Below are 57,449 nucleotides of genomic sequence, written 5' to 3'. Positions count from 1 at the left end.
CCGTCGCTGTCGAGGCGTCCGAGATCGGTCGTGCGCACCCATTCACCGCCTGCGGTGCGCACTTCGATGACCCCCTGCTCGCCTGCGGCGGCCTCACGGCCGTCGGCCACCGCGACAATGCGGATCTCCCGGCCGGGTTGGGGACGGCCCACACTGCCACGCTTGGACTGGGCCCATTCGCGGTGCAGCTTCAGATTCCATCCCGCCACACCACCCGCGAATTCGGTCGCACCGTAGGAGGGCAGAACGGCAACGCCGTACTTGTCTTCGAACGTCTCCTGCAGACTGACCGACAGCGGTGCGGTGCCCGATGTCACCACCTTGACGCTGTCGAACACGACGGCGTCGACGTCGGCCTCCAGGACCATCGCCATCGCGGTCGGAACCAGGCTGACGGCCTTCGGTCGGTGCCGGGTGACAAGATCGATGAAGTCGTCGACGGTGAACCGCGGCAACAGTGCGATCTGGCGGCCCTGACACACGTAGAGCAGTGTGCGGAACAGTCCCGACATGTGCACCAGCGGCGAACTCACGATCATCACGCCCCGCCGCAACCGGGCAGCGGTGTCGTCGCCAGAACCGTAGTGAGTTCCGGCCGCGGATATGGTGCGCTCAAACGCGCTGTACGTCAGCGGAATCCGTTTCGGCGGCCCCGTTGTTCCGCTGGTGAGCATCTCCACCGCGACCGTGGGATCTGATTCGCGGAACGGTCCGTCGCCGGGCGACTCGAGGCCCTCCACGACCTCGACGGGGCGGTCGGTAACGGACACGCGAATGCCCAGAGCGCCCTTGGCAGACTCGACGACGCCCGCCCGGTCCCAGTCGACCCCGCACGCCACCACCGCGGGTAGGCGAAGGTCGCGGATGTCGTGGCCCAGACCCTCGTCGCCGTGTGACGGATTCAGCGTCACGATGCAGCAACGGGCCAACAGCACGCCCAGCATCGCCGCGATCATCGCCGGGTCATTGCGCAGCACCAGGCCCACCGGTGCGCCCGGTGCAAGGCGCGCCGATATCAGATGGTCGGCGACCCCGTGGGCGACCGCGGCAAGCGATCCCCATGTTGTCCATGTGCCGCCGAACTCAACTGCCTCGGCGCCGGGGTCGACGCCGAGGATCACCTCGATGCGTTCGGCAAGATCCGCCATCGCACCTCCCGATCCGCGCCGACGACTTGCGGTCTCGACCGGTGGCTGGACCACTCCGCCGATATGAGACACTTACACACTATATGCGTATCTGTTGCATCACGACTTCGATTGGGGTTAGCGGTGGACTTTCAGAGGATCCTGTTCGATGTCAGCGATCACATCGCGACCATCACGATCAACCGTCCGGAGCGGCTCAATGCCACCGATGATCTGACCCGTACCGAGCTCGGACAAGCGTGGGCGCGGGTACGCGAGGACTCCGACATCCGCGTCGCCATCATCACAGGCGCGGGTGATCGCGCATTCAGTGCAGGCCAGGACATTCGCGCGACCGCACAGTCGGGCATCCGCAACAAGGTGCCGGGCTCGAGGCTGCACCACGGCGTGTGGAAGCCGGTCATCTGCGCTCTCAACGGGATGGTGGTCGGGGGAGGCCTGCACCAGGTGGCCGATTCCGATCTGATCATCGCCGCCGAGCATGCCGAGTTGATCGACACTCACCTGATGGTCGGCAACGTCTTCGCGTTGGAGCCGACGGTTCTGCTGCGCAGGATGCCCCTGTCCATGGTCATGCAATTGGCGCTGATGACCAAGGACGGGCGGATCAGCGCCCAGCGCGGATACGAGATCGGTTTGATCAACGAGGTCGTGCCCGCTGATCGTCTGCAGGAGCGAACGCGAGAGATCGCCCTGGCGATCACGAAGTTGAGCCCGGCTACCGTGCAGGCCTCGATCAAGGGAATGTGGACGAGCCTCGACGTCGGATTGCACGCCGCCCACGACGTCGCGTACCGCTACGTCCTGCAGCACCAGATGACCCATCCCGATTACACCGAGGGCATGAAGGCCTTCGCCGAGAAGCGGGAACCGCAGTGGGTGGTCGACTGAGCGATCAGCGCAACGTCATCTCCACGCTGGTATAACCGCGCACCGTCGCCGTCAGCACACGTTCGTGAGCGCCGATCGCGTAATCGGGAAAGTTCTTCGCGACGTACTCGAAGACCATCTGCGCCTCGCGGCGAGCCAGCCACTGGCCGAGGCAGATGTGGATGCCCCAGCCGAAGTAGACATCGGTGCCGCGGGGCCGGTCGATGATGAAGCGGTCGGGGTCGTCGTAACGACGCTCGTCGCGGTTGGCACTGCCCAACAGCAACAGCACCCAGTCGCCGGCATCCATGGTCACACCATGTAGCTCGACGGGACGCGTCAGTGTCCGGGCCACCCAGTGGCTGGGAGTGTCGTATCGCAGGGCCTCGTTGACCGCTGCCGGAATCACGCTGTGATCGCTGACGATTCGCCGCCACTGATCGGGGTGGTCGTGTAACGCGACCAGACCGTTGGAGATGAGCTTCTGCGTGGTCTCAGAACCCGCGGCGGAAAGCAGATTGCAGAACATCAACACCTCGTGAGGCGTCAATGAGCGGTCGTCGCCGATTTCTGGGTCGTGGAAGGTGGCCTGCAGCACGATGCTGATCAGATCGTCGCCAGGGTCGGTGCGGCGCCGGTCAATGAGATCGCCGATGTAAGCGCTGATGTTGCGGTTGGCCTCGATAGCACTCTGCGGCATCGCGACTTCGCCCTCGTGTCTGGTCAGGAATGCCTCCCACCAGACCCTCAATTGCTCCCGGTCGGCCTGAGGCACGCCGAGTAAATCCCCGATCACGTCGGTGGGGACGGCGAAGGCGAACGCTTCCATTGCGTCGACGGTGGTGCCGCGTTTGAGCCGACCGAGGTGATGGTTGACGACCGACTGCAGGGCACCCTCCAGCGAGGCGACGGCGCGGGGAGTGAAAAAACCCTTGAGTACGCCGCGGATACGGTCGTGCCGCGGCGGGTCCATCGATATGACGGAATACTTCCGGCCGTCGTCGTCGGGATTCTCCGGTGCCGGGCCGAGCTTGGACGAGTACGTTTCCCAGTCCCGTAACGCGCCGGCCACGTCTTCGAACCGCGACAGCACCCACCAGCGGTCTTCGGGATCGCGATACACGGGCGCCTCGTTGCGAAGCCGACGGTAGACCGGATAGGGGTCGTCGAAGACGGCCTTGGAGAACGGTGAATACATCAACTCGCTGGTCGCGGGCACAGACGGACTCTACCACCCAACTGAACAACAGAACGAATTGTGACTAGTTGCTCAGCTAGCGCGTATACGCTCGATGAGCTCGAGCATGTTCCCGTCAGGATCGGTGAGCATCAGCCCGCGATTGCCTCCGCTGAATACGACTGTGCGGTGGGCCAGCAGCTGCCCGCCGTGCTCGACGACGGCGGTGGCAAGGGCGTCGGCGTCGTCCACGCGGAAGGACAGATGGGTGAAGCCGAGAGCGTTCATCTGGCGTGGCGCGCCGTCGCCCGTTGTGCCGGATGTGGGATAGGCCAGCAGTTCCAGGCGGAATCCGTCGCGCTCGAGGTAGACCAGATCGAGCACCAGGTCTTCGACGTCGAGCAGCCGTGCGGATACTTCATCATCGACGTGCATCTCACCGATCTTGGTGAATCCGAGCGCTGAACAGTAGAACTCGGTCGAGCGCTCGATATCCGTGACGCAGAGCCCGACATGGGTGAGGCGGTGTTCTGCGCTCAAAGCGCCAGCTCGTCGAGAAGCGCGTTGTGCTCGCCCAGCATCGGCGCACGGCTCGGCTCTACTGTAGGACTGGCTGAAAAGGCGTAGGGCACACCGGGATACACGACCGTCCGGTCGAGCTCGGAGTGCTCGACAGGTACATGCATGCCGCGCGCCACCATGTGCTCGTCATCGAAGGCCTCATCAGGAGGCAGAATGGCGCCCGCCGGGAAACCCCGTTGCTGGCTGGCAATGAAGAACTCCTTGGCAGGCATACGTGACGCGATCAATGTGATGGCGTCACGGGCGGCGCTCATGATTGCCGTCGTTTCGTCGTCCTCGCCGATTGAGGCCAGATCGACCGGGGTGGTCCGGGCGGCGGCCATCTCGAGGAACACAGTCTCCGGCAGCTCCTCGGTCAGCCCTAACTCGTTGAGCCAGGCGATCATCCGAGTGAATTCCTCCGGTTTACGGGGCAGCACCCCGGTAGTCGCGTAATGGCCGTCGGCACAACGCACTTGGACTTCGGAGCTGGGCGTCGGGTAGGCATGGCGTCCGGTCTGCCTGACACACACCGCCTGGTTCACGAGCCAGTGATAGGTGGTCTGCTCGCAGGTAACGTTGCAGGCCGCCGTCACGTTGACGTCGACGAGTTGGCCGACACCGGTGTGATCGCGATGCGACAGCGCGATCAACGCGCCGATCGCGGCGTACATGCCGCCGATGTTGGAAGCCTGGTCGCCGGAGCCGCGCATCGGCGGTATGGAGTGATCGTCGTAACCGCAATTCCACACCGGCCCACCTCCAGCGAGCACCGTGAGGTCGGTGGCGGGGTGGTCGGCCCTGACGCTGCCCAATCCGAACGGCGTCACCGAAACCCAGATCAGACCGGGATGGTCCCCGGCCGCCTCACGATAAGTGATGCCGCCGGGCGCTCGATCGCCGCCGGCTAGCACGATGTCGGCACTTCCGATGAGTCGGCGCAGCGTGTCAGCGCCCGACTCCGATTGAACGTCGAGGGTCACGCTGCGCTTTCCGGCGTTCTGACCCCACCAACGCAGACTGCGGTCAACGCCGGACTCGTCATCGACGAACGGCGGACGCAGACGATGCGGGGAACCCTGTGGCGGTTCGACGACGATGACTTCGGCTCCGAGTTCGGCGAGCACACGCCCGCCCACGGGCGTGAACTGGTCGCTTATCTCCACGACGCGGAGATCGGCTAGCGCGCTCAGATCACACCTCGCTCGGCCCAGGCATCAAGCGTCGAGTCATCGTGGCCGAGGAGTGCGCCCAGGATTTCGCGATTATGTTGGCCCAGTTTGGGTCCCGGCCTGTCTACATTCCACGGGGTCGCTGAGAAGGTGAGCGGAACACCCTCGACGCGCACGGCACCGATGTCGGGGTGTGTGACGGTCGGGAAGAGTCCCATCCTGGCCAGGTCCGGGTCTTCGTCGATGCGTTCCCGCGGGCTCTTGACGACGCTGGCGGGCACGCCGGCATCGACGAGATCATCGGCCAGTGCGATGGCATCGCGGCGGGAGGTGGCCGTGGCAACCAGTTCGTCGAGTTCGTCGGCGGCGGCGAGTCGAGTGGCCAGTGTCGCGAAGCGCTCCGAGGCGATCGCGGGTTCGTCCAGCACCTTGGCCAGCAACGCCGCCTCCCTGTCGTCACGGCACGCGATGGCGATCCATCGGTCCTCACCCGCGCACGGGTAGATGCCGTGGGGTGCGAACTCGTCGAAGTCGGCCCGGTTTCCTCGTGCCGAGGTGCGTCGCCGGTTCACCGTCCAGTCGAGCACCTCGGTTGGCAGCATCGCGATGCCCGCGGGCACCGTGGCCAGATCGACGTACTGACCTTCACCCGTGCGGTCACGGTGGTGCAGCGCCGCCATGATGGCCACCGTCATGTAGAAGGCCGACCCGTGATCCATGTAGGAGAAGCCCCAACCGGCGGGTTCGGCATCGGGCAGCCCCGAGGTGAACGTGAGACCGCTCATCGCCTGCACGATCGGACCCCACGTCTTGAAGTCGCGGTACGGGCCGGTATGGCCGAATCCGCAGTTGGACACATAGATGATGTCGGGCTTGATCTCGCGAAGATCGTCGTAGCCGAAGCCGCGGTGCGCCATCACGCCGGCCGCGAAATTCTCACAGACGACGTCGCTGATCGCGACCAGTTCACGCAGCAGCTGTTTTCCCTCGTCGAGACGCAGGTTGATGGTGACGCCGTACTTCCCGACATTGTGGTTGTTGAACCCGGCGCCGAGGTCGATCCCACGACGGTCGTCGACATAGGGACCCACTCCCCGTAGGGCGTCCCACAGGCCACGGGTCGCGGGATCCTCGACCCGGATCACCTCGGCACCAAACGCGGCCAGGATCTTCGTCGCGCCCGCGCCGGCCAGTTGCCCGCTGAGGTCACACACCCGAAGGTGCGACAAGGCAGAGCTCACCCGACGACCATATCGCAAATAGACACTTTGTGTTCTATTGTTCATCTATGACGACAGTCACGAATCCCCTGTCGGCGACCTCAGGCGCGCAATTCGACCAGGCTCAGTTCTACCTCGATCGCCCCGACGAGGTGTTCCGCGAGCTGCGAACACATGATCCCGTGCACTGGTATGACGACGGAAAGTTCTGGGTCATCACAAAATATGATGACATCAAAGCGATTTCGGCACGACCTCATCAGTTCGCCTCCGAACGCATCGCGATTCTGATGGATCTCATCGCGCACAAGCAGGGAGTCGAACCGCAGGGCTACCGGAACAGAGGAATCATGTTCCTCGATCCGCCGGTCCATCGGGCTCATCGACGAACATTCCAGGGTCGCTTCACCCCGGCGGCGGTCGCCAGGGCAGAAGAGCGGGTAAAACAGGTCGTCAACGAGGTCTTCGACGCATTGCCTGACGGGGAGTTCGACTGGATAGCACACGTCGCGGAGCCGATACCTGTCTACGTTTTCGCCTATCTCCTCGGCGTACCCGAGGCCGACTGGCCGAAAGTGGCCGGATGGTCGACGGCGATCTCACGCTCCGGAAGTGGAGCGGCAACCCAGGCGGATTTCGATGTCATCATGACCGAGATCGGTCCGTATCTCCTGGACATCGCCAAGGAGAAGGCTCAGAACCCGGTCGATGACGACCTGATGACGATGCTCGCCACGTTGGGTGAGATCGACGGGGTACCGTTCGACGACCTGCAGATCATGGTGTATGCGCTCACGCTGCTGGCGGCCGGTAGCGAAACCACCCAGAGTCTGATCGCGGGTATCGCCGAGTGCCTGGCAAGTCATCCGGACCAGGCGCGAGCTCTGTTCGACGATCCTTCGCTGGTGGACAACGCTATCGAAGAAGTCCTTCGCTATTGGACACCGGTACGCAGCATGGCGAGACAAGCCACCCACGATGTGGAGTTGCGCGGCAAGGTGATCCGGGAGGGTGATGGAGTGCTGCTCGCCTACGGTTCAGCGAACCGCGACACGGAGCACTTTGGTGAAACGGCCGATCAGTTCGACATCCGACGCAAGGACGCGCCGAGCCATCTCGGCTTCGGAGTCGGCGAACACTTCTGCATGGGCGCTGCACTCGCCCGCAGAGAGGCGCGACTGACGCTTGACGAAATCGTCAAGCGCGCCAGCGGCATTGAAGTCACCGGAGAACGCGTTCCCAGGCCATCGGCGCTGAACAACAATTTCGATCTGCTGCCGGTGACGCTGAATCGCCGCTGACACGATAGCGATCAACGAAGGTACGAGGGGAATCGATGAGCGGACCCATGTCGGGCGTACGGGTACTCGAAGTCGCGCAGTGGACGTTCGTGCCCGCTGCCGGTGCAGTGCTGGCGGACTGGGGCGCGGACGTGGTCAAGATCGAGCATCCGCAGACCGGCGACTCCCAACGCGGCCTGCGTCAGCTCGGGCACATTACCATCGAGGGTGAGCGGAACCCGGTGATGGAGCACGCAAACCGCGGGAAACGCTCGGTCGCATTGGACATGGCGACGCCGGACGGGCATGAGCTGCTGATGGACATTGCCAAGACCAGTGATGTGTTCCTCACCAACTTCTTGCCGGACGCCAGGAAGAAACTGCGGATCGACGTCGACGATCTGCGGGCCGCCAATCCCGACATCGTGTATGCGCGCGGTAGCGCCTACGGGCCGCTGGGGCCTGACGCTGGGACCGGCGGCTACGACATGACGGGATTTTGGAGCCGGGCCGCGGGCGCCGCCGGTTCGACGCCCTGCGACATTGACGGGGTGGTTCCACAACCGGGACCCGCGTACGGGGATTCGATCGGGGGAATGACGATCGCCGGCGGTATCGCCGCCGCGCTCTTCGAACGGGAGCGCACGGGTCATGCTCGTGTGGTGGATATCTCGCTTTTGGGAGTGGGTGTGTGGGCGTCCGGCGTGGCCATCAACGCCGCGTTGGTGAGTGGTCAACCGTGGCAGACCAATCCTGCGGGAGCCAACGTCACCCCGAACAACCCATTGGTCGGGTTCTATCGAACCGCAGACGGCCGGTTCCTGGGGCTGTCCATGCTGCAGGGATTCCGCTACTTCGCTGAGTTCTGTCGCCGGGTGGGCGTCCCTGAACTGGCCGAGGATGAACGCTTTGCGACCCACCAGCTGCTCGCTGCCAACGGTGCAGACGCGATAGAGGTGTTGCGTGCGACGATCGGCGCTCAGCCGCTAGCTCATTGGCGGGTCGCCCTGGAGGGTTTCGACGGACAGTGGGCACCGGTGCAGACCACCGCCGAGGTGGCCGCCGACCCGCAGGTGCGTGCGAACGGCAACATCGTCACGGTGGATGACCAGGGAGCGAGCTTCGATCTTGTGGCAAGCCCCGTGCTCTTCGACGAGACACCGCTGGCGTTGGCGCCGATGCCCGAATTCGCTGCCGACACAGAGCAACTCATCTTGGATCTCGGCGGTGACTGGGACCGGATCCTCGCGCTGAAAGAGAGTGGCGCGATCGCGTAGAAATCGCCAGTTCAGGCGCGCATCAGCGCCACGACACAGGAGCCGCCGCCGCCGACAGCTTGAGCCATCCCGACTTTTGGCTGTGCCACCTGCCTCGCTCCGGCCTCGCCGCGAAGTTGGGTGACGACTTCTGCGGCCTGAGCCAGGCCGGTCGCTCCAAAGGCGTGGCCGCGGGCGATGCAGCCACCGTCGGTGTTGGTCGGCAGCGTTCCGTCGTGCGCGAGACCACCGGTCTGGGCGAGTGCGGCAACTCCGGCGGAATCGGCCAACCCCATGGCGATGAGTGCGGTGATTTCCTCGCTGGCGCACATGTCGTGCAGTGAAATCACCCCGATATCTGTCGGTTTGATGCCTGCGGTGGTGTATGCCCTCTCGGCGGTCAGCGTCAGTTGCGACGGCGGGCCCACGACGGGCCCGAGGAGCGGCCACGACGGATCGGTTGGCCAACTGGTCTGTTCGACCGCCAACACCGAGACCGATCGCGGACGTGGTTCGCGTGTCACGACAATGGCGGCGGCGCCGTCCACCGAGGCGTGACACATCATCTTCGTCAGCGGCTCCGCCACCATCCGGGCGGCCAGCACGTCGTCCACGGTCACCGGACCGGAGTCCCGTCGTACTGCAAGCGGATTCAACCGGGCCTGGTTGTAGGACTTCGCGGCCACAGCGGCGATCACCTCGGGTCCACAGCGGGCGTCGTACAGCCATCGGGCCGCCTCGATGGCGTAGTGCGTCTGTGCGGGAAAGCGGTCCCAGAACCCAACAGCCGCGGGTACCACACCACCTGGCTCCAAGGCGGTCGTCTTCTCGTAGCCGATAGCGAGGGCGGCCTCGCTTCGGCCTGAGGTGACTGCGGAGATCGCGTGCCGGAGCGCGACCAGGCCGCTCGCCGAGGCGCTTTCGGTTGCGGTAACCGGAATCCCGGTGCGTCCCAACTCGAGTGCAACCTTGATACCGGTCTGCGGTCCAGCTAGTGACGAGGCCGTGAACACCTCACCGATGTCGGTGTAGTCAAGGCCGGAGTCCTGCAGGGCTTGCCGTGCCGCTGTGACGCCAAGTTCGATCAGCGGGACGTCACGGTGTTTTCCGAACTCGGTGACGCCGACACCGGCGAGATGAACGCCGGTCATCGGTCATCCGCCATGAACATCTCGACGGTCTGATCGTCAAAGATGCGATCCACCAACCGTCCCTTCGTCCCAGGCGATGGTCGGGCGCCGTCCACGACCACTTGAAGTCGTTCGGTGCCGCTGTCGACCCACGCCACGCTGTAACCCTCGGCGCCGAAGCCGGGCAGGGGTGACTTCGAGGGAATGAACGTCGACGACCACACGGTCGCCGGGCGATCAGGCGGTGACATCGGCATCGGTGTTCCTCTCGTAGAGGGCGTTCGAACTCCCCAGCGCGGGCGGCGGACTCAACGGAAGCGGACCTTCGCCGGCGAACCGCCAGGGGAGTCCAACCAGTCGTGCCGTTCTCAGATCGGGATCCGGATGGGCGATTTCGGGGAAGAAGCCGCGCTCGTTGAGGTGGCCGTCGTTCACCAGTTCGCCGCCGCTTCGGACCACGGCAGCCGAAATGCCCGCGCCCTGAAGCTTCAGCGCCGCGTCGTCGGCCCGATTGGTGGCGATCAGGGCGCGGACGAACTCGGTGCTGTCGGCTTCGCATTGCGTTCCGGCTAGTTCGACCGCGACCCAGTGGTCGTCGGTCGAGCGGTGGACAAACCGGTGAACGTCGACGGCCGAAGGCGTCTGCTCTGTCGACGCGGCGGCGACGTACTCCGCAATCGTCGACGCGACCACTTCGGCCATGGACAGATCGATCACCGCCCCGCCGGATCGATTTCGGTCCAGCGCCCATGCCGCGATCACCAATGCTCCGACGACCGAGGACAGCGGATCGGCCAGAACGGTACCCAACCGAGCCGGCGACCCGTCGGCGGTGGTGCTCAGCGCCGCCAGACCGCCGTAGCCCTGAACGTTGTTGGCGTACACCCGATATCCAGCCAGTGGTCCATCGGAGCCGAATCCGGACACGCGAAGAGTCAATCGGCCGGTGTCCGCGAGTTCCGCAGGATCCACGCCGAGGCGCTTCAACCGAGACGATCCGACATTCTCGATGAGGACGTCGGAGTCGGCCAGTATCGCGGCGACATCGGCGCCAATGTGCTCCGGGTCGAGCAGCACGCTCTGCTTCGAGTGGTTGGCCACGGCGTAGTACGCGCCGCGCTCGGGGCCGGCGACCCCGTCGGCGAACGGGCCGCTGCGGCGGTAAATGTCCAACCGGTCGGGATCCTCGAGCCGAACGACCGTTGCGCCCATCCCCCCGAGCAACGCCCCGACGATGGGCCCGGCGAGCACGTGGGTGAGTTCGGCGATGCGAAGTCCGGCGATGCCGGTGCCGCGGCCGGTCCCCGGGCGACCCGGTGTCACGGTCCACGGCGGGCCGAGCACGGTGACATCGCGGTCGTCGATTCGTGCGTTCTGCAGCGACGAGCGGTGGGCAAGCTGCGGCGAGTTCAACAGTTCGCCCGGATGGTTGACCGGGGTGGAGGGGACGCCGTTGGCCTGCAACAGCGCGGCGCAGTCCGACTTGTTCTGATTTCTCGTCCACTCGGTGACCCGCGCGTTGATCAGATCGGCATGCTCGATTCGCGCGGATCGTTCGTCGAGGCCCGCCGCCCATTCAGGATCGCCGATGGTCTTTCTCAACTGTTGCCACTGGTGATTCTCCACGGCAGTGATGCGGACGAGTCCGTCCTGGCATTCGAAGACGCCCGAGGGCGCCAGGTAACGTCCGCTGCCGGCGCGGCCGGGACACCGGTACATGGTGTGGGCGCACTCGGGGAGCGCAGCGGTGAAGATCACCGCCTCCTGCGCCGAAACGTCGACCACGACGGCGCCGCCGCTGCGGTTGTGCCGGTCCAATCCGTGCAGTGCCGCCAACGCCGCAACTGCGCCCACGGATTTCGATGCGACGTATCCCGGCGCAGGTACCGGATTACCGTCGGCGTCCTCGATTGTGGCCAGCAGACCGCCGCTAGCCTGCGCGACGATCTCGCCGCCCGGCCGATTGCGATGGCGTCCGTCCATGCCGAAGGGTGTGAGGTTGACGACGACCCCCTCGACGGGTGTGGGCTGTTCGCTTGCGCCGTCGTTGATGACGATGTCGTAGTCGCCGAGGTCGGGTTTCTCGTCGGATCGCAACAACCGCTTTTGCCGATCGAGGACCAGGTCGACGGCGGTCTGTGGACCCGAAGAAGTGTCGATCCGGGGCCCCACGCGGTGCGCTGCCGACAGGGGACGGCGCGCCACGTCGGCGCCGAGGCTGGCCAGTAGGGCCGCGGCCGATGACCCCGCGATACCGTCGCCGAGCTGCAGTACACGCACACCTGACAAGAATCCTGAGGAGGGCACGGCGTCGGTCACCCTTCGTCAGCTACTGAGTGCGGCATGGCTCATTTGTACAATTGAACAACATTCGTTCTATTGATGTCCAACTGCGTCATGTGCAGCCAGTCTTCACACATTCACATATTGTGTTCTATTGTTCAGAGTCATGGCGATAACTTCGGCACCCTCTGACGCCCGCTTCGATGATGCCTCGTTCTATCTGGGCGATCCGAATGCGACGTTTGCGCAACTGCGTGACACCGACCCGGTGCACTGGTACGAGCAGGGGCAGTTCTGGGTCGTGACGAAGTACGACGACATCAAGACCATCTCGGCGCGTCCAGAGAAGTTCAAGTCCGAGCGTATCGCCATCATGATGGACCTTGTCGCGCGTCGGGAGGGCCGCGATCCTCAGGGCTACGGCGCTCGCGGAATCCTGTTCATGGATCCGCCCGAACACCGCGCACATCGCAAGGCAATCGGGGTCCGCTTCACGCCGGGTGCCGTCGCGAAACTCGAGGCGCGCGTGCGTGAGGTGATCGCCACCATCTTCGACGGCCTTCCCGACGGCGAATTCGACTGGATCGAACACGTCGCTGAACCGTTCCCGGTGTATGTCTTCGCCTATCTGTTGGGCGTGCCTGAAGCCGACTGGCCAAAGGTGGCGGGGTGGGCCACGACGATCGCGAAGGTCGGTAGCGGCGTCGCCGACGATGGTGACATGGAGCTGATCTTCGGTGAGGTCGCCCCCTATTTGATGGCACTGGTTGCCGAGCGTGCCAAGGATCCGACCGATGATCTGCTCTCGATGCTCTCGCAGGTGCGCATCGACTCCGAGCCGCTCAACGAGATCCAGGTGATGACCTACGCGCTGACGCTATTGGCGGCGGGCAGTGAAACGACGCAAAGTCTGATCGCTGGTATTGCCGCGTGTTTCGACATGCATCCCGATCAGGCGGAACAAGCGTTCGCGGATCCCGAGGTCGGCAATAATGCGGTCGAGGAGGTGCTGCGCTGGTGGACGCCCGTGATGAGCATGGCGCGCCAAGCGGCACAAGACGTCGAACTGCGTGGCGCCACGATTCGAGAAGGCGACGGGCTTCTTCTCGCCTACGCATCCGCCAACCGGGACGTTGACCATTGGGGACCGACTGCCGAGGAATTCGATGTCCATCGCCAGGACGCTGCGGGGCATCTCGGTTTCGGCGTGGGTGAGCACTTCTGTATGGGGGCAGCACTGGCACGTCGCGAGGCGCGGTTCGTCCTAGACGAGGTGATCAAGCGCGCCAAGGGAATTCGCGTGACGGGAGAGGGCTCGTTGCGGCCGTCCGCCCTGGTGCACACTTACGATCGGCTGCCGGTCACGCTCGATTACCGCTGATCGCCTCTACAGCGAGGGAGCGAAGTCAGTGACCGTCGATCCGGACGTTTCGGGCGTCGAGTTCTTCAGCGACACCACGATCCAAGACCCCTATCCGTACTACGCGCGAATGCGCGAACGTGGCCCGGTTCAGCAGGTCGCCGGCTCAGAGTTCTACGCGGTCTACGGCTGGGAGGCAATCAATGAAGTCATTGGACGCCCCGACGACTTCTCATCAAATCTGACCGCCACGATGACCTATACCCCTGAGAACGGGGTGGGCGCATTCGAAATGGAGGGATTCGGGGGTGCATCCCATGTTCTCGCGACTGCGGACGACCCGATTCACGCCGTCCATCGGAAGATGCTTGTTCCCCAACTCGCCGCCAAACGCATCCGCGCGACAGAGCGATTCGTCGCCGATACCGCTGCACGCCTCTGGCGTGCCGGAAGGACCGACGGGCGGATCGAGTGGATGAGTGCGATGGCCAACCGCCTCCCCATGATGGTGGTAGCCAGGCTGATTGGTGTTCCCGACGACGATGTCGACATGCTCATCAAGTCGGGTTATGCCACAACGCAATTACTCGACGGACTGATCGACGCCGATGGTCTCGCAGCAGCCGGCAATGCGGCAATCGAGCTGAGCGTCTACATCAGCGAGTACTTCGCGCAAGCAGCCAGCGACCCGGGTGACAACCTGCTTGGCGACCTCGCCACCGCGTGCGGGTCGGGAGCGCTCGACGACAACACCGCCCGGGTGATCATGTTGACCCTGTTCAGCGCCGGCGGTGAGTCGACGGCGTCGCTGCTGGGCAGCGCCGTCTGGATTTTGGCAACGCACCCTGACATCCAGCGTCAGCTTCGTGCTGATCCGGCCTTGCTGGGCGCATTCATCGAAGAGTCCTTGAGATTCGAGCCGCCCTTCCGGGGACACTATCGGCACGTGGTCGAGGACACCACCCTTGGCGGCGTCGAACTGGCGGCCGGGAGTCGCTTGTTCTTGTTGTGGGGCGCGGCCAACCGCGATCCTTCGCAATTCGACAGCCCCGATGAGTTCCGACTGGATCGCCCGAAAGGGAAAGGCCACATCACCTTCGGTAAGGGTGCGCACTTCTGTGTCGGAGCAGCGCTCGCTCGCCTCGAAGCCCACATCGTCTTAGAGCTGCTCTTGGAACAGACCGAATGGATCGAGCCTGCCGCGGTGGGGCGTTGGCTCCCGAGCATCTTGGTGCGTCGTCTCGAGCGGCTGGAACTCGCGGTCACATGAGTGGCGACACAGCTCTGATGGTCATCCAGGAGCTCTATCAAGCCAAGGCGAAATACTGCAGGACACTGGATACCAAGAATTGGGAAGCGTTCGCCACAGTGCTCGCGCCGGACGTCAGACTCGATCTCAGTGACGGTAACCCGGACATCGAAGCCATCGTGGGCCGCGACGAGGTCATCGCCGCGATCAGGGAATCAGTGGCAGGCGCCCGAACCGTGCATCAGGTCCACATCCCAGAAGTCGAGATCTCTGGGGATGAAGCCCTAGCCATTTGGCCTGTGCAGGAGCGTGTTCTTTGGGACAACGGGACGTCGTTGACGGCTTTCGGGCACTATCACGATCGTTGGGTTCGCACCGACGGACGCTGGGCGCTCGCCGAGTCGACACTCACCCACCTCATCATGGACTTCGGTTAGTCGAAATTCTTGAGTCGAGCCAGCGAGCGACGATTGAGCGGTGAAGTGAGCGCGAGCCCAGGTCTGCGGTGCGGCATGCTGCGCGTCGCAGGTAGACGTGCGCGTCGTGCTCCCAGGTGTAGGCGATTCCGCCGAACACCTGGGTAGCTCCTTCGGGTACCCGCCGCAGTGAGTCGACCGCCCAGAACGCGGCCAATGACACCAGTGCTTCGGCGTCGGGATGGTCGAGTTCGCAGGCGTCGGCGGCCCGATTCACCAGTGCGCGAGCGACTTCGACCACCGAGTGCTGGTCAACGAGACGGTGTTTTATCGCCTGCCGGGATCCGATCGGTCGACCGAAAGTAGTCCGCACTTTCGCGTATTCGACCGCGGCGTCGTTGGCGGCCGAAGCGATCCCGATGACTTCCGCAATCGTGGCGAGCCGGTCGCGCATCAGCGCATTGCGGTGGCGGTCGGCGGCATCGGGTCCTGAGCTGATCTGCAGCAGCTCCGCTTCAGCGAGATTGATGCTGCTGGCGGGATTGAGGTCAAGCGGTAGTTGTGGCGTCCGCTGCACACCGCCGCCGTCCGCGTCGACGATGCCCAACACGGGTTCTCCGTCGCTCATGGCGATGACGATCAGTCGTTCGGCTACCGCACCGAACGGCACCAGCGGCCAGGTTCCGGTGACTTTGCCGTCGCGCAGTGTCGCGCCCACGTCCTCGAGAACGAGCGTGATGCCCTCGACGCAGCGGTCTGCGCACCACGCCGCGGATGCGACTGAGGCCAGTGGAACCGGCAGGGTAATCGCGCCGGCCGCCTCGGTGAGTACGCACAGTTCACGTACCCCCGCGCCGCCACCGCCGCGGGGCTCGGAAACCAGCACATCGGGCCAGCCCAGTTCGACGATCGTTTTCCATAGGTCCTTGTCGAAAGCCGGTTCGGGACCGTCGAGGAGGCTGCGGGTGCGCTCGACCGTCCACGCGTGACTCAAGATGTCATCCGCGGTGGTGCGCAGCTCGCTGAGCTCCGCCGCCGAGTCGGCCATCTCGGTCAAGGACAGTTCACGGTCACGGGTCACGGGGCAGTCCCAATATTTTCTCGGCGATGACATTCCGCTGTATCTCGGACGTCCCGGCTCCGAACGTCGCAGCGCGCATCAGCAGATAGCTCTTGGCGACGTTGCCCTTCTTCGCTGCACCGGGGGAACCAGCCAACAGCGTGCCCGCCGGACCGGCGAGATCAAGTCCGAAGTTCGCCATCGCCTGGTCGACCTCCGAGGTCAACAGTTTGGCGACTGAGGCCTCGGGTCCTGGGCTCACCCCACGTACGCCTGCGGCGGTCGCCTGAGCGGCGATCTGGCGTAGCGCTTCCACCTGAGCTGTGAAGCGCACCAGCTGGTCGGCTACGTATTCGTCGTCCAACCCGTTGTCGCTGAGCGCATTCGGCTCCCTGGCCATCGATGTCAGAATGGCCAGGCGGCGCTCGATTCGGTGCGTACGGCTCTGGCCCACTCGCTCGTAGCCAAGCGTTGACTTCGCGACCCGCCACCCTTCGTTCAACGGGCCGAGAACGCCGGCGAGCGGCACCCGGACGCTGTCGAAGAAGATCTCGTTGAACTCGGCGTCGCCGGTGATCTGGCGAATGGGACGCACCTCGATACCCTCGACCGCCAGGTCGGCCAGCACATAGCTGATCCCCTCGTGTGGCGGGGCGGCCGGATCCGTTCGAACGAGCAGATAGATCTTGTTGGCGTACTGCGCCTTTGACGTCCACACCTTCTGCCCGCTGATCACCAGCTCGTCACCGTCGATCATGGCTCTCGTCTTCAGAGAGGCGAGATCACTTCCGGCTTCGGGCTCGCTGAAGCCCTGGCACCAGACGTCCTCGGCAGAGAGGATGCGCGGCAGATAATGGGATCGCTGTTCGTCGCTGCCCCACTGGATGATCGTGGGACCGAGCTGATTTATTGCGCTGCGGTTGATCGGCTCAGGAGCGTGTGCAGACGCCATTTCGGCGTTGAAGATCAACTGCTGCACCGGCGTTGCGCTGCGGCCGCCGAATTCTGTCGGCCATGAGATTGCGGCCAGCCCGGACTCGTGGAGACGGCTCTGCCAGGTGCGCATCCGATCCAGCCGGCCGGACTCGCCGCCTTCGCGTGAGCGCAGATCCGGCGTTAGGGCCGCCGCGAGGAAGTCGCGAACCTCGTCGCGGAAAATGCGATCCGATGACGTGAGCGGAACGCCGTAATCGCGTTCGGTCACGTGGCCTCACGGGTCGACGATGCGTCCGCCAGCCAGCCGGCCATCATTCCGTACACTGCCTCGATCGCTTCGCGCGCGGCAGTCTGGTCTGCCTCGGCGGTACCCACAGGGTCGTAGTCGACGCTCCACGTGACCGTCGTTGCGGCATCGCCCGTGGGGCGCACGGAGACGAGGGCGTCGAATCGCTTGACGGGCAGGGGGTTGTTGGCGATCGAGTAGCTCAGCTCCATGCGGTCGGGATCCATGCTCGTCAAGGTTTCTGCAACAGGTGTGGTCCCGCTCCCGTGAATCAAGCGGCGCATGCCGATGCCCTCGCCCTCGACCTCCACCACTCCGGCGACGGGGATCCAGTTGACGTCGGCGAAGTCCGCAACAATCGCCCACACGGTCGCCGGTATCGCGTCGACGTGCTTGGAGATGACGAGTTGCGGCATGCGAAGGAGGATATCATCGATGAAACAAATGATCGGATACTGTCTTAATGTTCAGGTCACTATCGGCTGGCGCGGAGGGGTGAGACTGTGGGCGACGAAAAGGGCAGCGAGTTCGAGGTGGACGAGGACTGGGTCACCTACGAGGTCGTCGAACCACACATCGCCTGCATCACCATCAACCGGCCCGACCGGCGAAACGCCATCCTGTCGCCGGAGATGCACGCGCTGTTCAAGGATCGGTTGGATACCGCAGAGGCGGACGACGAGGTCAAAGTCGTTGTACTCGTAGCGGCAGGCAAGGACTTCTGCAGCGGTGACGACGTCCGCCGGTTGCCGGTCGAACAGGCAGGGCTGAAGAAAGGTAACAGGCTTCCGCAGACGGCCCGACTGGCTAACGCCCGTCGCCTGCACCGCCACTTCACGAACTGGATGGAGTTCCCCAAGACGGTCATCGCCGCATGCCAGGGGGCTACCTTGGGCGCTGGGATGAATCTGGCCTTGGCCGCGGATATTCTCGTCGTCTCCGACGACATGTACATCGCCAGGCCCCAGGCGCGAATCGGCTTCGCCGGCTTTTCGACCATCATGCCGCTTGCCCTGCTCAAGCTGGGGCCCAACCGCGGATACGAGGCCATGATCACTGGCCGCAAGGTCAAGGCCGCCGAGCTCAAGGAGTGGGGCGTCGCCTCGTCGGTCGTCCCTGCGGGCGGTTTGCGCGACGAGGCCATGCGCTACGCCCGCGCGGTCGCGCACCACTCCGCGGACGGCCTGATGATCGGAAAGCACGCGTTGATCACTTTCTGGAACGCGGTGGGGATGGCCCAGTTCGGTGACTGGGTCCCAATGGGCCACAGCGTGTTCACCAATCTTGCGTGGCGCGACGACGAGTTCAACTTCATGAAGGAGCGCACGACGCGCGGCGGCCGGGAGGCGATGGCCGAGCTCGAGCGCAGGTACACGGAATGGGGCTTCGACTAGATTGTCAAAAGCCTGGTGACAGCTATACAAATTATGTGCATGTGTTCTGTATGCTGGTCGTGACTGATCGATGAGGAGTCGATGATGGGAGTCCTGGACGGACGAAAGGCGCTGGTGACCGGTGCTGGGCGCGGAATCGGAGCGGCCGTTGCCGAGGGGTTGGCAGCCGAAGGGGCCACTGTGATGGTGTCCGATGCCGGCGTCGCGGTCGACGGCAGCGGCCACGATGCGGGTCCGGCCGAAAGTGTCGCCGCCGCGATCAACGAGCGCGGGGGTAAAGCCTTCTCCGACACCACCGACATAACCGATTTCGGCGCCTGCGAGGAGCTGATCAACCGTGCCGCGTCGACGCTGGGCGGATTCGACATCATGGTCAATGCCGCTGGAATCCTTCGCGACAACATGATCTTCAAGATGAGTGAACAGGATTTCGACACCGTCGTTTCGGTTCATTTGAAAGGTACGTTCAACCTGACTCGGCATGCGGCTTCGTGGTGGCGGGAGAACCGCGGCGGTCAGTATCGGCTGATCAACTTCACGTCGATGTCCGGTCTGCACGGCGCGCCCAGTCAGCCGAACTACGCCGCGGCCAAGATGGGCATCGTCGGGCTCACCTACTCGTGTGCAAATGCCCTCGCCGGTTACGGGGTTCGCAGCAACGCCATCGCTCCGATCGCCGGCACCCGGATGACCCAGGGCATCAAGGGCGGGGGCAGTTTGGACTATTCAGCTGAGAACAAGCGACTGGCTCCGGAAAACGTTGTGCCGCCGGTGATCTACCTGGCCAGCGAACAATCTGAATGGCTCAACCGCCGCATCATCTTCGCGGGTAACGGGCGCATCAGCCTGATGACCAACCCGGTTTTCGAACGCGAGATCGTGTCCGCGTCGGGCACCTGGGACATACCGACAGCGTTCGCCGAGATCGAGGCGTCGTTCAAGGGCTCGGTGTCCCCGAACATCTTCGACAAGCCCCCTGCCAGCTGATCGGAGGCGATGTGCGATGACGACTGTCGACGACGTGGCGCGGGACTCCGCCGGGAAGGTGCCAACCCGGTACGCGTGCGGTGAGACCTTCGTGCCGAAGGGCCGCTACATCGATCCCGAGTTCCTGCAGCTCGAACTCGATCGACTTTTCACCCAGGTGTGGCAACCCGCCTGCCGAGAGGAGGAGATTCCCGGACCCGGCGACTACTACGAGTACACGATCGGCAGGCAGTCGATCATGGTGGTGCGGCAGAAGGACGCGAGCGTCAAAGCGTTCTACAACGCCTGCACGCACCGAGGAATGAAGGTCGTGCGTGGAACGGGCTGCGCCGCTGACGGCGAACTGCGGTGCGAGTTCCACGGTTGGCGGTACGCCTTCGACGGCCGCTCGTCGTTCGTGCCCTCACGTGACGAGTTTCTCAATCGTCCCCGCGAACAGTGGTCGCTGCGGCCAGTCGCGGTAGGCACCTGGGGTGGCTGGGTATTTGTCAGCATGGCGGAGGATCCGCCGGATCTTCTGGAGTGGCTCGATCCGCTGCCGACCGCACTAGCACCGTTCCGGTTGCAGGACATGCGCTTTCGCTGGCGCAAGCGGACGTTCCTGCCCGCCAACTACAAGACGGTGATCGACGCGTTCATCGAGGGCTACCACACTCCGGGCACGCATCCGCAGACGCTGCGCGCCACGCAGGGTCCACGTCCGTCGACCGAACCGGCGCCGCCACAGGAGTTCGTGTACGCCCCTTATACGCCGACGATTCCGTACCGCAACCACTCGCGGTTCATCTACACGGCGCGACCCGACAGCGGCGACAAGGACAGCGCGCGCAAGGAGCAGGCGGCCCGCCCGGAGGTCTTCGCGAACTCGATGCAGTACAACTACCTCGAAGTGCGATCCCTGGCCACCGAACGCGATTACCGTGTGGCGCAACAGCTTGCGACCATGGAGCCCAGCGATATCCCGCCGTTCGTGCTCTACCACCAGATGTGCGAGGAACTCGCCCTCGCGGAGGGTGTCGATTACCCCAAGATGACCATGGAGCAGTACTTCGCGGGCAATGGAGACTGGCACGTATTTCCAACTCTGGTGATCCTGGTCGAGAAATCGTGCATCCTCGGATATCGGATGCTGCCGGACGCCGACGACCCGAACCGGTGCGTGTTCGAGATGTTCTCATTGGAGCACTTCGCGCCCGGCGAGGTCCCCGAGACCAGTTGGCTGGAATTCGAACGCTGGCAGGACCATGACGGGTGGGGGGAACTTCCGACCCAGGACCTCAAGAACATCGGAGCAATCCACGCCGGCATGCATTCCAACGGTTTCGACGGCCTGTGGCTCAACACCGCCCAGGAGATGTCGATCCGCAACGAACACACGATTGCCGATCGCTTCATCTTCGGTGTCGACGACGCGGCCGACGACGCGGTGCCCGGTGCCTGACGATCGGGCACCCAGCGGCCGACCGCTACCCGCGTTGTCTGCGCTCAACCGTCCGTACTGGACGTCGGGCGCCGAGGGGGTGTGGCGGTTGCAACGGTGCCCCGATTGCGAGCGCATCATTCATCCCCCCGCGCTGCGTTGCCAATTCGACCACGCCACACCGGAATGGGTGGCGATGTCGGGTCGTGGGACAGTGGAGTCCTGGACGGTCAACCACCATCCGTTCTTCCCAGGGATCCCTACGCCCTATGTCATCGCCTTCGTCAACCCGGTCGAAGATCCACGGGCGCGCGTGCTGACCAACCTCGTCGACGTCGCTCCAGACGATGTCGTCGTCGGCATGCCGGTGCGGGTGACCTTCCAGCGTGGTGACGACGGCACAGAAGGCGACGCCGTTCATCTTCCCCTGTTTGCTCCGGACCGCTGATGCACTCGCGTCTGACCAGCGATGTCATCATCAGCGGCATCGGCCAGTCCGACATCGGGCGTCGTCTCGGCCGGGACCCGTTGCAGCTCACCGTCGATGCGTGTCTGGCGGCGGTCGAGGATGCGGGGTTGACGCTGGCCGACATCGACGGCCTCACCACCTACCCTGGTGCGTCAATGGCAGGGAAAGGATTCTCGGGAGCGGGGCTGCGCGAGATCCACGATGCTCTTGGTATTCGGCCGAACTGGGTGGCCGGCGGCGTCGAATACCCCGGCCAGCTCGGCGCCGTCGTCGACGCCATGCTCGCTGTGGCCGGAGGGATGGCCAATCACGTGTTGTGTTGGCGAAGCATCTGGGAGGGAACGGCACAGGGTGCTGACCGTCGTCGCGGCTACGGGGTGGCTGCGGGATCACGGGCGACGGGTCAGTTGGGATGGCAATTGCCATACGGGGCGGCGGCGGCCAACCTCGCTGCCCTCCAGATCCGTTCCCGCATGCACCGATTCGGGCTCACCAGGGAACAACTGGGTCAGATCGCGATCGTCGAACGGGCGCACGCCAAACTGAATCCCAAGGCGGTCTACAGCGAGCCGATCGACCTCGACACCTATCTCGATGCTCGTATGGTGTCCGACCCGTTGTGTATGTACGACTGCGACATCGCCTGCGACGGCGCAACGGCATTCGTGGTGTCGCGCGCCGAACACGCGTCGGCCCTCGACCATCCGGGCGTCGTCGTCGAGGCTGTCGATTGCGCCCACCATGACCGGTTCCTTTTTGAAGGCGGCCAGGACATCGGTCGGCTGAACTCTCGGTGGTCGACCATCTGGGACAGGACCGACTTCACGCCTAGTGATGTCGACTATGCGTCGCTCTATGACGGTTTCAGCGTGTTCGTGCTGTGCTTCCTCGAGGATTTCGGATTCTGCGAATACGGCGAATCGGGGGAGTGGGTCGCCGATCCGACGCGCTTCTCGCTGGGCGGCGAGCTGCCGATCAACACCGCAGGCGGCCAACTGTCGGGCGGCCGGCTGCACGGCTTCGGCCACTTACACGAGGCGTGCGTCCAGGTACGCGGTGACGGTGGTGCTCGACAGGTCGACGACGCCGACCTCACCGCATGCGGCGTCGGCGGCGCCAACAGCGGTACGACGATGATGCTGCTCCGGCGAGCATGACGACCGACCGTTTGACAGCCACTTTCGGGTTCAGCGTAGGAAGGTCGTCTTCGTGTCGAGGTACTCCATGATTCCGGCTCTGCCGTTCTCGGCGCCGAGGCCCGATTTTTTGACCCCGCCGAACGGTGCGTGAGGTTGCAAGGTCCAGGTATTGATACCGACGTTTCCCGCTCGAAGCGCTGCACCGACCCTGATAGCTCTGCTGACGTCCCGGGTGTACACCGCCGCGCCCAGTCCGTACTCGGTGTCGTTTGCAATTCGGACGGCCTCATCCTCGGAATCGAACGGGATCACGCACAGAACGGGCCCGAAGATCTCTTCCTGGGCCACTGCCATGCTGTTGTCGACGTCGACGAGCACGGTTGGCGACACGAAGTTGCCTGAGTCGGGTGCGCCCGCAGGACGCTGTGCCCCACCCGCAGCCACCGCCGCGCCGTCTTTCACGGCACGGTCGATGTATGCGTTCACGCGGTTCATGTGCGCGACGGTGATCATCGGCGCCGCTGTGACCGTCGGGTCAAACGGATCGCCGTAACTCGCTGCGGCGGCGAATCCGACCAGTTGCCCGACGACGTCGTCGTAAACCGGGCGCTCGACCAGGATTCGCGATTGACACACGCAGACCTGTCCCGACAAACCTAGGAAGGCGTTGCCGGCAGCCATCGCGACCGCCAGGCCGATGTCGCTGTCGGCGAATATAACCGCGGGGCTCTTGCCGCCCAATTCCAATGAAACAGGGCCGATCCGTGCACCCATCGTGGACGCGATCTGTCCACCGACCGCCCGGCTGCCGGTGAAAGACACCTTGTCCACCCGCCGATCGGCGACCAGCGCAGCACCGACCTCGACACCCGCTCCGGTGACGACGTTGAACACCCCAGGCGGCAAATCGACCTCGCCGATCAACTCGGCCAAACGCAGACTGGTCAGCGGTGCCATCTCAGAAGGCTTTGCGACCACAGTGCAGCCGGCGGCCAACGCGGGCGCCACCTTCTGGCTCATCAAACTCAGTGGCGCGTTCCACGGCGTGATCAACCCCACGACGCCGACAGGTTCGTGGGTGGTGAAGACGAACGGTTGATCGGCCTCCCACTGCGGGTAGGTCTCACCGGTGACCTTGTCGATCCAGCCCGCGTAGCCGTCGAACAGGTCCGCTGGGTATTCGGCGCCCATCTGGTAGTAACCGACGAACGCAACCGGGGTCGCGTTGTCCAGTGACAGCAGTGCGACCAGGTTGTCAGCGTCATCACGGATTGCGGCGGCGATGCGGCGCAAGTACCGCGCGCGCTCCCGCCCGGGCATGCGTGGCCAGGGGCCCTCGTCGAAGGCGCGGCGGGCGGCCGCAACGGCAGCGTCGACCGCTTGCGCATCCCCGCCCGGCACATCGAAGACCGTCTCCTCGGTGGCTGGGTGCAGGTGGCGGACCGGGTCGAGGGCGCCGTCGACCCAATGCCCGTCGATGAGCATTTTCGCCGGAGGCAGCGTCGCCGAGTCGAGCCGGGCGCGGACGGAGAGAGTGGCCATGGGTAGAACACTAGAACAATATTTGTTCAGCCAATTACCTTATTGGCCCGCTCGCTCGTGACGACTGCGAGGATGACGGCCTCACCACAAACGCTGATTGGACGGCTTTTTCGACAAGCGGACGGCGTGGGGCAATGTAGTTGTCATTTGGCGCAATAGAACATAATCTGTCTGAATGTATTGTCAGCTCATTCAACGACTATGCGGCCCGGTGGATGACGTGGCTGCGCGGATGTCCGTGTATGGAGGGACTCTGTGATGGTCGATCCGGCCGATCTGGTCTTGATCAGCGTGGATGACCACACAGTCGAGCCGCCGGATATGTTCGCCAAGCGCGTCCCCGCACGTTATGTGGACGACGCGCCGCGCATAGTCGAAGACGCCGACGGCTCGGTGGCCTGGGTGTATGACGGTATGAAGCTGCCCAACATCGGATTGAATGCGGTCGCGGGCCGTCCCAACGATGAGTGGGGCTTCGAGCCCTCTCGGTTCGAGGACATGCGTAAGGGCTGCTACGACGTGGATGCCCGAGTCGAAGACATGAACGCCAGTGGAGTGCTCGCCTCGGTGTGCTTCCCCTCGTTTCCAACCATCTCGGGTGCGTTGTTCACCTATCGGGGCGACCGTGAAGTCTCGGCGGTGATGGTCAAGGCCTACAACGACTGGCATATCGAGGATTGGTGCGGCGCACATCCCGACCGCTTCATCCCGATGGGAATCCTTCCGCTGTGGGATCCGGTCAAATCCGCAAGCGAAGTGCGGCGGCTCGCGTCGCTCGGGTGCCGCGCGGTTACGGTGCCCCAGCACGTCGGCAATTACGGCCAACCGCCATGGCAGGACCCCCACTGGGACGTCTTGTGGGAAGCCATTTGTGAGAACAACACGGTCGTCAACATCCACATCGGGACGGGCGGAGGAATGCCGGTGCCCTCGGATCAGACCAGCTATCTCGCCTACAATTCGATGCTGGTTTTGGACACCGGACGGTTCACCGCTGACCTTCTGTTCTCCCGCGTCGTCAAGGAGTTCCCGACCATCAAGTTCGCTCTTTCGGAGGGCGGTATCGGGTGGATTCCGTTCCTACTGGAGCGATTCGAGGATATCTATGGTCGGCAGCGTGCATGGACCGGTGACGACCTCGGAGATGGCAACACCCCTACCGACGTCTTTCGTCGAAACTTCCTGTCCTGCTTCATCCGTGACCGGGTTGGCATCGAGAACCGGCACCGTATCGGCGTCGAGACCATCTGCTGGGAAATGGATTACCCGCATTCGGACTCGAGTTGGCCTGATGCCCCGGAACAACTCGCGAAGGAGCTCGAGGGGTGCAGTCCCGATGAAATCGAGGCAATCTGCTGGCGAAACGCGGCGAACGCGTTTGGCTATACCGGCGTCGAACGGCTCGGCCGGGATAAGTGCACCGTCGCTGCGCTGCGCGCAGAAGTCGCGGACATGGATTTGTCGACCCCCAAAGTTGATGCCGGTCGCATCCCCAAGCCGGGTACGCAGGCGCTCACGTATGGCGAGATGCGCGAGCGGATGGCGACGATAATGACCGGTGGCAGATCCTCGTAGCAGAATGCGGTGCATAACTGATTCAGCGGTCAGATACGCCTTGGGCGTCATGGCGCAGAGCGCCTCGGACGCGGTGCAATGCGCCGGCGGCTCCATATTTGACTGGGCGGCAGCTGGGTGGGATGTGACGGTGTACGCACCGGACGTTATCTGTTCGCGCGCAATCGATATCGTCGGCGCGCGATGCGGTGACCTCCAAACGCTGCTGAATCAGGATGCGTCTTTGCCAAAGGTTCTCGTCATCACGACGGGCCTTCACGCGGCGAATAACCGGGTGAAGGAGTGCGTTGAGTACGCCGTGAAGAGGCAGGTTGCCGAGGTCGTATTCGTCGACGCGCGCGCGCACGATGCTGCTGACGGTGATGCTCTCTCTCGCGTTCTGGGTTCCGCGGCCCGTGCATTCAAACAGCACGCAATCCACGCATCAGGTGTGCAGATCGATGTGATCGATCCCAGCGAACATTTCTGTCGGCCGGCAGACGTGGGATCGGAACACCTTCTGAACTCTCTGTGTGTGACGCGGCCTGCGTGACCGGTGTGGTCACCAACATCGCCAGTGGCCAAGTAGTCAACCGGAGCTGTTACGGCTGTATCGAGCGCTCGTCGAATTGTGCGTGCGCGGCCAGTGTTGTCGCCCGCTCGGCTATCGGCGTGTGCTGCGCAGACAACATGCGTTGCAGCGCGTCAGCCGTCACCGGCGGGCTGTAGTAGTAGCCCTGCGCGACCTCACAGCCGTAGCTGATGAGCAGGTCCGCGGTCGCCGAGTTCTCGACACCCTCGGCGACGCACACCATGCCCAGTTCCCGTGTCAGCTCGATGACTTTGCGGACGATGATCGCCGCGGGCGGATCCTCCGATATCGGTGCGACGAGGTTCCGGTCGAGTTTGAGTTCGTCGATAGGCAACTGGATCAGGTAGTTCAAAGCAGAGTAGCCACTTCCGAAATCATCGAGGGCGACTTGAATGCCGAATTCGTGCAACCGAATCAAGACCTCACGCGCACGCTCCGGATTACTCAGCACGAGTTCCTCGGTGATCTCCACTGTCACGTGATCGAACGGAAGATGGCGTTCGGCCATCACCCCGGCGACCGTCGACGCCAGGCTGAGCTCGTTCAGTGACGGCGGAAAAAGGTTGATGGCGAACGGAACTGGGAATCCCATCGCGTGCCATGCGACGGCGTCGTCGGCCGCTCGGTGCAGTACCAGCTCTGTCAGTGCTCCCATCAACCCGTTCTGTCGTGCCATCGGCAGGAACTGGTCCGGCAGCAGGGTGCCCAACCGTGGATGCGGCCAGCGCACCAAAGCCTCCACACCAATGATCCGCCCGGTGACCATGTGGAACTTCGGTTGGTACTCGGCAGACAGGGCGCCATCGCTTATCGCCGTGCGTAATTCGCTCAACAGCCGCATGCCGCCCACCCGTGCGTCGTGAGCACCGGCGCTGCACGGCGGTCCTATCTCCTCGCTGTCAACCAGCTTCATGTCTTCGTCGAACGTCGCGATCCCCCCGGTACGGGTGCGCTTGGCCGAGTACAGTGCCACATTGGCCCGCTTGAGCAACTCCTCGGACGTCAACCCAGTCGTGACGGTCCGGTTCAGCTCCGCCAGTCCAGCGCTCGGCCGCACGTCGATCGACTGATCGCCGACCGAGAATTCGGTGTCGAACACCTCCAGGATGCGTTCGGCCGCAGTCATGGCCGGCTCGACGCCGCCTTCGAGCAGTACCGCGAACTGGTCGCCGCCGAGCCGCGCCACGGTGTCGCCGGTACGCACGCTGCGCTGTAGACGCTCCGCGGCCTCGATCAACACTGCGTCGCCCACGGGATGACCCAGGCTGTCATTGATCAGTTTGAAGTCGTCCAAATCCAGTGAGAGCACGGCGACGTCGCGACCGTCGCGCGCGTGCATGGCCACGGCGTGCGCCAGCCGGTCGCCGAACAGCACTCGGTTGGCCAACGACGTCAGTGGATCGCGCAGTGCCTGATCGGTGACCGTGTCCAGCAGCCGCCGATTTTCGGCCACGAACAGCACCTGCCGCACCAACACTGTTGCCAACAACAGCAGCAACGCTGCAAATACCGGGCCGGTGTTCTTACCGCCGAACAGGTACCACACGCTGGGGACGACCGCGACCAGCAGCGGCACGTACGGCACCCACACCGCCACCCGCGTTGCGTCGTGTGAATCGACGACATGCCAGCGCGCCTGAGCCGCCACCAGCGCGGCAGCGGCCATCAGCATCACCCCGCCCGTCCACAGGATGTCGATGTAGTTGCCGCTCAGGTAAGCGCCGTTGATGCTGAGGTACACGTACACGCTGTCGGCGATGGCCACCGCCGCGATGCCGGCCGCCAGCAGACTGATCGTGACCCGTTGGTCCGGGCCGGCACGGGACAGCATGAGCGCCGCCATCGTGAACAACGCCACGTCAGCCAGCGGGTAGAACAGCGACAGCGCGAACGACAACGGATCTGTTCCGCCCGCCGCTACGACGTCGTCCAGACCCGACACCCACGCCAGCGCGAAGAACGACACCGCTAACAGGAGCCCGTCGAGGAACAACCGGGCGACCGTGACGCGGGCATTGCCGGTCGGCAACACCACCAGCACGAAGAGCGTGCAGACGTAAAACGACAGATAGCCCAGATCGGCCAGTGACGGGAACGGCACCTCCGCCTCGAGTTCCAACTCGTACATCGCCCAGATCGCGTCGCCGACGAACCAGCTGGCCAGCCCGGCTGCCAGGGCTACCCACGCCATGCGCTGCCGGCCCGAGGTGGACGCGACGGCCAGCATGACGCAGACGACCGCCAAGGCCTCGGCCACCAGTGAGCCCAGATCGCTGACAACGGTGAGCACGCCAGCGCCGCCCCAGCCGAACATTAGCCACGACGCGTAACCGAGAAGGTAGATCGCGCCAACCCACGCGATCAGCCGAACTCTCGGTCGCTCCACGTAAACCCCCAGGTTGCGGGATTGGCCAACGATAGCAACGGCCAGCCAATCACACTGCTGAACCGCATTTGCCAGAATCCCGCTCGTGGGTCGGTTTTGTGCGGTCGCACCTAGCTCACGCTCGCGCAGCGGTGTGACGTCGATGCGTCGTCGAACCTGAAAAGTTTCAGAGCATTTCCCTACAAAACGCTTCGGATTTACTCAGGCGGCGAACGCACAGTGGTCGTATGACCAACTCGATGGCAGTGCGGCGCACGGCACTCGCCGCAGCTTTCGGCGCCATACTGACCGGCGTCCTCCTCATCAGTAACGAGATGGTGCATTCGGTGGCCTCGATCGCCGTCTTCGCGACCGCGGTCGCCGTCATCGGCGCCGCCGTCATCGGTTGGGAGCACGTCATCGCCAACGCGGAGTCGATGGGCCTGGTCGCCGGACGCGAGAGCGAGCCCCACCTCTGACTCGGCGCTTGGCATTCGCCGTGCAGGTACAGATTCGACATTAACTTGTGCCTGTTACTGTGCTCGCAAAACACATGGTGAGGAGGCCCGATGGCTGATGTGCTGAGCGGCATTCGGCAGAGGTTGCAGCACGTGTCCGAGGCGGGAAGGGCGGCCAAACGGCTCATCGACACCGGAATCATCGACCTCACGGACCTTCGCGGCGGCGCTGAGACCGCCAAGCTCGCTCGCGTCTACGGCCCGCAGGCCACGATGGCCATCCAGGGTGGACGCAAGTACGCGAACCTGCCGGCGGTTGTCGACGAGCGCGGGACGCTGACCTATAAGCAGGTCGACGATCAGTCCTGGGCCCTGGCGCACGGGTTACGGAGACTCGGCGTCTCCGCGGGCTCGGTCGTCGGCGTGCTGTGCCGCGACCACCGAGGGCTCGTCATCACCATGGCCGCGTGCGGCAAGGTCGGCGCTCGGATGGTGCTGATGAACACCGGCTTCGCCAAGCCCCAGTTCGCCGAGGTGTGCGAACGCGAGCATGTGACCGTTGTGCTGCACGACAGTGAGTTCCTCGGTCTGCTCGACGCGCTTCCCCCCGATCTGCCGCGTGTGCTGACGTGGGTGGACGACGGTGCAGACGTGCCCGCCGGGGCGCAGATGCTCGACGACATCGTCGCGGCGAACTCCACGGCCCCGCTGCCTCCGCCGAGTAAGGCGGGCGGGTCGGTGATCCTCACCAGCGGGACGACCGGCCTGCCCAAGGGTGCGCCTCGTGAGGCGGTCTCCCCGCTTGCGACCGCCCAGATCGTCGACCGAATCCCGTTCCCGCGCAAGGGAACCATGGTCATCGTGTCGCCCATCTTCCACAGCACCGGATGGGCCACCTACACCGTCGGTGCGGCCCTGGGCAACAAAGTCGTGACAGCCCGACGCTTCAAGGCGGAGAACACGTTGAAGCTCATCGCCGACCACAGGGCCGACATGCTCGTCGCGGTCCCGACGATGCTGCACCGGATGGTCGAGCTACCGCCCGACGTCATCGCCAAGTACGACACGTCATCGTTGAAGGTGATCCTGATCGCCGGGTCGGCGTTGAGCCCCGACCTGTCCAACCGCGTCCAGGACACCTTCGGCGACGTGCTGTACAACATGTACGGCTCCACCGAATGTGCCATCGCCACGGTCGCAACCCCTGCCGAACTGCGCGCGGCCCCCGGCACCGCGGGCCGCGCTCCAGTGACCTGTGAGGTGGTGCTGTATGACGAGCACGACCGACGGGTCGAGGGTGCCAATCGCCGCGGCCGGATCTTCATCCGCAACGGTGCGCCGTTCTCCGGATACACCGATGGTCGCAACAAGCAGATCCTCGACGGCTACATGTCAAGCGGCGACATGGGTCATTTCACCGAGAGCGGGCTGCTGTTCGTGGACGGCCGCGACGACGACATGATCGTGTCCGGCGGCGAGAACGTCTTCCCGCAGGAAGTCGAGAATCTGCTGGAGGAGCGCGACGACATCGCCGAGGTGGCCGTGGTCGGGGTCGATGACGTGGAGTTCGGAAAGCGGTTGCGCGCCTTCATTGTTTCCGAGCCCGGCGCCGAGCTGGACGGCACAGAGGTCAAGCAGTATGTGAAGGACAACCTGGCGCGGCACAAGGTGCCCCGCGACGTGGTCTTCATCGACGAGCTACCCCGCAACGCCACCGGGAAGCTGCTGCGCAGGGTGTTGGTCAACATGGATATCGAGGCCTGACTGCACCCGCGCAGAAGGCCTTGCTGCCACTTTCTGCCCGACAGTGCGCTCACGGTCGGGGGCAGCGTTGCCGTTTGGTTGCCCGGGTTCGCCGCGACCGTGTGGTATTTCGGCGCCGCCGTGGCGTTGCTCGGCGTGGGCCGGACCCAAACCCCGATGAACGAGGACTGATGCAGCTGCCGAAGCGACTGCGGTGGGTCACCTCTCGCCCTTAGCATTCGGGCATGGTCAATCGGGGGCGACGTGCGTTCGTGGTGGGTGCGGCAATCACGACACTGGTTGCCGTCGGTGGCTGCGGGCGCGGTCAAGGGGAAGTGGCGCCGGCGAGCAGCGCGGCCGAGTACGCACAAGATCTCCAGTCGAAGGTCACCCTGGATGCCACGATGGTGCATCTGGAGGAACTCCAGAAGATTGCCGATGCCAACGGCGGCACCCGCGTCGCCGGTTCCCCCGGCTATGACGCCAGTGTCGAGTATGTGGCTAAGATGCTGCGCGACAAGGGGTTCGACGTCGACACACCTGAGTTTGCGATGACCGTCTTCTCCGTAGACAAGGAGTCGCTGAGCGTCAACGGGAAACCCTTCGAGGCGCACGCCATCGAATACAGCGGCGCCAGTCCTGCAGGGGGCGCTACGGGACGATTTGTGGTGGTCTCCGGGGACGGACACCTGGGATGTGAAGCCAGGGACTACAACGACCTGGACGTCACAGGTGCGGTCGTGATGGTGGACAGGGGCGACTGCGAACTGGCCGACAAGGCCGGCGTAGCGACCGAACGTGGGGCCGTCGCACTCGTCATCGCGAACGACGTCGAAGAGAAGGAGTTCAGCGGTGTCATGGACGAGAGCGATGAGATCAAGATTCCGGTGCTGAGCGTGAACAAAGCCGACGGCGACAAACTCCGATCCCAAAGCGGGACAGCGACCGCCATCGCCGACGCCAAAGTCGAGCAGATCAAGACACGCAACGTAATCGCCCAGACCAAGACCGGAGCCACGGACAACGTGGTCATGGTCGGTGCACACCTGGACAGCGTCAAAGAGGGCCCGGGCATCAACGACAACGGAACAGGCGTGGCCACGGTGCTGGAGACGGCGCTGCAGATGGGCCCGTCGCCAGAAGTGGCGAACGCGGTGCGATTCGGGTTCTGGGGAGGCGAGGAACAAGGGCTGTTCGGGTCATACGACTATGTCCGATCACTAGACGTTGAAGCACTGAAAGACATTGCGCTGTACCTGAACTTCGACATGATGGCCTCACCCAACACGTGCTACTTCACCTCCGACGCTGACGGGTCCCTGCCGCCGGACCTCGAGCTCGGCTTCGATCAGCTGATCCCCGAGGGCTCACCCGGGATAGAACGCACCCTGGACGACATCGTCGAGAGCGCAGGCAAGACGCCGCAGGATCTGCCGTTCGACGGCCGCAGCGATTACGACGGGTTCATGCTGGCGGGGATTCCGGCAGGCAACTTCGACACCGGCTCCGACACCATCAAGTCGCCAGAGCAGGTTGAACTGTGGGGAGGTACCGCCGATCAGCAGTGCGACCCGAATTACCACACCGCCGAGGACACGATCGAGAACATCGACCGTGACGTGCTGGCGCTCAGCGGCGGGGTGATCGCCCATGTCGTCGGTCTCTACGCCCAAGACGAAGGCGGGCGCAACGGAGTCCCGGCTCGCGACGACCGCACCCGCCACCCCTTGCCCGACGAAGAGTAGACCACCTCCTCGAGGACAATGCGCAGAAATGCGACATTGCGCGTTGCGCAGCTTGTGCGTTGACGCTCGCCGGTCATTCGATGGGCGACATGACGGCGCTGGAGTACCTCGGACGTCCCGCTGCCGATCGACCGGTCGAGCCGAGTGGGCTCGTCCTGATCGCAACGGCGGCGGGCAGGCTCGCCGAGCGCGGCCTCGCCGCATCGATCGCCGGTGCCGTGCACACGCACCTTCCGTTCGCAGGGCACATGCTGCCTCGGGAGGCATCGCATGCTGTCAACGCCGCCATCGACCTTGCGATGGCCGGAACACCTTGCGCGGAGGACGGACTCGCGGTCGCGTAGAGCGTGCCTATGCTGGTAGGTGTCGTCCAAGTCGTTGCGGATCGCTGCCGTGCTCTTCGCGGCGATCGCCGTCTTCGCAGGTGTACTTCAATCGGTCGCGTTCGTCGTCTCTGACTATGGATTGCGCCACCTGATACTCGCCATCTTCGCGCTGTCTGTTGGGTTCAGTGTGTTGATCGCCGTGCTTCGCGCTGGTCAATCCGGGCGATAGACCGCTCGACCGTGTGTGCGCTGGTACTCGCCCAGCGCCGCGACCATGTCTGCACACCGGTTCGCGATGGCAAGGTGTGCCTCGGGATCGTCTGTTTTCCAGCGTAGGTCGGCAGCATCCACGGGATCGCCGAACACGACATCGACGGGGTACTCGTCGCGGCGGAGCCAATTCCGGTACGTCTCTCGTAGGAGATCGTTGTCGATGCCGAGGACGAAGATCGGCAACACCTTCACTCCCGCCCCCGCGCGTTGGATGACTTCGCCGACGCCGGGGCGCACGGGCAGGAATTGGTACGGATCGCCGCCGCGCTGCCTCGTGCCCTCGGGATGGAAGCCGACCAGCCTGCCGGGCACCTGGAGTTCTGAGACGATGCGCGCGACGGCGTACTGGTTGAACGTGCGCTTCGCGGGATCGCGCAGGACAGGCGGAAACATCGCCATGCCACTCATCAGGAAGTTGACGGCGACGCCGGCGGGGTTGTCGTAGAAGAACGCCGACCGGACCGGGAACAGGATGCGGCTGGACAGCTGAGTCGACTGGAAGATGATGTGCATGACGGTGAAGTAGTCGAAGAAAGACCGGTGATTCGCCACCATCACCACTCGATCGGAACCGTTGAGGCCCGCGATGCGCTCGAGGCCGTACGCGCGGATACGACGCGCTGCCGTGATTTGCAGCACCACCACCATGAATGTGCGGTTCCAGAAGCGCGCGAACAGTCCGAATCGACGGTTGAAGATGTCCGCGAAGCGGAAGGCGAAGCGCTCCATGCGCGACAGCGGAGCCAGTTGCTCGGACGTGGCTTGGAGCACGGTTTCTCCACTGAGGTGAGGTGGCGTTGCTCGCCAGTCGTTAGCTATCCGGCGAGTATCGCACGCGACGGACGGCGGTGCGCAACTTCGCGCGTTCCTCGGTGGCGCTCGTCATCACTCCGCATCCGCGTCCCCGGAGGTGTCCCCGGCGCCGCCGGGCCTGCCGCCCGTCGCCACCTTGGCGATATTCCTTGTGACGTCGCCGACGTTGCCTGCGAAGGATCGAACGGAGCTGCGGATCTGCTGCCGGGTGTCGCTGATCGCGTCCCGTATCGAGCCGGGGCGTGGCGACCCGACGCCTGTGGTGGATCCGCCACTGCCGGTCGACGGGTGCATGGTTCCCCGCCAGATGTTCAACTGTGGACGCTGCGTCTGCGGGACGTCCTCGGTCGCGAGCGGGGGGACCGAGACGGCATTCCCGGAGGTGTCACTCGGCGGCGGTGTGGGCGACGCTGTCCTCTCGGCAGCGTCGACAGCCCGCTTCTCCGTGTTCTGTTCGGGCAGCGGGTTCGCGGCGAGCGGGGTGGCCAGATTGCCGGCGCTGCCCCCGACCGCGTCGATCGCGTCGAGCACATCGCCCGCATGTTTCAGGGAACTCACGTCGGTGAGACTGCTCAGGCTGATTGGCCCGATGATTTGTTCAAGGAGATCGGCAAGCAGGGCCGCGGGATTGGCGCGTTGTGACGGTGGCGGATTGTTGAGACCCGGGATCCCGCCGTAGAAGAACGCGTCCTCGATCCCGCCGCTCAACGCGCGTGCGAAGTCCCCAGGCACCGCTTCCCATTCGATGTTCTCCGGGAAGCTGAAGAACGGCATGGCTTCCCCGCCGTTTCCGCCGAAGTTGTCACCGAAGTCGCGCTGGTAGTCGTCGCGGAAGTCGTCTGGATCGTCGCCGTACTGAACGACGTTGGTGTACCCGAGATTTCCCAGCATGGCGATCGCGGGCTCGACAGCGTCCGCGAACGGGTTGGTGATGGTCTGGCCACTGAGGACGCTCAATAGGTCGGTCGGGTAGCGGAAGGGTTCGAGCATGGGCTGCGCGCCGTTCTCGATTGTGTAGTACTGGTTGAGCGACTCGTACTGGTCGGCCAGCTCAGGGCCGTTGGGGATCTCGATATCGATGCCCGGGAACATGTCACCCAGCAAGCTGGTCAGAACGGGGTCGAGCGTGAGGATGGATTCCTCCCTCGACAGGTCGATATTCGGCAGTGCGCCGGGAAGATCGACGGTCAGACCTTCGCCGATGATCGCGGATCCGAAATTCCCGACCAGATTGGCCACCAACGGATTCAGGGTCTGCAGCCCGACGCCCTCGAGATCGGAGCCGCGCAGGATGTACGTCGGGAAGACCAACGCTGCCGCGTTGTTGAGCAGGGTGACTGGGTTGGGCCACGCCGCGAAGTCGGACAGCGGGTCGTTCTGTAAACCGACATCGACCTTGACGGGCACCAGCACTGCGTTGCCGTCCGTTTGTACATCGAAATCATTAGTTGCGGTGTCGATCCCAAACCTCTCGAAAAGGAACGCGAACCGTGCCGCGACGCCGCCGTCGTTGCGACCGGGATTGAGCACGAGCAGCATCGGCACGATTGTGACGCTCGATCCCGGCTCGGCGTTGGGACCCGTCCCGCCCGGTTGATTCGGTAGGTCGGCCTCGACTTGCGGGTAGGCCATTCCGGTGGCGAGCGCACCGAGGCCGAACGCGATGACCATCGGAATGCGGAGACTGACCAGATCGAGATCGAGGCTGCCCGTGATCGTCTCGGGCGGACAGATTCTGGTGTCTGTGCATTTCGGGTCGTACGCGGGGTTGGGGACCGTCACGGGGATGTCCAAATCGCCGCCAGGGAGATAGGACGTGCCGTTGATCTCGTCGGCGATTCGCGACGGCAGTGCTGGGACCCAGAACGGGTCGTCGCCGAAGATGCTCAGCAGTCCGAATGGCGATCCGGTCGTAATGACGTTGATCCCTGGGATCTCGGGGATCGAGTCTGTCGGAGAAGGCGTGTCGAGCAATGCTGCGGACGCCGGAGGCGCGAGGCCCAGTGTCATCGCGGTCGCGGTCACCGCGGCGCCACCCACCATCGAGGCCTTCTTGGCGAACGGATAGGCCCGCTTCGATCTGTGCTTAGCCATTGCCAGTGTTCCTCGCGTCAGATGCTTCGCTGCAAAGTGCTCGGAACGTAACAGTCAGAAGTGCTGTTGGCAAACTTTTGCGGCCTGTCGTAAGACATTGAACCCAGGCGTCGATAAGACGGCTTACATAGATAGCTGTCATCTATAGGAGTGGTGTCCCATTTGCGGGACTAGCAGCCTGTACTGCATTGACATGCGAATCACGCGTGGACGGCGCGTTCGATGGAAATTGCTGACCGTCTCCACGATGGGCCGACGACAAATAGTCGCGCCGTGCCCAGGACGTGACTCCGCTAATTACAATCCAGCCTCTGATCGGGATCGTTCGCCGCGCTCCAGCTCTTCGCTGCCGAAGGCGGACTTACTTGACGGTGACGCGCTCAGCGATGTTTGCGCATTTCTAAACTGCCAATTAAATATTGGCGATTATCTGTGTATTTCTGTGCTCGAGATGTCTATTGCTTGGTCCCGTGTCAGCATTGGCCCATGGGGGCAGTTGAGACTATTGGGGTAGTTGGTGCGGTGATGGCTGCGGCAGTATTGCTGCAGGGTGCTCCGCCACCGTTCGCGCAGGCGGCGGCGTGTCCCGACGCGAAGGTGATATTCGCCCGCGGTACCACGGAGCAGCCCGGCGTCGGCCCGACCGGGGATGCATTCGTCAACTCGTTGCAATCCCAGGTCGCCGGCAAGTCGGTCGACGTGTATCCGGTGAACTACCCGGCCACGACTGACTTTCGAACTGCTGTCGACGGCATCAGCGATGCGCGCGCGAACATTCTCGCCACGGCTGCGACGTGTCCGGACACCAAGATGGTGCTCGGCGGGTTCTCCCAAGGGGCGGCCGTGATGGGTTTTGTCACCGCGAACGTTGTGCCCGACGGGGTTTCGGCTGAGACAGTGCCTACGCCGATGCCGCTCGACGTGGCCGACCACGTCGCCGCGGTCGCGCTGTTCGGAAAGCCCTCGGCGCGATTCATGCGGGCGATCAACGACCCGCAGATCGTTATCGGCCCAAGCTACGTCGACAAGACCATCGACCTGTGCGTCGAGGACGACCTCGTATGCGACCCTGACGGCAAGAGCTTCGGCATCCACAGCCGCTACGCCGACGTGGGTATGGCCACCGAGGGAGCGACATTGGTCGCCCACAAGCTCCAGACGCTTTGGGCGGCCGATGCTGCGACAGAAGCGGCGGCTACCGCTGATCCGGCTGAACCCGAATCGCCCGAGCAGCTGTCGGCGCCCATCGCGGATGACATGCCGCCAGCTCATGCCGGAGTCTCGACGCCCGGGCCCATCGGACCGCTGCCCGGGCCCGCTCCGGCGGTATCGGTGTCACCGGACCAGTCCCATCTGGCGCCTTAAAGTCGCATCTTCTACCCCGCGTTGAAACAAGCTCCGCCGCAACAGTTCTCGTCCTACTGCGTAGCGGGCGCCGCCCGGATCGGAAGGTCAGTAGCCAGGCGTGACCACGTCAGCGAGCTCCTGCTCAGGCTGTTGTGGCGGAGGGTTCGCGGGCATGTTGGGTCCTGAATTCGCCGGGGGCTGGATCGCGCACTCCGAGCCGCTCACCCCGGCCGGGCAGGCACTCGAAGCCGCGTTGCCGGCAGGGGCGGCGGCGGGATTGCCGCCTGGGGAGTTGGGGACGAGATAAGGAACGCACTGCCCGGTGTAGGCGTCTCCCTCTTCGCCGCTCGAACATTGGCCGAGGTACGTGGATTGGCTGGCGGGTGCGACGAGGACCGCCGCGACCAGCGGTGCCGCCGCCACTGCCGCGATGCCGCCTGAGATGGTCAGTCGTCGCGTGAATCGGTGGGTGGCGCCCATGGTTCTCCCCGCTTTCAGTGGTTTTGTGAATTCATCCCTGATCACGACACTACCGCGCATCAACACGACAATTTCGATTACGGGGCAGGTCCGTTGCGTGTCGGGACGGAATATCGAAGCCGCCATGACGTTGAACGGCTCGTGACCGATGAAGCGAAGCTGAGCCCCACCGATTGGGTGCGCGAACAGACCGAACGCATTCTGGAGCAGGGCACCACCGATGGCGTCGAGATCCTCGACCGCCCGGTCGTCCTGTTCACCACGACTGGAGCGAAGACCGGCGCCAAGCGCTATGTGCCGCTGATGCGTGTCGAAGAGGGTGGCAAGTACGCCATGGTCGCGTCGAAGGGTGGCGATCCGAAACACCCGTTCTGGTACTTCAACGTCAAGGCGCACCCTGAGGTGACGGTCCAGGACGGCGACAAGGTTTCGACGATGACCGCACGCGAACTCGAGGGTGCCGAACGCGAGCACTGGTGGAAGCTGGCCGTCGAGGCCTACCCGCCGTACGCCGAATACCAGACCAAGACGTCGCGGCAGATCCCGGTTTTCGTCGTCGAGTGATCAGCTCGGCGTCAAAGCGGTGAGGTTCTGGGCTACCTCGCCCTGCCAAATTTCGTTGGCATGCGTGGTGTCCACCTCGATCTCGAAGCGGTCGGTCATGTCGGGTGTCACGTCGGCCGCGTCGACGTAGAACTGCTCGTACCACCGCCGGTGCTGATACACCGCGCCGTCCTCTTCGGTCAGCAGCGGGTTCTCGATGCGCGTCTTGTGCTTCCAGATTTCGACATCCTGGAGAAAGCCCTCACCGAATGAACGGCTCATCGCCGCAGCCAGTTTGGTCGCTTTGTCGGCGGGTAGTCCCGGCACCGCCTGCACGGCGACACCCCACTGCAGCACGAACGAGTTGTGTGTCACCGGGTAGTGGCAGTTGATCAACGCCACCTCGATGGTGAAGTCCGGCGCGACGTCGTTGTGCAGCCAGTTGATCATGTACGCCGGGCCGAAGTACGTCGCCTCGGAACGGAGTTTGGTTCCCTCCCAAAGATTCTCGTAGTTCTTGGTGTAGTCCGGGCGAGCTTTGGATTCCATGAATTGCGACGCCGTGTGTCCCTCGATGACGTTCTTGAAGTACGTGGGGTAGGCGTGGTGGATGTAGAAGAAGTGCGCCATGTCGACGTTGTTGTCGACGATTTCGCGGCAGTGCGACCCTTCGATGTGAATCGAATTCCACGACCACGGCGACCACAACCCGTCGTCGTAGCCGTCGATCGTCGGCGGGAAGAGCTCCGCCGGCGGCGTCGAACCCTCGGGGTCATGCCAGACCAGCAGCTGGCCGTTGACCTCGCCCGTCAGCCAGCGCCTGGTCCGGGCCAGCCGCGGCGTGCGCTTCGCGTACGGCACCAGCTTGCACTTTCCGTCCCCGCCCCAGCGCCAGTCGTGGAACGGGCACGCCACCTCATCGCCCTTGATGGTGCCCTGCGACAGGTCGCCACCCATGTGCCTGCAGTAGCCATCAAGAACTTTGAGTGCACCTTCGCTATCCGCGAATACGACGAGACGGGTGCCGAATGCGTTGATGCCGTGAGGCTTTCCGTCACGGAAGTCCTCGGCCAATCCGACGCAGTGCCAGCCGCGGGCGAACCGTTGCATGGGCGTGCCCGCGTCGATCTCACGAATCTCGTGCGTCGGGGTCATGGAGTCACCTCTCCGGAACTGTCGGCCGACACCAATTTAAGCACATTCGCTTAATCGCAGTCCAGTTCTTATGATCTATCGAATGAACCGTGGTGAACGCGCCAGGGCCGACATTCTGGACGCGGCCGAACGGCTGATCGCCGAGCGCGGCATCCAAGTGCCGTTGCGAGACATCGCGGTGGCGGCGGGGCAGCGAAACAACTCCGCGGTCAACTATCACTTCCGGAATCGCCAGGACCTCATCGATGCGATCGTTCGGCGCCGGCTCGAGCCGATGGAGCGGGAGCGCGCGCAGATGGTCGATGAGTTGGAGGGTGACGCCCGCGATGACGTCCGGGCGTGGTTGCGGATCATGGTGCTTCCATTCGTCGGCGTCGGCAGCCCGTACTACGCCAGGTTTCTGCAGGCGGCATCGATGCACCTGCGCGCCGACGTCGACGAGTCCCAGGGGCCGGTGTGGCCGAGGGTCCTCGAACGGCTGGCCAAGGCCATTCCGACCGTCGATCGTGCGGCGCGTGCGCGACGAGTCAAAGCAATTGCCACGACCATGTTCACCCTTCTTGCCGAGCGAGAGCGTGCGGCTCAGGCCGGTGAGGATGCCGCAACAGCAGAGGAGATCGTCGCCATGCTGGCCGCGATGCTGACTGCGCCGATGCCGGCGGATGTGGCAAGTGCGGGGGCCTCGTCGGGTTAGGTCCCCGCACTTGCTGATGAAAGATTGCGCGGCGGTTCTTGGAAATTTCTTGGAAGCTCCACGACTACCGCGGCTTGGTGGTCGTCGGCGCCGGCGGTGACGTGATGTCGGGCGGCTGCACCGCATCGCCCATGGTGTAGATGTTCTCCGGGCTGATGATCTCGGTGATGGCCTTGGCCACCTGCGTGCTCGGCTCCTGCCCGTTGGAGGCGATGTCGGTGTTGGTGAAGATCACCAGCGACGTCTGCTTTTGCGGCAGGTAGACCGAGACGGTCTGATAGCCGGGCAGGCTGCCGTTGTGTCCGATCCAGCCGCCCAGCTTGAATAGCCCGACGCCATATCCGTCTTCGGCCGGCATCCCCGGGGTGGTGACGGTCTGCAGGCGCTGCGCCTGCATCTCCGGCGTCAACAGCTTTCCGGTCGCCAGTGCGGGCGCCCAGATGTGCATGTCATCGAGGGTCGAGATCATCGCGCCCGCGGCCCACGCCCAGGACGGGTTCCAGTCGGTGGCCACCACTTCCGAATTGTCCGGGTCCTGAGTGGTGTAACCCTGCGCGTGCGGATCAGGGAACGCGTTGGTCGTCGGAAAGCTGGTGTGGCTCATGCCCAATGGGGTCGTGATGTGGTCGCGGATGTAGTCCGGCAATGACTGTCCGCTGACCTTCTCCACGACCAGACCCAACAGGACGGTGTTGGTGTTGCAGTACAGAAAGCCCTCGCCGGGTGAGAACTTCACGGGTTCGGCGAACGCGTAGTCGAGAAGTTCCTGCGGCGTGAAGTTCCGGTACGGGTCGGCGAACAGCGCCTGCTGGAAGTCGACTGAATCCGAGAAGTTCGCCAAGCCGCTCTGCATCCGCGCCAGTTGTCGCAGCGTGATCTTGTCGCCCTCGGGCACTCCGTCGACGAACTCGGCGATGGGATCGTCGAGCCCGAGCTTGCCCTGATCGGCCAGCTGTAGGACGCCGGTGACAGTGAAAGTCTTTGTCTGGCTCCCGATTCGGTGATAAAAGTCCGTCTGCATCGGTGCGCCGCCGGCCCGGTCGGCGACGCCGAACGCGCGGACGTATTCACCGTCCGGGCCCCAGATTCCGACAATCGAGCCGGGCACCCCGGTCTGGTCCATCGCCTTGGTGATGGCGTCATCGAGCCGCTGTGCCACAGCGGCGTCCACCTGCTTAGCGGCGGGTGGATCCGGCGTCTCGGTGGTCGCCCCGTCCTGCGATGCCGAGTCCTGGCCGCATCCGGCGACGAACATCAGCGCGGCAGTCAACGCGAGAACGCCGCACCGTCGAAACACCATTGCCGCCATCCCTTGATCCCATCCGTCGAAGTACGCGTTGGCCGAGCATCACCTTAGGTCGCATTCGACCTACGCGGCGCCGCAACGATGCGCGTCCCGATCTGCGAAACTGACCTTCAATCGACGGGGTTTGTTCGCAGAAGGAGGATGCACGGGCGTGCAACGGCGCGGATCGATCCTCGTCTGTCTGACCGCCGTCGTGGCCGGCGTGGCCATCGGCTTCATCGGCGGAGCCTTCCGCTGGTGCCTGGAGACCGCGGACCGGTCACGCGTCGAACTCGTCGATTGGGCACATGGGCTGCCGGGTCCGGGATGGCTGGTGCCCATCGCTTTTGCGGCGCTCGGTGCGACGCTCGCCGCGCTGATCGTGCGGTGGGTACCCCTGGCCGCCGGCAGCGGAATTCAGCACGTGGAAGCCGTCTATCGGGGTGAGGCCGAGCCGCCGCTGATTCTGCTTCTGCCGGCGAAGTTCATCGGCGGCGTGCTGTCGATGGGGGCCGGCCTGGTGCTGGGCCGCGAAGGTCCGACGGTCCACATGGGGGCGGCGATCGGCGCGGAATCGGCGCGGCGGGCCCGGCTTTCGGATGCCGACGTCCGGATGATGCAGACCGCCGTGGGCGGAGCCGGGCTCGCGGTCGCGTTCAACGCGCCCATCGGAGGCACGATGTTCGCGCTCGAAGAGGTCACGAAATCGTTCCGGCTGCAGACGGTGCTGGCCACCTTGTTCGCGGCCGCCTCGGCGGTCGGATGCATGCGCCTGATGCTCGGGAACGAACCGGACTTCCATGTCGAAGCGCTCGCGGCGCCGGCCCTGGCGTGGCTGCCGCTGTTCGTGGTTTTCGGTCTGCTCACGGGATGTCTGGGCGCCGGGTACAACCGGCTGTTGCTGTGGTTCCTCGACCGCGTCGGGGGCGTCCGGCGCATTCCGGCGGTCGCCAAGGCTGCTCTGATCGGCGCCGTCATCGGGATGGCGATGTTCATCTATCCGGAGTCGGTCGGTGGCGGCGACAGCCTGACGCAGTTGATTCTGAGCGGGCAGAGCATCGTCTTCCCGGTCGTACTCGGACTGCTGCTGGTGCGTCTCGTCGCGGGCCCGCTCTCGTATTCGGCAGCCGTGCCGGGCGGTCTGTTCGCGCCGCTGCTGGCGGTCGGTGCGCTGTGGGGACTGCTGTTCGTCGGCGTCTTCGGCGCCGTATGGCCCGGCGACACGAGCGGCCTGGCCGTCCCGATGGCGCTGGTCGGCATGGCAGCGTTCTTCGGCGCGACGGTGCGCGCCCCCGTTACGGCCGTGGTGCTCGTCATGGAAATGACGGCGACGACGGCTGTGGGCATCCCGATGCTCGCGGCCACCGCCGCCGCGGTTCTCGTCGCGGAGCTGACGAAATCGCCACCGATATACGACTCGCTGCGAGAGCGGATGTCACCCGATTTGCGCCGCTGATCCGGCCAATCAGAGGGCTATATTCGGAGACCGTGGTCGACTACGTTCAGCGCACGATCGACATCGCTCGAAACAACGTCACCGCCGGCGGCAGACCGTTCGCCACCGTGATCGTCAGGGATGGCGAGATCCTCGCCGAGAGCCCGAATCTCGTCGCGCAAAGCCACGACCCCACCGCACATGCCGAGATCCTGGCCATCCGTGACGCATGTGTGCGTCTCGGTACTGAGCACTTGGTCGGCGCCACCATCTACGTCTTGGCGCATCCGTGCCCGATGTGCCTCGGCGCGTTGTACTACTGCTCGCCCGACGAAGTAGTCTTTCTGACCACCCGCGACGCCTACGAACCGCACTACGTCGACGACCGCAAATACTTCGAGCTCGACACGTTCTATCCGGAGTTCGCCAAGTCGTGGGAGCAGCGTCGTCTCCCGATGCGCTACGAGCCGCGGGAGGATGCCGTCGACGTTTACCGGCTCTGGCAGCACCGCAACGGCGGCGACCGTCGCGTGTCCGGCGCGCCGCGTTCGCAGCCCTGAATCGACGAACCAGTCAATTTCCGGTCGTCGCGTCGCCACGAGCACGGCCAGAGCAGGCAAGTTGCAGGTCCCGACCCCACGTCCTATATCCTGTGCCCTGACCAGGACAAGCAATGTCCGCCGATGCTTCGGTGTGATTTACTCGCTAGCCTGCGGCGCGGGTTCAGACTGCAGCCTCGCGAGATAAGCTCCGACCGCATCTGCCGGTCGCGTAACAAGAGGTGAGGCTTGGAAGAACAGCTTTGCACGGAGAAGTGGGTCGACCGGGTGGCGATTGTCGCCGCCTCGGGCGAACTCGACATGCTCACGGCACCCCAGCTGAGGGACGCTGTCCAGTCCGCGCTGGCGCAAAACCCCGCCGGATTGATCGTCGACCTCACCAACGTCGACTTCCTCGGCTCGGCCGGCATGCAGGTGCTGATGGAGGCGCACAACCAGACGGGCGGGACGGAGACGCGGTTCGCCGTGGTCGCCGACGGGTCAGCCACGAGCAGGCCGCTGAAGATCACCGGCATCGCCGACCTGATTGATCTGTTCTCCTCACTGGACGATGCTGTGGAGAACCTCACTGAATGACTGAGCGCCCAGCGGGGTATCCGTTGGGCATCATGACCGATCAGATTTTTGCTACGAGCGCTGCGGACTCTGAGTTCGTCCGAGTCGACAACGCCGATGCACTCACCGTGGCCAGGATGCGGCGCGAGTTGTCGCAGTGGCTGCGGACTCACCTCACGCTAGACCCCGACCGGCTCAACGATGTCTTGCTGGCGGTGAACGAGGCGTTGACCAACGCGGCCGAATTCGCCTACCGAGGCCAGCAGGGCACGATGACTCTGCAGGTCCGCTACGACGGCGCGCGGGGCACATTGCTTGTTGACGTCTCGGATCGCGGGACCTGGCGGCACGTGGATCCCGAAAGCCAGCCGAACACCAGGGGGCGCGGCATCCCGTTGATGCGCGCCCTGTCCGACCAGACCACGATTTCCCCGATGCCGGACGGCACCCACGTGCAGATGCAGTTCGGCGATTGCGCCGCAGGCGTCGCTCCGCAGGTCTACGCGCAGGCTTGAAAGCGCTGGTCCAGCGAACACGGTTTCCGGGCTTTCCGGACCGCGACAGAGTGTCGGTTCGGAGCCAGTGGGAGCGTTGACGAGATCTCGGCCGAGTTTGCTGTCGTGTCCTGCTGTGATTTACCGCTCAATTTCCGTTTGAAAACTAAGAAGTCGTTACCGGTGCAAACTATCCAGATCGGCACATGAGAGTTGCCGAGCAAGCATTGTGGCTGTTTAAAGCCACGATTGTGATAGCCAAGGAGATATAACGAGTGGATAACGAATAGTTTCCTAAGCGGTGTCTGAGAGGTTTCCGCGCATTGTCATCGACCGCCATTTGCGCCGCTCCGAAGCATTGATTTTGATCGCTAGACTCAACACAGATCGCGCCCCAGTGGGACGCATGAAGACGTGAAACGACAGCCGGAGCTCGTCAAACCGGCGGAGGTACCGATATTTATGGCTAACTTTTTGATGCCCAAGAACGCTCCTGTGGCAGATGTGACGGACGGGACCCACCTGAGCGCGGATGTCACCCAGGTGAGTGCGGTCGACGTCCAGCGTGGCGCCATCGCGGACATCGCCGCCACGGACGACGGCACCATCGTGGCCACCCACCACGCCGACGACACCGTGTCGCTGCTGCGTGCGGGCACCCTGGCCGTGGCCGGCGTCGTCGAGGTGCCGGGTGAGCCGTTCGCGGTCGTCGTCGCCGACGGCCGGGCCTACGTCAGCACCTCCTCGTCGAGCTGCGACGCCATCACCGTGGTCGACACTGTCACGCGAACCGTGGTCGCCACGTACTCAATGGCCTTCACCGTCACGGCTCTCGCCGCCAGCCCGGACGGCAAGCGCGTGTACGCGGCCCGCACCGGTGACGGTGCCGCCGACGTTGTGGTCGTCGACACGACGGCCGAGCGGGTGAGCACCATTGACATCGCGACCGGCGCCGGTATCGGCATCGATGCTCTTCAGGTCGATCCGGCGGGTAAGCGCCTGTACGTTGCCACCACCGATGATCGCGGCAGCGCGCTCGTCGTGGTGGATGCCGAAACCGCGCGGGTTCGGGGCACGGTGTCGATCGGATCACCGATCCGCGATATCGCCATCGCCGACCGTGTCGCCTATGTCCTGACCTCCGACCGCATCAGCGGCGGGACGGTCAAGGTGGTCGACCTGACCAACGGCCGCATCACCGGCATGGCCGAACTGGGCATCGGTGCTCCGACGCAGATGACCGTCAGCGCGGACAAGACCCGTGCGTACATCGTCGACTACGACAACGTCACGGTGCTGTGCACCCTCACGCTCAAGATCGTCAACAAGGTGAAGCTCGATGCTCGGCCATCTTGTGTCGCAGTGGATTCCGACGCGGGTCGGCTGTACGTGGCCGACTATGCGGGCGCAGTGACCGGGTTGTCCGTCGAGGCGGCCAAGCCGCTGCTCTACTCGCAGTTCGTGGCGACCGATCCCGTCTACGTGCCTCAGGCTGTTGACCTGGAGCCGGTTACCGTCTGATCGGCGCGGTCAGCGCCACTGGTAGCGGGTCTTGGGGCGGCCGGCTTTTCCGTAATCGGTCTGCCGGGTGACAGTGCCCTCGTCCGCCAACCTTTCGAGGTAGCGCCAGGCGGTCACCCGCGACACACCGACCTGCTTGGCCACTGCGTCCGCGGTGATGCCGTCGGCGGAATCCCTTACGGCACGGGCGATGTCGTCGTTGGTCCCAGGAGCGGCGCCCTTCGGCGACACAGCTCGATCGCTCACCCGTAGTTCGGCGAGGGCGCGGTCGACCTCGGCCTGGCTGGCGGCATCGGTACCAGCGGGCAGGGCCTCGCGGTAGCGGCGGTAGCGATCTAGCCGGTCACGAAACGCTGCGAACGTGAACGGCTTCAACAGGTACGCCAGAGCGCCCTGGCCGACCGCCGCGCGAACCATCTCCAGGTCGCGCTCCGAGGTGATCGCGATGATGTCGGGTATCGGCCGCAGCCCGGACAATCCCGATGCCAGGGCGATCCCGCTCGCGTCGGGCAGGCCGAGGTCCAACAACACCAGGTCGATCGGTGAGTGGGTGGCCGACGCCTCCGACGCCATGCGCATCGCATCGCGGGCGGTGTGCGCGACACCGGCCACCGAGAACCCCTCGAGTCGGCCGAGGTACGTCTGGTGAGCCTCGGCGATCAGCGGTTCGTCCTCGACGATCAGCACGCGGATCATGACACCGTCACCGTCACGACCGACCCATAGGTGATGTCGGTACTCAGCGTGCCGTTGTGGCGTTTGACGATCTGACTGACCAACGCCAGGCCAAGGCCTTGATGGTCTGAGTCACCCTTCGTGGAATATCCGCGCTGCATGGCCTTTTCGAAGGTGGCCGGATCCATTCCCGGTCCGCTGTCGGCGACGCGCAGCGTGAGCGTGTCATCCGCCATGAGCACGGTGACTTCCACCCACGGATCGTCTCGGTCGCAGGCGTCCATCGCGTTGTCGATGAGGTTGCCGACGACGGTGACCATCTCCTGGCCGGTCAACGGTACGTCGTCCGAATTCGACGGCAGGTGAGTGTCTTCGGTGATCGTCAGCTCGATACCGCGCTCGTCGGCCTGTGCGGCCTTGCCCAGGAGCAGGGCCACCAGCGCGGGTTCGCCGACGGCACTGGACAATCTGTCGACGAGCTGTTGGGAGAGCGCGAGCTCCTCGGTGGCGAAACGTACCGCGTCTTCGGGCCGGCCCATCTCGACCATCGTGACGATGGTGTGCAGCTTGTTGGCGGCTTCGTGCGCTTGGGACCGGAGGCTGTCGGTGAGTACCTTCAGCGAGCCGAGTTCGCCCAGTGCGCCCTGCAATTCGGTGCGGTCGCGGATCGTGACGACCTCCGAGGTGTGCGCCTCGTCGACGGGGGAGCGGTTCACCACGAGGACGCGGTCGTCGGTGACGTGCACCTCGTCGCGGGCTCCCGGGTTGTACGTTCGCAGAAACTCCGGCAGCTCGGTGCGGTCGACCGGTCCGGGTGGAAGCGCGAGGAGGCGGCGCGCCTCGTCGTTGACCAGCAAGACACCGCTGCGATCCATCACGATCAGCCCCTCCGAGACCGAATGCAGGATCGCGTCGTGGTGCTCGTACATCAACCGCAGTTCGTCAGGTCGCAGGCCGTGGGTCTGCCGCAACAACCGTTGCCGGATGAACCAGACTCCTGCCAGCGAAATAGCCAGTGCGGCAATGCTCACCGCCGCGATGGTCGGCCACGTCGAGCGCCAGCGATCGGCCAGGCTCGTCTGTAGGATCCCCGCCGACACCAGGCCGACGATCTCGCCCGCTTGGTTGCGCACGGGTGCGACGGCGCGAATCGAGGGACCTAATGTGCCGGTGTAGACCTCGCTGAGCGTTTCGCCGCGCAGCGCGGGTTCGATGGTGCCGATGTACTCGCCGCCGATCTGGGTCGGGTCGGTGTGGGTGAACCTGATCCGACTTGGCGACATGATCGTGATGAATGCGATGTCGGTGTGCCTGCGGACGGCTTCGGTGACGGGCTGAAGAATCTCAGTGGCCCTTCCGGATTCGATGGCAGCCGCCGTCGACGGGGAGTCGGCGAGGGAGGTGGCGATACCGAGGACCTGCTGGCGCGCGGCTTCGTCCGCGTCATTGCGGGCGTCGAGCACCGCCAGCGCGCTCCCTGCGAGTACCACCACCGCGACCACGATGATTTGCAATGCGATCGCCTGAGACGCCAGTGACCACGACCGCGAGCGGTCGATCGGGCGGGGCCGCGAGCGGCCGATCGGGCGGGATCGCGCGCGGGTCAAGCGCGGAGTTCCTCTGCCGCAACCGCGAGTATGGCGTCGCTCTCACCCACGGCGATGAAGTGCCCGGCGCCGTCGACGGGATGCCACACCGAACCCGGCATCGCATCGGCGACCGCCCTGTTGATGGGATCGGGAACCAGCTTGTCGTCGAGCCCCTGCCATATGTGAACGGGCCGTTCGATCGCGGCGACATCGAAAGCCCAATGGCGGTAGAGCAGTTCGGCGTCGCGGACAAGTCCGTCCGAGCCGTGCGCGAAGCATTCCGCGCAGGTTTCGCCGAACGCCTTGCCGATGTCGGGACGGAGGAGGAGCTGCTGGTCGTAGTCGTTGAGCGTGCCGCGGACCTGTTTGACGAATGAGGACGGGAAGCGCTTGGCGGTCAAGCCGAGTGCGGCGTACATCAACCGGAAGCCGGGCGTGAAGCGCAGGGCGAGTGTTCCGCCGAGCGCATCGATCTTCGAAAGGTATTGCGCCGCTGAGTTGTCGCCGAACGCACCATAGCTCCCGGGCGCGATACTGCTGACGTGCAGTAGCCGGTCGGGGTCGATGTAGGCGGCCGCGGCGAGTGCCCACGGGCCGCCCTCCGACCAGCCTGTCACGCCGAATTCCCGGTATCCCAACGCGTCGGCAACGGTGACGATGTCGTCGGCCCACCCGGAATAGGTGCGGGTCTTCTGGGGGCTGGACTGACCCTGGCCAGGCCGATCGACACCCACCAACCGGATCCGGCTCTTGGTTGCCGACTCCGCGAGCATCAGGACCTCGAGCCGACTGCTGGGGCCGCCGTGGTTATGGATGACGAGTGGTCCAGCGGGGTCGCCGACTTCGAGATATGAGAGCCGACGACCGTCTGCGGTCGTGACGTGAGCAGCGGTTTCGACGGCCACGTTCGTGAACATACCGAACTAAATGAACTAAAGCGTGACCTGTCTCACGTCGTCCTCGAGTCTGACTGCAGATCACATTCACCGACTTGGAGGTAGCAATGGCCATCCTTGACCGTCCGTCATCGGCAGCCGAACCGCCGGACAAAACACGCCGCGACCGCACCCACTGGTTGTACATCGCCGTCATCGTCGCGGTGTTCGCCGGTGTCGCCGTCGGCATCCTGGCGCCAGGCGTAGGCAAGAGCGTCGGCGTCTTGGGGACCATGTTCGTCGACCTCATCAAAATGATGATCGCGCCGGTCATCTTCTGCACGATCGTGCTGGGTATCGGCTCGGTGCGCAAGGCCGCGACCGTCGGCAAGGTCGGCGGTCTGGCGTTCATCTACTTCCTCGTCATGTCCACCTTCGCACTCGCCATCGGCCTGGTGGTCGGCAATCTGCTGCATCCCGGCACCGGCATGCACCTCACCGAAGGTGCCTCGGGCAAGGGCGCCGAACTCGCCGAAACGGCCCACGAGGCAGGCGGTCTCATGGACTTCGTCAAGGGCATCATCCCGGAGACGCTGTTCTCGTCACTGACCGCGGGCAGCGTCCTGCAGGCGCTGTTCGTCGCATTGCTCGTCGGGTTCGCGCTGCAGGCCATGGGTACGACGGGTGAGCCGATCCTGCGCGGCATCGAATCCCTGCAGAAGCTGGTGTTCAAGGTCCTCGTGATGATCCTGTGGCTCGCGCCGATCGGCGCGTTCGGCGCGATCGCCAACGTCGTCGGCCAGACCGGGTGGACTGCGGTGACCCAGCTGCTCGGCCTGATGCTCGGCTTCTACGTGACCTGCCTGGTGTTCGTCTTCGGTGTGCTCGGCACCATCCTGCGGGTCGTCTCCGGGGTGTCGATCTTCAAGCTGGTGCGCTACCTGGCACGTGAATACCTGCTGATCGTGTCGACCTCATCGTCGGAATCCGCATTGCCGCGCCTCATCGCCAAAATGGAGCACCTGGGCGTCGACCGCAGCACCGTCGGCGTCGTCGTACCCACCGGCTACTCGTTCAACCTGGACGGCACCGCGATCTACCTGACGATGGCGTCGCTGTTCATCGCGGGGGCGCTCGGCGACCCGCTGTCGCTGCCCGAACAGATCGGCCTGCTGGTGTTCATGATCGTCGCGTCCAAGGGTGCCGCCGGTGTCACCGGTGCCGGCCTGGCCACGCTCGCAGGCGGGCTGCAGAGCCACCGTCCCGACCTGCTCGACGGCGTCGGTCTGATCGTCGGCATCGACCGGTTCATGTCCGAGGCCCGCGCGGTGACCAACTTCTCCGGCAACGCCGTCGCGACGGTTCTCGTCGGCTCGTGGACCAAGACCATCGACAAGGACCGGGTGAATTCGGTCCTGCGCGGCGAGGATCCGTTCGACGAGTTGACGATGGTCGACGATGACCATTCCACCCGCGAGTCCACCCGCGAGGAACGCGTTCCCGCCCCCGCCTGATAGCTGACTGAAAGACCCGGCCGAGTTCCCGCGGCCGGGTCTTTCTCTGTCGCTGAAACTTTTTCGAGATTGCTTTGAACCTGATTCGCGGGTGTCCCGTCGTACCGCGTGAAGGCCACCGGGCCTACACAACGACGAAGGGAGACGCAAACATGCGCTCAACACTATTGATAATGACCGGAATTGCCGCGGCGGCGTGCGGAATCATCCTCGCGCCCGCAGCCATCTCGTCGGCTCAGGAGTCGGCTCAGCTCACGATTGCGAATCTCGAGGCGCAGGGATTCGACGTGAAGATCAACCGGATCGGCAGCGCACCGCTCAACCAGTGCGTCGTGACCGACATCCGAAATGCAAGGAATCGAACCGAACTGGTGCGCCGCGGAGATGACCTGATCGAGGTGGTCGCCGAACGCAACATCACTGTCACCGCCGATTGCTCGCGGCGCTGACGGCCCTATGAGAAACCCGGCCGGGATCCGGCCGGGTTTCTTTTTGACGTCGATCAGCGCGAGCAGTCCAGCGACACCGAGATCGGCTGGCTGATCACCTGCGGGAACAGCACGCCGTCGGTGTTGCCCCCAAGGAGCGGAACCAACTGGGTGAACTGCTGCGGATTTCGGACGCTCGTGACCACACAATCCGACAGCGGGGCCGTGCCGATCTTGTCGATCGTCACGTTGTAGCCCTTGTCCTGCAGGTCCTGGATCGTCTCCTGCGCTGATTTACCCTCGTCGGCCGACGCGATGCCGGCTGACGCCAGCGCGCACACACCGAGGACACCGGCAGCGAGGATCAATGTTGTCCGCACCCGCCAAGTATCCCCCATTCAGCGCTCGGCGCGCTGGTATGCGGTCACAACGGCTGCGCCGCCCAGGCCGATGTTGTGTTGCAAAGCGGCGGTGACGTTGTCCACCTGCCGCCTGTCGGCGGTACCTCGCAGCTGCCAGGTGAGCTCGGCGCACTGCGCCAGACCCGTGGCACCGAGCGGATGCCCCTTGGAGATCAGGCCGCCCGACGGGTTGACGACCCAGCGCCCGCCGTAGGTGGTGTCGTTGTTGTCGATCAGCTTGGGCGCCTCGCCCTCACCGCACAGTCCCAGTGCCTCATACAGCAGCAGCTCGTTGGCCGAGAAGCAGTCGTGCAGCTCGATCACCTGGAAGTCTTCAGCGCCGAGGCCGGACTGGTCGTAAACCTGCCGTGCGGCTTGGACATTCATGTCGTAGCCGATGACGTTGCGGGCGCTGCCGTCGAACGTTGAGTCGAAGTCGGTGGTCATGGCCTGGCCGACGATCTCCACGGCTTGCGAAGCCAGCCCGTGCTTGTCGACGAACGCCTCGCTGGCGAGGATCGCCGCACCCGAGCCGTCGGAGGTCGGCGAGCACTGCAGCTTGGTCACCGGATCGGAGATCATCTTCGCGGCCAGGATGTCTTCGAGGGTGTATTCCTCCTGGAACTGCGCATACGGATTGTTAACCGAGTGCTTGTGGTTCTTGTAGCCGATCTTCGCGAAATGCTCTGCGGTGGTCCCGTACTGGCGCATGTGCTCACGGCCCGCGGCGGCGAACATCCACGGCGCGACCGGGAACGCGAACTCGTCGATCTCGGCCAGCGCCTTGATGTGACGGCCGAGCGGTGACTCGCGATCCTCGGCGCCGCCCTGCAACGATCCGGGCTGCATCTTCTCGAAGCCCAGCGCGATGGTGCAGTCGGCGAGACCGCCGCGAATCGTCTGTGCGGCAAGGAACAACGCGGTGGAACCCGTCGAACAGTTGTTGTTCACGTTGACGATCGGGATGCCCGTCATACCGAGTTCGTAGAGTGCCCGGTTGCCCGACGTCGAGTCGCCCGAGCAGTAGCCGACGAAGCCTTGCTGCACTTCGGTGAAGTCGATGCCGGCGTCTTCGAGCGCCTTGGTACCGGACTCGCGGGCCATGTCCGGATAGTCCCAGCCTTCGCGACGACCTGGCTTTTCGAACTTCGTCATTCCGACGCCGACGACGAAAACTTTGTTTGGCATGCGACGACAGAAACATATGGCGGGGAAACTGTCTAGCCCGACTAGGCGAAGAGGGCGCTGTGCTCGGGGCAGAAGTTGTCAACGGCGGAGACGACGAAGGTCGCGACCTGATCGGTGGTCAGGTCGGTCGCGCCCATGATCTCCATGCCGAGGTCGACGGGGTCGGCGCCGTCGTCGAGAGCGACGCAGACATCGTGTCCGGCAGAGATCGCGCCCCGCGTGCTGTCGTAGGCGATGCCCTCGGCGGTGATATCGGCCAGGAAGTTGTCGTCGGCCGAACTCAACGCTGCGGCGGTGCCTGCGGAGGCGAATGCGGCCAGCCCCAACGCACCCGCGACGAACGCGGTGCCTGCGAACTTGGTGACTCCGTTGCGAGTGAACATGAGGACTCCTGATGTCGGTGTCGTTCCGGTTGTTTCCGGGTCGACATCAGAGTCGGACAGCCGCCTTGACGGATTCTTGCCAGATTCTTGGAGCGCGGAGAACCTGCGAATCAGCGCGTCAGGCGAACTTCAGCCACCAGTCGTGCAGATCGGCCATATTGGGGCCCTGCGCGTCACCGATCAGAAGGTTCGTGTTGAAGGTCCAGGTGATGTCCTGGTTGCCGTTGAAGATGCCGCAGGCGATCCGGCCTTCGACCTTGTCCGGCGTTTCGGTGAAATGCCACGTCGTCGGTGAATCGGCGTTGCTGTTCGGGCACGGCATCAGTTCCGAATTCGCCGCGACCGAGTCGTCGAACGCCCTGTCGAGCGCCGCCTGGTCGGCGAACAACGAATACCGAGCGTTCTCGGGGCCACCCTGCGGGGAGGCCTTTCCGCAGTCCACCGTGGCCAGCGCGCCCGTCGCAGGCGGGCTCACCGGCTCGCACACGCCCGCGTCGTAGCCGCGCGGCAAGACCGACATGAGCTTCGACTCGAACGAGTTCGGATCCGGCGTCGGCGTCGGTGTCCGCGACGTCCTGGTCCGCTCGGAGGTCTGGGCCGTGGCCGTTGTGGTGTCGTCGGTGGGGATCGGCTTGTCGTCGTCGGGTCGCGTGCCGAGGTAGATGCCCACTGCGCCGAGGATCAGCACCAACACCGCGCCTGCGGCCGCAATCGGAATCCACGGAACCTTTGAGCCGCCCGACGGTGGCTGCTGTGCGCCAGGCGTCTGGTGAAGCGGACCGGACGGTGGCGGCGGGGACGTCGCCCACATCGGTCCGCTCGGCGGCCCGCCCGTCGGTGGGGGACCGGAGTGGAACGCCGCGGGCTGCGGGCCGGACTGCGGCGGCGGGGGCTGCGTCGAGTAGGGCGGCGGTGGCGGCTGATGTGGTGGTTGCGACGAGTACATCCGCGGTTGGGACGGCGGAGGTGGCGGCGGCACCGGCCGGGTCGCGGCCTCGCTGCGCTGCAGAATCGTGGCGGCCTGATCCTGCTCCCGGTGGGTGAGCGCATCGGTCGCCGCCGCCGCCAGGTCACCGGCGCTGGCGTAGCGATCCTCGGGTTTCTTCGCCATCCCGCGGCCGATCACCTCATCGAACTTCGGCGGAATCCCCGGGCGCTGCACGCTTGGGCGCGGCGTCGGGTTCATCAGGTGCGCGGTGATGATGGTGCCCACGCTGTCGCCGGAATACGGTTGCGCCCCGGTCAGGCATTCGTGCAGCACGCACGCGAGCGCGTACACGTCGGCGCGGTAGGTGACGTCGTCGCTGGTGAAGCGCTCCGGTGCCATATACGCGTAGGTGCCGACCGCGGTACCCAACTGGGTGAGCTTCTCGTCGGTCACGGCGTTGGCGATGCCGAAATCGACCAGGTATGCGAAGTCCTCACGGTTGAGGATGATGTTCTCGGGCTTCACGTCGCGGTGGGTGATCCCCGCTTCGTGGGCGGCGTCGAGCGCCGATGCGATCTGGCGCACGATCGCCACCGACCGCGCCGGCGTCATGGGTCCGTAGCCCTTCAGCACCTTGCGCAAGTCGGTGCCGTCGATCATGCGCATGTCGACGAACAGGAATCCGTCGACCTCGCCGTAGTCGTGAATCGGTACGACGTGCGGCTCCTGCAGCCGACCGGCGGCGTGCGCCTCGCGCTGCAGCCGCTTACGGAACACCGGATCCGTCGACGCCGACTCGGGCAACAGTTTCAGCGCGACGATGCGGTCCTTGACCGTGTCCTCGGCTTCGTAGACCTCGCCCATGCCGCCCTTGCCCAGCAGACGGCGCAACTTGTATGGGCCGATCTGGGAACCAACGCGAGACCCCTGCTCGGAATCGCTCATCGGTTTCTCCTCAGATATGAATTGCTGGCAAAGACACCCTAATTCCTCGCTAGGCCGGGCGCGGCTCGATCTCGAACGTGAACTCGTGATCGCAGATGCGGATCGTGTCGCCGTCGCCCAGGGTCGCGGTGCCCCGGATTCGCTCTCCCCGCACGTCGATGCCGTTTGCCGAGCGCATATCGGTGATCACGAAGCTGGTTCCGGTGTCAATGATCACCGCATGGTGGCGGCTGACATTGTTGTCGTCGAGCACGATGTCGTTGTCCGATAGCCGCCCGATCCTGGTCGCCGTCGCCGTCAGGCGATACGCGCGCCCGGCCGCCGAGCGCAAGGTCGCCAGCGCCGCCGTCGCATTGACCGCCGTCCGCATGTCGATGTCGTTGACCTGGTGCACGGCTGTCGTCTTCGCGGCCTGCTTCACGTCCAGCGGCTCCTGCCGGAGGATCTTCTCGTGCAGCGCACGCACCGTCGGCCCGGGGTCGATGCCCAGGTCTTCGGCCAGGGTGGTCTTCAGCCGCTGGTAGGCGTCCAGCGCCTCGGACTGGCGTTCGGCCGCATAGAAGGCGGTGATCAGCTGCGCCCACAGCGGCTCGCGGTACGGATACTCGACCGTGAGGCTCTCCAGCTCGGAGATGACGGCATAGGCACGCCCGCAAGCGATTTCGGCTCCAGCCCGCGCGGTATGCGCCTCGACCTTGTCCTCGGTGAGCGCGGTCGCGAACACATCGACGAACTGAAAGGTGCGCAGGTCGTCGAGGACCGGTCCGCGCCATTCGGCCAGGGCATCGGTCAGGTGCCTGCTGGCCTCCTCGAAACGGCCGGCCGCCGCGGCGTGCACTCCGGCCGCCTTCTCGACCACGAATCGGCCGATGTCGCAGTCCGCGTCGGCGGCGTTCAGCCGATAGCCCGGCGGCGCGTTGACCAACACCTGCTTCGGGTCCGCGCCCGCGGTGCTGACCAGCTTGCGCAAATTCGAGATGTAGGAGTGCAGGCTGGCCCTGGCCTCCGCCGGCGGTCCCTCTTCCCATGCGGCGGTGATCAGGGAATCGGTGGACACCGGGCGGTTCCGATTCATGACGAGCATCGCGAGCACGGCACGCAGCTTCGGCGTGCCCAGCGTCACCGGCGCAGCGTTGACCGTCATCTGGAGTGGCCCCAGTACGCCAAAGCCGATCTTGACCGAACCCATCACCGAAGTTCTATCGCGAACCGGCGCGACACGCACTCATGACGCGAAATCGGGGGCCCCGCGCCGTACTCGCGCAGATCGCCGCGCACGAAGTCTCCGTCGTGTAGACCTAAGTAGAACGTGTTCTAGTTGCGAGGAGGCGGTATGGCGCTGAAGGTCGTGCAGTGGGCGACGGGCGGCGTCGGAGTCGCCGCCATCAAGGGCGTGCTGGAGCATCCCGAGCTCGAGCTCGTCGGCTGCTGGGTGCACTCGGCCGACAAAGCGGGCAAGGACGTCGGCGAACTCATCGGCGAAGAGCCACTTGGCGTCACCGCGACCAACAACGTCGACGAGATCCTGGCGCTCGACGCCGACGCCGTCATCTATTCGCCGCTGCTGCCCAATCCCGATGAGGTCGCCGCGCTGCTGCGGTCGGGGAAGAACGTGGTCACTCCGGTCGGCTGGGTGTATCCGAGCGAGCGGCAGTCGGCGGCCCTTCGCGACGCCGCGATCGAGGGCAACTCGACGCTGCACGGCACCGGCATGGCGCCCGGCGGTATCAGCGAGAAGTTCCCGCTGCTGTTCTCGGCGTTCTCCACGGGTGTGACTTTTGTTCGCGCCGAGGAGTATTCCGACTTGCGCACCTACGAAGCACCCGATGTCGTCCGCCATGTGATGGGGTTCGGAGAGGTGCCCGACAAGGCCCTGAGCGGACCCATGCAGAAGCTGCTCGACGGCGGCTTCATCCAGGCGGTGCGGATGATCGTCGACAAGGCGGGCTTCAACGCCGACCCGAAAGTGCGTTCGTCGCAGGAGATCGCCGTCGCCACAGCACCTATCGAATCGCCGATCGGCGTGATCGAGCCCGGCCAGGTCGCCGGCCGAAAGTTCCACTGGGAGGCGCTTGTCGGCGACGAGGTCGTCGTCCGCGTCACCGTGAACTGGCTCATGGGCGAAGAAAAGCTCGA

54 protein-coding genes (2 of these 54 cut by a window edge) are annotated in these 57,449 nt (G+C 64.5%); 28 read left to right on the top strand and 26 right to left on the bottom strand.

The window, feature by feature from the left end; all coding sequences use genetic code 11:
• On the bottom strand, window positions 1-1,220 hold the 5' portion of the coding sequence (locus tag G6N42_RS16055; protein WP_232076165.1) for a class I adenylate-forming enzyme family protein. It extends 352 nt beyond the left edge of the window; only the first 1,220 of its 1,572 coding nucleotides appear in the window; the start codon lies at window positions 1,218-1,220; its stop codon lies beyond the left edge, outside the window.
• A 51-nt stretch (window positions 1,221-1,271) separates the two neighbouring features.
• On the opposite strand from G6N42_RS16055, the gene G6N42_RS16050 reads away from it, so the two are divergent.
• A complete protein-coding gene (locus G6N42_RS16050; RefSeq protein ID WP_163730475.1) occupies window positions 1,272-2,039 on the top strand; it encodes an enoyl-CoA hydratase/isomerase family protein in 768 nt (255 codons plus the stop codon).
• Between the two features lie 4 nt (window positions 2,040-2,043).
• On the opposite strand, the gene G6N42_RS16045 is transcribed toward G6N42_RS16050, so the two are convergent.
• Genes G6N42_RS16045 through G6N42_RS16030 form a run of 4 tightly spaced genes read right to left on the bottom strand, consistent with a single transcriptional unit; the run spans window position 2,044 to window position 6,169 of the window.
• Complete coding sequence (locus G6N42_RS16045) at window positions 2,044-3,237, bottom strand: cytochrome P450 (RefSeq protein WP_163730474.1); 1,194 nt, start codon at window positions 3,235-3,237, stop codon at window positions 2,044-2,046.
• Window positions 3,238-3,288: 51 nt separating this feature from the next.
• Window positions 3,289-3,735 carry a VOC family protein gene (locus G6N42_RS16040; RefSeq protein ID WP_163730473.1) on the bottom strand — a complete coding sequence of 149 codons (447 nt, stop codon included), beginning with the start codon at window positions 3,733-3,735 and terminating at the stop codon, window positions 3,289-3,291.
• Entirely contained in the window at window positions 3,732-4,949 is a 1,218-nt protein-coding gene (locus tag G6N42_RS16035; protein WP_163737649.1) for a CoA transferase, read from the bottom strand. Before G6N42_RS16035 ends, G6N42_RS16040 begins: the two co-directional genes overlap by 4 nt.
• Complete coding sequence (locus tag G6N42_RS16030) at window positions 4,946-6,169, bottom strand: CaiB/BaiF CoA transferase family protein (RefSeq protein ID WP_163730472.1); 1,224 nt, start codon at window positions 6,167-6,169, stop codon at window positions 4,946-4,948. Before G6N42_RS16030 ends, G6N42_RS16035 begins: the two co-directional genes overlap by 4 nt.
• 47 nt (window positions 6,170-6,216) lie before the next feature.
• Here G6N42_RS16030 and G6N42_RS16025 point away from each other — a divergent pair, with 47 nt between their 5' ends.
• The gene (locus G6N42_RS16025) at window positions 6,217-7,449 is read left to right on the top strand and encodes a cytochrome P450 (protein WP_163730471.1); all 1,233 of its coding nucleotides are present in this window, start codon (window positions 6,217-6,219) and stop codon (window positions 7,447-7,449) included.
• A 35-nt stretch (window positions 7,450-7,484) separates the two neighbouring features.
• The gene (locus G6N42_RS16020; RefSeq protein WP_163730470.1) at window positions 7,485-8,705 is read left to right on the top strand and encodes a CaiB/BaiF CoA transferase family protein; all 1,221 of its coding nucleotides are present in this window, start codon (window positions 7,485-7,487) and stop codon (window positions 8,703-8,705) included.
• A gap of 11 nt (window positions 8,706-8,716) precedes the next feature.
• On the opposite strand, the gene G6N42_RS16015 is transcribed toward G6N42_RS16020, so the two are convergent.
• Genes G6N42_RS16015 through G6N42_RS16005 form a run of 3 tightly spaced genes read right to left on the bottom strand, consistent with a single transcriptional unit; the run spans window position 8,717 to window position 12,094 of the window.
• Entirely contained in the window at window positions 8,717-9,835 is a 1,119-nt protein-coding gene (locus tag G6N42_RS16015) for a thiolase family protein (protein ID WP_163730469.1), read from the bottom strand.
• Window positions 9,832-10,071 (bottom strand): hypothetical protein, encoded by a 240-nt coding sequence (locus G6N42_RS16010; protein ID WP_163730468.1) that lies wholly within the window; start codon window positions 10,069-10,071, stop codon window positions 9,832-9,834. The genes G6N42_RS16015 and G6N42_RS16010 overlap by 4 nt, the downstream gene beginning before the upstream one ends.
• Complete coding sequence (locus tag G6N42_RS16005) at window positions 10,052-12,094, bottom strand: CoA transferase (RefSeq protein ID WP_232076163.1); 2,043 nt, start codon at window positions 12,092-12,094, stop codon at window positions 10,052-10,054. The genes G6N42_RS16010 and G6N42_RS16005 overlap by 20 nt, the downstream gene beginning before the upstream one ends.
• A 169-nt stretch (window positions 12,095-12,263) precedes the next feature.
• Here G6N42_RS16005 and G6N42_RS16000 point away from each other — a divergent pair, with 169 nt between their 5' ends.
• The 3 genes from G6N42_RS16000 to G6N42_RS15990 are packed head-to-tail and all read left to right on the top strand — an operon-like array spanning window position 12,264 to window position 15,143.
• Window positions 12,264-13,478, top strand: a complete 1,215-nt coding sequence (locus tag G6N42_RS16000; RefSeq protein ID WP_163730466.1) for a cytochrome P450 — start codon at window positions 12,264-12,266, stop codon at window positions 13,476-13,478.
• A 28-nt stretch (window positions 13,479-13,506) separates the two neighbouring features.
• Complete coding sequence (locus tag G6N42_RS15995) at window positions 13,507-14,727, top strand: cytochrome P450 (RefSeq protein WP_163730465.1); 1,221 nt, start codon at window positions 13,507-13,509, stop codon at window positions 14,725-14,727.
• A complete protein-coding gene (locus G6N42_RS15990; RefSeq protein WP_163730464.1) occupies window positions 14,724-15,143 on the top strand; it encodes a nuclear transport factor 2 family protein in 420 nt (139 codons plus the stop codon). The genes G6N42_RS15995 and G6N42_RS15990 overlap by 4 nt, the downstream gene beginning before the upstream one ends.
• On the opposite strand, the gene G6N42_RS15985 is transcribed toward G6N42_RS15990, so the two are convergent.
• The 3 genes from G6N42_RS15985 to G6N42_RS15975 are packed head-to-tail and all read right to left on the bottom strand — an operon-like array spanning window position 15,127 to window position 17,820.
• The gene (locus G6N42_RS15985) at window positions 15,127-16,203 is read right to left on the bottom strand and encodes an acyl-CoA dehydrogenase family protein (protein ID WP_163730463.1); all 1,077 of its coding nucleotides are present in this window, start codon (window positions 16,201-16,203) and stop codon (window positions 15,127-15,129) included. The two genes, G6N42_RS15990 and G6N42_RS15985, sit on opposite strands and share 17 nt — an antisense overlap.
• On the bottom strand, window positions 16,193-17,386 hold the full coding sequence (locus G6N42_RS15980; RefSeq protein WP_163730462.1) for an acyl-CoA dehydrogenase family protein: 1,194 nt from the start codon (window positions 17,384-17,386) through the stop codon (window positions 16,193-16,195). Before G6N42_RS15980 ends, G6N42_RS15985 begins: the two co-directional genes overlap by 11 nt.
• A complete protein-coding gene (locus tag G6N42_RS15975; protein ID WP_163730461.1) occupies window positions 17,383-17,820 on the bottom strand; it encodes an SRPBCC family protein in 438 nt (145 codons plus the stop codon). Before G6N42_RS15975 ends, G6N42_RS15980 begins: the two co-directional genes overlap by 4 nt.
• Window positions 17,821-17,907: 87 nt before the next feature.
• Here G6N42_RS15975 and G6N42_RS15970 point away from each other — a divergent pair, with 87 nt between their 5' ends.
• The 5 genes from G6N42_RS15970 (at window position 17,908) to G6N42_RS15950 (ending at window position 22,831) form a co-directional block, all read left to right on the top strand.
• Complete coding sequence (locus G6N42_RS15970) at window positions 17,908-18,798, top strand: enoyl-CoA hydratase/isomerase family protein (RefSeq protein ID WP_163730460.1); 891 nt, start codon at window positions 17,908-17,910, stop codon at window positions 18,796-18,798.
• Between the two features lie 84 nt (window positions 18,799-18,882).
• A complete protein-coding gene (locus G6N42_RS15965; RefSeq protein ID WP_163730459.1) occupies window positions 18,883-19,785 on the top strand; it encodes an SDR family NAD(P)-dependent oxidoreductase in 903 nt (300 codons plus the stop codon).
• Between the two features lie 16 nt (window positions 19,786-19,801).
• Window positions 19,802-21,226: an aromatic ring-hydroxylating oxygenase subunit alpha gene (locus G6N42_RS15960; RefSeq protein ID WP_163730458.1), complete on the top strand. Its 1,425-nt coding sequence runs from the start codon at window positions 19,802-19,804 to the stop codon at window positions 21,224-21,226.
• Window positions 21,219-21,653, top strand: a complete 435-nt coding sequence (locus G6N42_RS15955; RefSeq protein WP_163730457.1) for a Zn-ribbon domain-containing OB-fold protein — start codon at window positions 21,219-21,221, stop codon at window positions 21,651-21,653. Before G6N42_RS15960 ends, G6N42_RS15955 begins: the two co-directional genes overlap by 8 nt.
• Entirely contained in the window at window positions 21,653-22,831 is a 1,179-nt protein-coding gene (locus G6N42_RS15950) for a thiolase family protein (RefSeq protein ID WP_163730456.1), read from the top strand. The genes G6N42_RS15955 and G6N42_RS15950 overlap by 1 nt, the downstream gene beginning before the upstream one ends.
• A 30-nt stretch (window positions 22,832-22,861) precedes the next feature.
• On the opposite strand, the gene G6N42_RS15945 is transcribed toward G6N42_RS15950, so the two are convergent.
• Window positions 22,862-24,355: an aldehyde dehydrogenase family protein gene (locus tag G6N42_RS15945; RefSeq protein WP_163730455.1), complete on the bottom strand. Its 1,494-nt coding sequence runs from the start codon at window positions 24,353-24,355 to the stop codon at window positions 22,862-22,864.
• Window positions 24,356-24,613: 258 nt separating this feature from the next.
• Here G6N42_RS15945 and G6N42_RS15940 point away from each other — a divergent pair, with 258 nt between their 5' ends.
• On the top strand, window positions 24,614-25,930 hold the full coding sequence (locus G6N42_RS15940) for an amidohydrolase family protein (protein ID WP_163730454.1): 1,317 nt from the start codon (window positions 24,614-24,616) through the stop codon (window positions 25,928-25,930).
• A gap of 49 nt (window positions 25,931-25,979) precedes the next feature.
• Complete coding sequence (locus G6N42_RS15935) at window positions 25,980-26,462, top strand: hypothetical protein (RefSeq protein WP_163730453.1); 483 nt, start codon at window positions 25,980-25,982, stop codon at window positions 26,460-26,462.
• A 49-nt stretch (window positions 26,463-26,511) separates the two neighbouring features.
• Here G6N42_RS15935 and G6N42_RS15930 read toward each other — a convergent pair whose 3' ends face one another.
• Window positions 26,512-28,887 carry a putative bifunctional diguanylate cyclase/phosphodiesterase gene (locus G6N42_RS15930; RefSeq protein ID WP_163730452.1) on the bottom strand — a complete coding sequence of 792 codons (2,376 nt, stop codon included), beginning with the start codon at window positions 28,885-28,887 and terminating at the stop codon, window positions 26,512-26,514.
• Between the two features lie 227 nt (window positions 28,888-29,114).
• Here G6N42_RS15930 and G6N42_RS15925 point away from each other — a divergent pair, with 227 nt between their 5' ends.
• From G6N42_RS15925 to G6N42_RS31225, 4 genes are all read left to right on the top strand, one after another.
• Window positions 29,115-29,345, top strand: a complete 231-nt coding sequence (locus G6N42_RS15925) for a hypothetical protein (RefSeq protein WP_163730451.1) — start codon at window positions 29,115-29,117, stop codon at window positions 29,343-29,345.
• A 90-nt stretch (window positions 29,346-29,435) separates the two neighbouring features.
• Entirely contained in the window at window positions 29,436-31,088 is a 1,653-nt protein-coding gene (locus G6N42_RS15920) for an acyl-CoA synthetase (RefSeq protein ID WP_163730450.1), read from the top strand.
• Window positions 31,089-31,312: 224 nt separating this feature from the next.
• Window positions 31,313-32,812 (top strand): M28 family peptidase, encoded by a 1,500-nt coding sequence (locus G6N42_RS15915; protein ID WP_163730449.1) that lies wholly within the window; start codon window positions 31,313-31,315, stop codon window positions 32,810-32,812.
• Between the two features lie 80 nt (window positions 32,813-32,892).
• Window positions 32,893-33,156: a hypothetical protein gene (locus tag G6N42_RS31225; protein WP_232076162.1), complete on the top strand. Its 264-nt coding sequence runs from the start codon at window positions 32,893-32,895 to the stop codon at window positions 33,154-33,156.
• A gap of 195 nt (window positions 33,157-33,351) precedes the next feature.
• On the opposite strand, the gene G6N42_RS15905 is transcribed toward G6N42_RS31225, so the two are convergent.
• Complete coding sequence (locus G6N42_RS15905; protein ID WP_163730448.1) at window positions 33,352-34,182, bottom strand: lysophospholipid acyltransferase family protein; 831 nt, start codon at window positions 34,180-34,182, stop codon at window positions 33,352-33,354.
• 114 nt (window positions 34,183-34,296) lie between these two features.
• Window positions 34,297-36,318, bottom strand: a complete 2,022-nt coding sequence (locus G6N42_RS15900; protein ID WP_163730447.1) for a hypothetical protein — start codon at window positions 36,316-36,318, stop codon at window positions 34,297-34,299.
• Window positions 36,319-36,804: 486 nt separating this feature from the next.
• Here G6N42_RS15900 and G6N42_RS15895 point away from each other — a divergent pair, with 486 nt between their 5' ends.
• Window positions 36,805-37,683, top strand: a complete 879-nt coding sequence (locus G6N42_RS15895) for a cutinase family protein (protein ID WP_163730446.1) — start codon at window positions 36,805-36,807, stop codon at window positions 37,681-37,683.
• A gap of 87 nt (window positions 37,684-37,770) precedes the next feature.
• Here the strand turns inward: G6N42_RS15895 and G6N42_RS15890 are convergent, their stop codons facing one another.
• Entirely contained in the window at window positions 37,771-38,145 is a 375-nt protein-coding gene (locus G6N42_RS15890; protein ID WP_163730445.1) for a hypothetical protein, read from the bottom strand.
• 141 nt (window positions 38,146-38,286) lie between these two features.
• On the opposite strand from G6N42_RS15890, the gene G6N42_RS15885 reads away from it, so the two are divergent.
• Window positions 38,287-38,709 carry a nitroreductase family deazaflavin-dependent oxidoreductase gene (locus G6N42_RS15885; protein WP_163730444.1) on the top strand — a complete coding sequence of 141 codons (423 nt, stop codon included), beginning with the start codon at window positions 38,287-38,289 and terminating at the stop codon, window positions 38,707-38,709.
• Here G6N42_RS15885 and G6N42_RS15880 read toward each other — a convergent pair whose 3' ends face one another.
• Entirely contained in the window at window positions 38,710-39,843 is a 1,134-nt protein-coding gene (locus G6N42_RS15880) for a 3-ketosteroid-9-alpha-monooxygenase, oxygenase component (RefSeq protein ID WP_163730443.1), read from the bottom strand.
• 82 nt (window positions 39,844-39,925) lie between these two features.
• Here G6N42_RS15880 and G6N42_RS15875 point away from each other — a divergent pair, with 82 nt between their 5' ends.
• The gene (locus G6N42_RS15875; protein ID WP_163730442.1) at window positions 39,926-40,537 is read left to right on the top strand and encodes a TetR/AcrR family transcriptional regulator; all 612 of its coding nucleotides are present in this window, start codon (window positions 39,926-39,928) and stop codon (window positions 40,535-40,537) included.
• A gap of 64 nt (window positions 40,538-40,601) precedes the next feature.
• Here G6N42_RS15875 and G6N42_RS15870 read toward each other — a convergent pair whose 3' ends face one another.
• Window positions 40,602-41,846, bottom strand: coding sequence for a serine hydrolase domain-containing protein (locus tag G6N42_RS15870; protein ID WP_163730441.1), 1,245 nt, complete (start codon window positions 41,844-41,846; stop codon window positions 40,602-40,604).
• Window positions 41,847-41,994: 148 nt separating this feature from the next.
• Here G6N42_RS15870 and G6N42_RS15865 point away from each other — a divergent pair, with 148 nt between their 5' ends.
• The 5 genes from G6N42_RS15865 to G6N42_RS15845 all read left to right on the top strand — a co-directional run bounded on the left by G6N42_RS15865 (window position 41,995) and on the right by G6N42_RS15845 (window position 46,387).
• Complete coding sequence (locus G6N42_RS15865; protein ID WP_163730440.1) at window positions 41,995-43,278, top strand: ClC family H(+)/Cl(-) exchange transporter; 1,284 nt, start codon at window positions 41,995-41,997, stop codon at window positions 43,276-43,278.
• 32 nt (window positions 43,279-43,310) lie between these two features.
• The gene (locus G6N42_RS15860) at window positions 43,311-43,817 is read left to right on the top strand and encodes a nucleoside deaminase (RefSeq protein ID WP_163730439.1); all 507 of its coding nucleotides are present in this window, start codon (window positions 43,311-43,313) and stop codon (window positions 43,815-43,817) included.
• A gap of 228 nt (window positions 43,818-44,045) precedes the next feature.
• Window positions 44,046-44,393 carry an STAS domain-containing protein gene (locus tag G6N42_RS15855; protein WP_163687177.1) on the top strand — a complete coding sequence of 116 codons (348 nt, stop codon included), beginning with the start codon at window positions 44,046-44,048 and terminating at the stop codon, window positions 44,391-44,393.
• Entirely contained in the window at window positions 44,390-44,887 is a 498-nt protein-coding gene (locus G6N42_RS15850; RefSeq protein ID WP_232076161.1) for an ATP-binding protein, read from the top strand. The genes G6N42_RS15855 and G6N42_RS15850 overlap by 4 nt, the downstream gene beginning before the upstream one ends.
• 441 nt (window positions 44,888-45,328) lie before the next feature.
• Window positions 45,329-46,387, top strand: a complete 1,059-nt coding sequence (locus tag G6N42_RS15845) for a YncE family protein (protein ID WP_410506642.1) — start codon at window positions 45,329-45,331, stop codon at window positions 46,385-46,387.
• Window positions 46,388-46,396: 9 nt separating this feature from the next.
• On the opposite strand, the gene G6N42_RS15840 is transcribed toward G6N42_RS15845, so the two are convergent.
• The 3 genes from G6N42_RS15840 to G6N42_RS15830 are packed head-to-tail and all read right to left on the bottom strand — an operon-like array spanning window position 46,397 to window position 49,556.
• Window positions 46,397-47,083: a response regulator gene (locus G6N42_RS15840; RefSeq protein ID WP_163730438.1), complete on the bottom strand. Its 687-nt coding sequence runs from the start codon at window positions 47,081-47,083 to the stop codon at window positions 46,397-46,399.
• On the bottom strand, window positions 47,080-48,645 hold the full coding sequence (locus G6N42_RS15835; protein WP_163737642.1) for a sensor histidine kinase: 1,566 nt from the start codon (window positions 48,643-48,645) through the stop codon (window positions 47,080-47,082). Before G6N42_RS15835 ends, G6N42_RS15840 begins: the two co-directional genes overlap by 4 nt.
• A gap of 20 nt (window positions 48,646-48,665) precedes the next feature.
• Complete coding sequence (locus G6N42_RS15830; protein ID WP_232076159.1) at window positions 48,666-49,556, bottom strand: alpha/beta fold hydrolase; 891 nt, start codon at window positions 49,554-49,556, stop codon at window positions 48,666-48,668.
• A gap of 98 nt (window positions 49,557-49,654) precedes the next feature.
• On the opposite strand from G6N42_RS15830, the gene G6N42_RS15825 reads away from it, so the two are divergent.
• Entirely contained in the window at window positions 49,655-51,040 is a 1,386-nt protein-coding gene (locus tag G6N42_RS15825; RefSeq protein WP_163730436.1) for a cation:dicarboxylate symporter family transporter, read from the top strand.
• Window positions 51,041-51,192: 152 nt separating this feature from the next.
• Window positions 51,193-51,489, top strand: a complete 297-nt coding sequence (locus G6N42_RS15820; RefSeq protein ID WP_083126716.1) for a hypothetical protein — start codon at window positions 51,193-51,195, stop codon at window positions 51,487-51,489.
• Between the two features lie 53 nt (window positions 51,490-51,542).
• Here the strand turns inward: G6N42_RS15820 and G6N42_RS15815 are convergent, their stop codons facing one another.
• From G6N42_RS15815 to G6N42_RS15795, 5 genes are all read right to left on the bottom strand, one after another.
• Window positions 51,543-51,848, bottom strand: a complete 306-nt coding sequence (locus tag G6N42_RS15815; protein WP_174262093.1) for a hypothetical protein — start codon at window positions 51,846-51,848, stop codon at window positions 51,543-51,545.
• Between the two features lie 18 nt (window positions 51,849-51,866).
• Window positions 51,867-53,057, bottom strand: coding sequence for a lipid-transfer protein (locus G6N42_RS15810; protein ID WP_163730434.1), 1,191 nt, complete (start codon window positions 53,055-53,057; stop codon window positions 51,867-51,869).
• 41 nt (window positions 53,058-53,098) lie between these two features.
• Window positions 53,099-53,440, bottom strand: coding sequence for a DUF732 domain-containing protein (locus G6N42_RS15805; RefSeq protein WP_163730433.1), 342 nt, complete (start codon window positions 53,438-53,440; stop codon window positions 53,099-53,101).
• A gap of 118 nt (window positions 53,441-53,558) precedes the next feature.
• A complete protein-coding gene (locus tag G6N42_RS15800) occupies window positions 53,559-55,313 on the bottom strand; it encodes a serine/threonine-protein kinase (RefSeq protein ID WP_163730432.1) in 1,755 nt (584 codons plus the stop codon).
• Between the two features lie 49 nt (window positions 55,314-55,362).
• Window positions 55,363-56,502, bottom strand: coding sequence for a BTAD domain-containing putative transcriptional regulator (locus G6N42_RS15795; protein WP_163730431.1), 1,140 nt, complete (start codon window positions 56,500-56,502; stop codon window positions 55,363-55,365).
• 144 nt (window positions 56,503-56,646) lie between these two features.
• On the opposite strand from G6N42_RS15795, the gene G6N42_RS15790 reads away from it, so the two are divergent.
• Window positions 56,647-57,449: the 5' portion of an NAD(P)H-dependent amine dehydrogenase family protein gene (locus G6N42_RS15790; RefSeq protein WP_163730430.1), read on the top strand. It continues 247 nt past the right edge of the window; 803 of the gene's 1,050 nt are visible here — the first part of the coding sequence; the start codon lies at window positions 56,647-56,649; the stop codon falls past the right edge of the window.

The sequence above is a fragment of the Mycobacterium gallinarum genome, from assembly GCF_010726765.1.
GTDB lineage: Bacteria > Actinomycetota > Actinomycetes > Mycobacteriales > Mycobacteriaceae > Mycobacterium > Mycobacterium gallinarum.
Note: the sequence above shows the minus strand (reverse complement) of the source record. Positions and strands in the feature narration are given on the sequence as shown.

Bases quoted from the DNA above. Each gene is read 5' to 3' on its own strand.
- G6N42_RS15990 (WP_163730464.1), top strand. From the start codon at position 14,724: ATGAGTGGCGACACAGCTCTGATGGTCATCCAGGAGCTCTATCAAGCC.
- G6N42_RS16010 (WP_163730468.1), bottom strand. From the start codon at position 10,071: ATGCCGATGTCACCGCCTGATCGCCCGGCGACCGTGTGGTCGTCGACG.
- G6N42_RS15935 (WP_163730453.1), top strand. From the start codon at position 25,980: ATGGCGCAGAGCGCCTCGGACGCGGTGCAATGCGCCGGCGGCTCCATA.
- G6N42_RS15940 (WP_163730454.1), top strand. From the start codon at position 24,614: ATGGTCGATCCGGCCGATCTGGTCTTGATCAGCGTGGATGACCACACA.
- G6N42_RS15950 (WP_163730456.1), top strand. From the start codon at position 21,653: ATGCACTCGCGTCTGACCAGCGATGTCATCATCAGCGGCATCGGCCAG.
- G6N42_RS16020 (WP_163730470.1), top strand. From the start codon at position 7,485: ATGAGCGGACCCATGTCGGGCGTACGGGTACTCGAAGTCGCGCAGTGG.
- G6N42_RS15800 (WP_163730432.1), bottom strand. From the start codon at position 55,313: ATGAGCGATTCCGAGCAGGGGTCTCGCGTTGGTTCCCAGATCGGCCCA.
- G6N42_RS15920 (WP_163730450.1), top strand. From the start codon at position 29,436: ATGGCTGATGTGCTGAGCGGCATTCGGCAGAGGTTGCAGCACGTGTCC.
- G6N42_RS15900 (WP_163730447.1), bottom strand. From the start codon at position 36,318: ATGGCTAAGCACAGATCGAAGCGGGCCTATCCGTTCGCCAAGAAGGCC.
- G6N42_RS15925 (WP_163730451.1), top strand. From the start codon at position 29,115: ATGACCAACTCGATGGCAGTGCGGCGCACGGCACTCGCCGCAGCTTTC.
- G6N42_RS15875 (WP_163730442.1), top strand. From the start codon at position 39,926: ATGAACCGTGGTGAACGCGCCAGGGCCGACATTCTGGACGCGGCCGAA.
- G6N42_RS15845 (WP_410506642.1), top strand. From the start codon at position 45,329: ATGGCTAACTTTTTGATGCCCAAGAACGCTCCTGTGGCAGATGTGACG.
- G6N42_RS16025 (WP_163730471.1), top strand. From the start codon at position 6,217: ATGACGACAGTCACGAATCCCCTGTCGGCGACCTCAGGCGCGCAATTC.
- G6N42_RS15825 (WP_163730436.1), top strand. From the start codon at position 49,655: ATGGCCATCCTTGACCGTCCGTCATCGGCAGCCGAACCGCCGGACAAA.
- G6N42_RS16015 (WP_163730469.1), bottom strand. From the start codon at position 9,835: ATGACCGGCGTTCATCTCGCCGGTGTCGGCGTCACCGAGTTCGGAAAA.
- G6N42_RS15805 (WP_163730433.1), bottom strand. From the start codon at position 53,440: ATGTTCACTCGCAACGGAGTCACCAAGTTCGCAGGCACCGCGTTCGTC.
- G6N42_RS15880 (WP_163730443.1), bottom strand. From the start codon at position 39,843: ATGACCCCGACGCACGAGATTCGTGAGATCGACGCGGGCACGCCCATG.
- G6N42_RS15810 (WP_163730434.1), bottom strand. From the start codon at position 53,057: ATGCCAAACAAAGTTTTCGTCGTCGGCGTCGGAATGACGAAGTTCGAA.
- G6N42_RS15890 (WP_163730445.1), bottom strand. From the start codon at position 38,145: ATGGGCGCCACCCACCGATTCACGCGACGACTGACCATCTCAGGCGGC.
- G6N42_RS15840 (WP_163730438.1), bottom strand. From the start codon at position 47,083: ATGATCCGCGTGCTGATCGTCGAGGACGAACCGCTGATCGCCGAGGCT.
- G6N42_RS15850 (WP_232076161.1), top strand. From the start codon at position 44,390: ATGACTGAGCGCCCAGCGGGGTATCCGTTGGGCATCATGACCGATCAG.
- G6N42_RS15975 (WP_163730461.1), bottom strand. From the start codon at position 17,820: ATGCCGCAACTCGTCATCTCCAAGCACGTCGACGCGATACCGGCGACC.
- G6N42_RS15960 (WP_163730458.1), top strand. From the start codon at position 19,802: ATGACGACTGTCGACGACGTGGCGCGGGACTCCGCCGGGAAGGTGCCA.
- G6N42_RS15945 (WP_163730455.1), bottom strand. From the start codon at position 24,355: ATGGCCACTCTCTCCGTCCGCGCCCGGCTCGACTCGGCGACGCTGCCT.
- G6N42_RS31225 (WP_232076162.1), top strand. From the start codon at position 32,893: ATGGGCGACATGACGGCGCTGGAGTACCTCGGACGTCCCGCTGCCGAT.
- G6N42_RS15915 (WP_163730449.1), top strand. From the start codon at position 31,313: ATGGTCAATCGGGGGCGACGTGCGTTCGTGGTGGGTGCGGCAATCACG.
- G6N42_RS16000 (WP_163730466.1), top strand. From the start codon at position 12,264: ATGGCGATAACTTCGGCACCCTCTGACGCCCGCTTCGATGATGCCTCG.
- G6N42_RS15820 (WP_083126716.1), top strand. From the start codon at position 51,193: ATGCGCTCAACACTATTGATAATGACCGGAATTGCCGCGGCGGCGTGC.
- G6N42_RS15895 (WP_163730446.1), top strand. From the start codon at position 36,805: ATGGGGGCAGTTGAGACTATTGGGGTAGTTGGTGCGGTGATGGCTGCG.
- G6N42_RS15795 (WP_163730431.1), bottom strand. From the start codon at position 56,502: ATGGGTTCGGTCAAGATCGGCTTTGGCGTACTGGGGCCACTCCAGATG.
- G6N42_RS15870 (WP_163730441.1), bottom strand. From the start codon at position 41,846: ATGGCGGCAATGGTGTTTCGACGGTGCGGCGTTCTCGCGTTGACTGCC.
- G6N42_RS15965 (WP_163730459.1), top strand. From the start codon at position 18,883: ATGGGAGTCCTGGACGGACGAAAGGCGCTGGTGACCGGTGCTGGGCGC.